Raw genomic sequence first — 56462 nt, 5'->3', positions numbered from 1 at the left:
GCTCCGTCGACACACCGAACACCGGCCCCGCGCTCGACGACCTGTGGACCGTGCTGCGCACCCTCGCGGCCGAGGGCCTGACGGACGCTGAGCGGGACATCGCCGTGCAGAACCTCGTCGGGGTCGCGCCCCTGAAGTACGAGACCGCGGCGGCCGTCGCGAGCACGCTCGCCGACCAGGTCGAGCAGTACCTGCCGGACGACTACCAGGCGACGCTGTATCAGCAGCTCGCCGCCACCGGCACCGTGGAGGCCACCGCGGCCGCCGTGAACGCCTTCCCGGTGGACCGTCTGGTGACCGTCCTCGTCGGCGACGCCGCGCAGATCGAGGAGCCCGTCAGGGCCCTCGGCATCGGCGAAGTGACCGTCGTTCCGGCCGAGTAGAGCCGAGGTCGCGACAGGGGCCCTGGTGACGAAAGAGTCACCAGGGCCCCTGTTTGTCCGTATTGATGGAGGAGATTGCCTGAATGACCTGTGGCATGCGCTACAAAACCCTTGATCCGTTTGTCGTTTGAAAGATGGTCCACTTAGCGTCGGTCCGGCTGTTCGTCAGGCAGTGCGCCGCGCCCGCGGCACCGGACAGTCATCGCCGAGTCCCCGTACGGCGCGAGCCAGGGGAGCCGGGGACCCAACCGCAGTCCCTGGGGTGAATCGGACGCCCTTCACGAAGTGAAGGGTCTCCGTAGGAGACCTTCCTGCTCCGAACCCGTCAGCTAACCCGGTAGGCGAGAGGGAGGGAAAGGATCAGCCACTTCATGGCGTTCACCCGCGCCACCGGGAAGCACCGCGGTCCCGGCCGTGTGAAGCGCACGACCACGAGGACCGTGGGCGTCGCCGCACTCACCAGCACCGGCGTTATCGGCACCCTGGCCGCCCCGGCGCTCGCCGCGGAGACCTCCGCCGAGCAGACCGGACTCACCCAGATCATCGGCATCGGGGACGTGGTCGCCGAGCAGATCGAGACCCAGGCCGCCGCCCAGCAGCAGGCCGCCGAGGAGGCCGCCGCTGCGAAGCGGGCCGAGGAACTCGCGAGGAAGCGGGCCGAGGAGAAGGCCAAGGAGGAGCGCGAGGCCAAGGAGCGCGCCGCCCGCGAGGCCGAGCGCCGGCGCCTCAACTCCTACGTCGCCCCGGTCAGCGGCTCGTACGTCTCCACCGGCTACATGGCCGGCGGCGCCGTCTGGTCCTCCGGCAGCCACACCGGCGTCGACTTCCACGCCGCCTCCGGCACCCCCGTCCAGGCGGTCGGCTCCGGCACCGTCGTCGAGGCGGGCTGGGCCGGCGCATACGGCTACCAGGTCGTGATCGAGATGAACGACGGCACGTACACCCAGTACGGCCACCTGTCGTCCATCGGCGTCGGAGTCGGCCAGGCGGTCACCCCGGGCCAGCAGATCGCCCTCTCCGGGGCGACCGGCAACGTCACCGGCGCGCACCTGCACTTCGAGGCCCGCACCACGCCAGAGTACGGCTCGGACATCGACCCCGTCGCGTACCTGCGCTCGCACGGCGTGAACGTCTGACGACCGGCGCGCCCGGTTCCGGCGACCGGCCCGGCGACTCGCGAAGCCCCGGCTCACCGAGCCGGGGCTTTCGCCGTCGCCGCGCACCTCTTGTCCAAAAAATATCCATGGATTCCGGCCCGCCATCGGAAATTCCGGCTCTCTGCAATAGAGTCACTCGAACACACGTCAATCATCGACGTTTCACGGGGATTAAGGCGGAGGTCGGTCATGCGTATTCCGGCGCACTCGGTATGCACGGCGATCCGTGATGACATCGTCGCGGGTGTCTACGAGCGCGGCAGCCGGCTCACCGAGGAACTGCTCGCGCGCCGCTACGGCGTCTCGCGCGTCCCCGTGCGCGAGGCCCTGCGCACGCTGGAGGCCGAGGGCTTCGTCGTCACCCGCAGGCACGCGGGCGCGTGCGTCGCGGAGCCCACCGAGCAGGAGGCCTCCGACCTGCTGGAGATGCGCATGCTGCTGGAGCCGCTCGGCGCCGTGCGCGCCGCCCAGCGTCGCACCGAGGCCCATCTCAAGGTGCTGCGCGGCCTGGTGAGGCTGGGTCAGGAGCGGGCCAGGCGGGGCAACAGCGAGGATCTGCGCTCCCTGGGCGGCTGGTTCCACGAGACGCTCGCCCAGGCCTCCGGCAGCCCCGCCCTGACCTCGACGCTCTCCCAGCTGCGGCACAAGATCGCCTGGATGTACGCCGTCGAGGCGCCCGCCAACCCCGTGGAGTCCTGGGCGGAGCACGGCGGGATCGTCGACGCCGTCGCGCGCGGCGACAGCGAGCGGGCCAGGGCGATCACGGCCCTGCACACCGAGCGCGCGACCGCCGCGCACCGGCTCCGCTTTCCTGCTGGGCCCGGCGGTCCGGATCGCGTCGAGCGCGTGAGGACTTCGCAACATCCCGTAAACATGACGAGCCTGCGGCATTAACACAGAAGCCGTATACAAAGAGGGTGTAATTCGCGGGGGATTATTTCTGCTGCCCGAGATACGGAAATGCGACAGAAATGTGAAGGGCCCGCCCGATAATTCGGACGAGCCCTTCGGTGTGTGCGTGACGCTTTTGACGTCACCCTGACCGCGGAACGGTCGGAGGGTTCCTCAGACGGTCTCGGGAAGTTCTTCGAGTCCCTCGGAAACCAGCTTCGCCAGACGGTCGAGCGCGGCGTCCGCGCCCTCGGCGTCGGAGGCGAGGACGATCTCCTGGCCACCCTGGGCGCCGAGGCCCAGGACCGCCAGCATGGAGGCCGCGTTGACGGGGTTGCCGTCGGCCTTGGCGATCGTCACGGGGATGCCGGAGGCCGTGGCGGCCCGGACGAAGATGGAGGCGGGGCGGGCGTGGAGACCCTCGGCCCAGCCGACGTTGACGCGGCGCTCAGCCATGTGATGCTGCCCTTCGGTGTTCAGGTTGTCTAGACCAGTTTCCCATATCGTGAAGCGTCGCCGGGTCGGGCCCACGGCCTGACCGCGCCCCGGCTTGCGTTCCCCAAGACTGCCTCGCGCCGCTGTCGTACGCGAGCCTTACGCTGGGGCCCATGCAGACCTCGTCGGACCGGCACGAGTACCCCGCCCACTGGGAGGCCGACGTGGTGCTGCGTGACGGCGGCACCGCACGCATCCGGCCCATCACCGTCGATGACGCCGAGCGCCTCGTCAGCTTCTACGAGCAGGTCTCGGACGAGTCGAAGTACTACCGCTTCTTCGCGCCCTACCCTCGCCTGTCCGCCAAGGACGTCCACCGCTTCACGCACCACGACTTTGTGGACCGGGTGGGACTCGCGGCCACGGTCGGCGGCGAGTTCATCGCAACCGTACGCTATGACCGGATTGACTCCGACGGCATGCCCGCCTCCGCGCCGGCCGACGAGGCCGAGGTCGCCTTCCTCGTCCAGGACGCCCACCAGGGCCGTGGTGTCGCCTCCGCCCTCCTGGAACACATCGCGGCCGTCGCCCGCGAGCGCGGCATCCGCCGCTTCGCCGCCGAGGTGCTGCCCGCCAACGCCAAGATGATCAAGGTGTTCACGGACGCGGGGTACCAGCAGAAGCGCAGCTTCGAGGACGGTGTCGTACGCCTGGAGTTCGGCCTGGAGCCCACCGACCGCTCGCTCGCAGTGCAGCGCGCGCGTGAGCAACGCGCCGAGGCGCGGTCCGTGCAGCGGCTCCTCGCGCCCGGCTCGGTCGCCGTCATCGGCGCGGGGCGTATGCCCGGGGGCGTCGGCCGCAGCGTGCTCGGCAACCTCAAGGACGCCGGCTTCACCGGTCGGCTGTACGCCGTGAACAGGGCCGTTCAGGAGAAGGAACTCGACGGCGTCCCGGCGTACCGCTCCATCGGCGAGATCGGCGAGCCCGTGGACCTCGCGGTCGTCGCCGTACCGGCCGCGCACGTCCCCGAGGTCGTCACCGAGTGCGGTGAGCACGGCGTCCAGGGGCTCGTGGTCGTCTCCGCCGGGTACGCCGAGAGCGGCCCCGAGGGCCTGGAGCGCCAGCGTGAACTCGTGCGCCACGCGCGCACGTACGGCATGCGCATCATCGGCCCCAACGCCTTCGGGATCATCAACGCGTCCCCCGGCGTACGGCTCAACGCCTCGCTCGCCCCCGAGATGCCGCGCCCCGGCCGCATCGGCCTGTTCGCCCAGTCCGGCGCCATCGGCATCGCCCTGCTGTCCCGGCTGCACCGGCGCGGGGGAGGGGTCACCGGGGTCACCGGCGTGTCGACGTTCGTGTCGTCCGGCAACCGGGCGGACGTGTCCGGGAACGACGTCCTGCAGTACTGGTACGAGGACCAGGACACCGACGTCGTCCTGATGTACCTCGAATCCATCGGCAACCCGCGCAAGTTCACCCGCCTCGCCCGGCGCACGGCCGCGGTGAAGCCCCTGGTCGTGGTCCAGGGGGCGCGGCACGGGGGAGTGGCCCCCCAGGGGCACGCCGTACGGGCCACGCGGCTGCCGCACGCCACCGTCTCCGCGCTGCTGCGGCAGGCCGGGGTGATCCGGGTGGACACGATCACCGAACTGGTGGACGCGGGGCTGCTCCTGGCCCGCCAGCCCCTGCCCGCGGGCCCGCGCGTGGCGATCCTCGGGAACTCGGAGTCACTGGGGCTGCTGACGTACGACGCGTGTCTCTCCGAAGGGCTGCGCCCGCTGCCGCCGCTGGACCTGACCACGGGGGCCTCGGCGGAGGACTTCCACGCGGCGCTCGCGCGGGCGCTGGCGGACGACGGGTGCGACGCGGTGGTGGTGACCGCCATTCCGGCCGTGGGGGAGACGTCCACCGCCGACGAGGCCCTCGCCGAGGCGCTCCGCTCGGCCGCCGCCGCGGCCCCCGCCAAGCCGGTCCTCGTGGTCCACGTCGAGCTGGGCGGACTCGCCGAGGCGCTCTCCAAGGCCACCAGCACCGCACCCCACGCCGTACCGCCCGTCCCCGACGAACGGCCGGCACCCGCGCGCGTGGAGGACGTCCCGGCCCCGGAGGACGCCCGCCTCATCCCCGCCTACCCCGCCGCCGAGCGAGCCGTCCGCGCCCTCGCCGAAGCCGTGAAGTACGCCCAGTGGCGCGAGGAGTCCGCGGACCCGGGGAAGATGGCTGTGTACCCCGAGTATGAGGACATCGACGAGAAGGGCGCCGCCGCGCAGATCGACGGCCTCCTCGCGCGCGGGGAGGGGCTCACGCTCGGCACGGACGAGACGTGCGGGCTGCTCGCCCGGTACGGCATCCACGTACGCAAGGCCCTGCCCGCACCGACCCCCGACGACGCCGTCGACGCCGCCCGCGCCATCGGCTACCCCGTGGCCCTCAAGACCACCGCCCCGCACCTGCGGCACCGCGCCGACCTGGGCGGAGTACGGCTGGACCTGGCGGACGAGGAACAACTGCGGCGGGCGTACGCGGAGTTGACCGAGCTGTTCGGCACGCCCGAGGAGCTGCGGCCGGTCGTGCAGGCGATGGCCCCGCGCGGCGTCGACACCGTCGTACGGACCGTGATCGACCCGGCGGCTGGAGCGGTGCTCTCGTTCGGGCTCGCCGGGGCCGCGTCGCAGTTGCTCGGGGACACCGCGCACCGACTGATTCCGGCCACCGGCCGGGACGCGGCCTCCCTGGTCCGGTCGATCCGGACGGCACCGCTCCTCTTCGGCTGGAGGGGGTCGGCGCCGGTCGACACGGACGCCCTCGAAGAGCTGCTCCTGCGCGTGTCCCGACTGGTCGACGACCACCCGGAGGTCGTCGCGGTCTCCCTGGAGCCGGTCGTCGTCGCCCCGCGCGGGCTGAGCGTTCTCGGCGCCACCGTGCGCCTCGCGCGCCCGCCCGCCCGCGACGACCTCGGTCCCAGGACGCTTCCGGTGTACTGAGACCGTCCCGAGCGGTGCCTCGCAGTCAGTGCGCCCCCGTAGGATGGACGTCATGGCCAAGACCAGTACGACGACCCAGGGGCTGCGCACGGCGATCGAGCGCAGCGGCTATTACCCGACCCTCGTGGCCGAGGCGGTGGAGGCCGCTGTCGGCGGCGAGGCCATCCGGTCGTACCTGGTCCATCAGGAGACGACGTTCGACGCCAACGAGGTGCGGCGGCACGTCACCGTGCTCGTCCTCACGCACAACCGCTTCATCGTGAGCCACACCGACGAGCAGGCCGCGGACGGCACGTCCCCGACGCCGTACGCCACGACGTCCACCGAATCGGTGAAGCTCGGCCGGATCTCGTCGGTCGTCGTCAGCCGGGTCGTCGCCAATCCGGAGTCGTACACGCCGGGCACCCTGCCCCGCGAGGTCGTCCTGACCATCGGCTGGGGCGCCGTCTCCCGCATCGACCTGGAGCCCGCCGCCTGCGGCGACCCCAACTGCGAGGCGGATCACGGCTACACGGGCAATTCGACGGCGGACGACCTCAGCCTGCGCGTCAGCGAGGCCGGTGACGGTCCGGAGACCGTGCGCCAGGCGCTCGCCTTCGCGCAGTCCCTCTCCGAGGCGACCGCGGGCCTCGACCGCTGATGGCGCTGCCCACCTGGGACCACCCGGAACCCCTCGCCATCGGCTCCGCGCCCGTCCCCGAGTACGGCACCGGCTCCCTCGCCGACCTGCTGCCCACCCTCGCGGCGGGCATGGGGGTGCCCGGTGCGACGGTCGCGATACCGGAGCTGGCCGCGGCCGATCGCAACTGTGTGTTCCTGATCGACGGGCTGGGCTGGGAGCAGCTGAGGGCGCATCCGGACGAGGCCCCGTTCATGACCACGCTGCTCGACAGCTCGCGCGGCGGCACCGGCCGCCCCCTCACCGCGGGCTACCCGGCGACCACCGCGACCTCGCTGGCCTCCGTCGGCACGGGCCTGCCGCCGGGCGCACACGGGCTGCCCGGCTACACGGTCCGCAACCCCGACACGGACGAGCTGATGAACCAGCTCCGCTGGCAGCCGTGGACCGCGCCGCGCACGTGGCAGCCGTACCCCACGATCTTCCAGCTGGCGCACGAGGCGGGCGTGCACGCGGCGCAGGTCTCCTCCCCGGCCTTCGAGACCACCCCGCTGACCAAGGTCGCGCTGAGCGGCGGCACCTTCCACGGGCGCCTCTCCGGCGAGGACCGCATGGACCTCGCGGCCGAGCAGCTGGCCGCCGGTGACCGCTCATTGGTCTACACGTACTACTCCGAGGTGGACGGCAAGGGACACCGCTTCGGCGTCGACTCGGACGCGTGGCGCGGACAGCTCATGTACGTCGACCGCCTCGTCCAACGCCTCGCGGAGCAACTCCCGCCGCGTACCGCCCTGTACGTCACCGCCGACCACGGCATGATCGACATCCCGTTCGACGAGCAGCACCGCATCGACTTCGACGCGGACTGGGAACTGCGCGCCGGGGTCGCCCTCCTGGGCGGCGAGGGGCGAGCCCGTCACGTCTACGCGCTGCCGGGCGCCGAGAACGACGTGCTGACCTGCTGGCGCGAGGTGCTCGGCGAGCAGTTCTGGGTGGCCTCCCGGGACGAGGCGATTGCGGCGGGCTGGTTCGGCCCGGCAGTCGACGAACGTGTGTACGCCCGTATCGGAGACGTGGTCGCCGCCGCCCGCGACGACGTCGTGATCATCGCGTCCGAACGGGAGCCGAAGGAGTCCGCGATGGTCGGCAACCACGGCTCGATGACGCCGGTGGAACAGCTGGTCCCGCTCCTGGAAGTACGCACCTGACGCGGACGCGTCGCCCCGCGTTCCTCCTGCCCTCAGCACGCCCGAAAGGTCCTCAACCTCCCATGCCCGAGCTGGTGTTCTTCTCCGGAACGATGGACTGCGGGAAGTCAACTTTGGCGCTACAAATCGAACATAATCGAACGGCGCGTGGTCTGCAGGGACTGATCTTCACGCGTGACGACCGTGCGGGTGAGGGCAAGCTGTCGTCGCGTCTGGGGCTGGTGACCGACGCGGTGGAGGCCGGGCCGGGGCTGGATCTGTACGGGTATGTGGTGGAGCAGCTGTCTCGGGGTGGCCGGGTCGACTACGTGATCGTGGACGAGGCCCAGTTCCTGCTGTCCGGGCAGATCGACCAACTGGCCCGGATCGTGGACGACTTGGAGCTGGACGTCTTCGCGTTCGGTATCACCACTGACTTCCGGACGAGGCTTTTCCCTGGCTCCCAGCGTCTGATCGAACTTGCCGATCGCCTGGAGACTTTGCAGGTCGAGGCGATGTGCTGGTGCGGTGCCCGGGCCACGCACAATGCACGCACCGTGGGTGGGGAGATGGTCGTCGAGGGGGAGCAGGTCGTCGTGGGCGACGTGGCTCAGTCGGCGGCGGAGGTCGGGTACGAGGTGCTCTGTCGACGTCATCACCGCCGGCGGATGACGAGCGCCACGGCGCGGGCAGCGGCGCTGTCGCCGGACGTGCTGCCGGTCACCGCCACTTGACCTCTGGCCGACGAGAGGCGCGTTGACTTGCTTGTCGGGCGCGCTGGCCATGAGGGAGCGGGAGGCTCTGGGCCGTGGGTTCGGGAGAGTGGCCTTGGCCGCAGGTTCGAGTCCTCGGCAGGAGCCACAAAACATGGCTGGTCACGCCCAGGGCGCTGACCTGCGCATTTGTGCCACCGTGGCGGTTGAGGGGCGGAGCCGGTTGGTGCCGACAGCTCCGAACGCGAACGAGTGATCGGGGTGCGCGCAGTCCGGAGCGGTTCCACGCAGGGGCGAGCCGTCGGCGTGGGGCCAGGCACATGGGAACGGGGACGATGGTCTCCGGGATTACGGACCACCGTCGCCTCCCTTACCTATGAAGCGGCTCTGTTGGATCAGACCGTGGGCGTGACTGTCGCTGTACGTTCCGGGCTGCTTCCGTCTTGTCCTTACGCACCACGACCTCACATACCGCGCGCTCGCGCGTGCGTTGCCACGTGTCGGTGGCCGTCTGTCGGCGTGGCCCGAGCTGACGCTTCCGGATCCATGACCACTGGCGGGCGCGGCCTGCGTGACGCGCGTGGGGCCGGGAAGAACTGATCTGGTCCGAGACGAACCCGTACACGAGCTTCCGTTGGTCCTCAGTCTGATGGACCGAGCCGTAGGGCAAAGCCGATACCCACGATATGGGCGAGTGCTTCTCTCCGTCCGGTCAAGCTGCGGAGTAAGCGAAACCGCCTATCGGAGGAGGAACCATGACCGACAATGTCACGCTGGTCGTCACGGACGGTGCGACGAAACCCGCTCGGTCCTCGTCGTGTCCGCCGTGGTGCCTGGGGGAGACGTACCGGGGCGTCCATGACCTGCATGAGGGTGTACGAGTGGAGTGGCACGGCCCCGCACACCAAGGAGGGAACGGTGATCCGGCGCTGTCTGCGTCGATCGCTCTGCTGACCGAAGCCGAGGCAGACGGGCAGCAGCCCGAGATCTGGTTCGGGACCGGAGGCAGGTGGTGCGAGCTGGACCTGTCACAGCTGAACGCCGTCGTCGAGGAGATTGACGACTACGCCGTCGCCCTGCGCGCTCTGCACTACCGCTATGCCGCGGTTCTCGCCGATACGGACCTGGCGGGCAGGCCCTGGGAGGGGGGCGGAACCGGACCGCCCCGTGGAGATCACCGCTCTCTGCCCGGCGTGGTGTGCCGAACGTGGCCAGGAGCACGACTCCGACGCGCTGGCGGACCGTTTCCACGGCGGGGAGGTGCACACCGTGGGGCTGAGTCTTCATCGCCCGGATGCCGGGGCCGACGGAACGGTCTTGCCGGACGAGGTCCGGGTGAGCCTCGAACAGGTGGCGTACCGCCACTTGCCGGCGGTGGTCCTGGACATCGGTGGCAGGCCAAACGCTTTCGCTCGGCTCTCCCTTGCCGAGGCGCGGCACCTCAGGAGCGTTCTCGGCGAGCTGATCGCCGTGGCGGAGGAGTGCGCGACCCCTGATGCCTTGCCCCCGCTCGACACGGTCGTCGCGGACATGCGGGCAAAGGTCGTCGAGGACCCGCGCCTCGATCCGCGCTCCAGCGGATACGCCCTCGGAGACAGTGCCCCGGAGGGCAGGACCTGGGTCTGCGTGCCCGCGGGGCTTTCTGACGAGCTGAAGGAGGAAACCGTTCGGAACCTGCTGGCCTGTGCCTTCGAACGGCACGGTAGGGCGTTGTGGGAGGGCGATGTCTCCCCGCGTGTGGTCGGTGACAGAGCTGCCCTGGCCGAGGCATCTCTGCGGGCCGCCGCCTGAGCGGCCGAGCGGCCCAGCTCCGCCGTTTTCGCCCTGGTGGTCAGTTCGCGGGGCCCGCCGGGAGGGTGCCCCTCCTGGAGTTGCTTGCGTCCCTGCCGGTATGGGGTACCGGGTGTCCGGTACCTCATACCGATCACTATCGCGCGCCCGGGTCAGGACCGCAGTGTCCAAGGGTCTACGGTCACCGATGAGTTGACGGTCAGGGTCTCACTGTTCGTTCGGCACGTCGAGCGAGAAGGTGCGGGCAATGTGGGCGAGACGCGCGCTGTATGCATCCAGGTGGTAGATCGTCGGGGTGGAGATGGTCACGTAGGCGCAGTACTCGCGTGGGGTGGGAATGACCATCTGCAGTGACCCGATGGCGAGCACCGGAGGTGGCACCTCGCTGTTGCCTGCGGGAAGCGTCATGGAACGCATCGAGACAGAGGTGACAGCCGGTCCGCACGGCAGCCGCGTCGCAAGCAGGAGGTCCTGCGTCCCCCTGGTTCCTTTGCCCAGTTCGTGATCCACGTCCTCGGTCGCCGTGTCGTGAGCGAAGTACTGCTGCTCCTTGGCACGGAAGATGCCCTCGGCCGCCAGCAGAGGGCTGTCGTGCCCGGTGTGCTGGACGGACACGACGAGGAATCCCATCGAGAGGGATCCGGCGTCGGTCCCCACGCACAGCCCGGTCTCGACGGTGTTGATCCCTGCCATCATGGGAAGCACGGCACGCATCTGCTCTGCGGTGATGACGCGCGCGGGTTCCTCGCTTCCGGGCATGAGTTCTTCCAGCGCACGTGTCCATCCTCGGTCGTCGGATGGGTCCGGCAGCTCGACGAACGCGTGGGGGACCTCGTATGTGAAGGCGTACCTGAAGTGCTTTCCGGCCTCTGCGTCGTCCTGGACTCCCCGGGACACTCGGGTGTTCGCGTTCACGCGACTGCTCCCGCGCCACCGGTCGGCCTGAGGCCGTTGAGGAAGCTGTCTCCCGCGGAGTTCAGCATCACCTGGGGTTCAACCTCCCGGGGAGGGGTCACCAGGTCGGTGTCGTCGTAGTTGTCGTTGTACTTGTCGGGCTTGTCCATGAAGTCCAGGATCGGCCCGAGGATCGGAAGGTCCTGTTTATCCGGGCTGTCGCCGAACCAGCGCTCGATGTTGGACCCGCCGGCCAGAATCAGCCCGGAACCGGTGCCGAGTTTGTCGACGACTTCTCCGATCCCTACCGCCACGCGCCCGCCGCCGCTCATCGCGAAGCCCTCAAGCGACCGCAGCGCGCCCGAGGGCGCAGATAGAGGGTAGATCCACGATTGTGGGTTCCTCAGACTGGCACCGGCGAAGCGGCTCAGCAGTCCTTCCGCCGCCCTGAGTTCGCGGCCGGCGGTAACCAGGCCGCGTCCCGCTCGGGCCAGATTCGCCCCCAGCATGCCGGTGCCGCCGGCGAACAGTCCGGCAGCGTCCCAGGCCAGTGTCTCCCAGGTGACGTCCGCACCCATCTTCATGGCTATGCCGTGGGCTGCCAGCGCGCCGGCCGCGACGATGACTCCCGCGAGAGCCAGCCAGCCCAGTCCGCCCGTGAAGATGGTGATCAAACAAATGACTCCGATCACCATCGCGATGTCCGCGAGCACGTCCCCCAGCGCCTTCCACCAGTTGGGGTCCGTGACGCAGTCCCAGGCGCCTTCGAGGATGTCGTTGGCCATGCCCACGAGTTCGTCGAAGAAGCCGGGTTCGGGTGGGGCGTGGTCGGTGGCCTTCTTGAGCTGTGAAGCAGCGTGGGTGGCCGCGGCGTTGAACTCGTCGTTCAGCGTGTGGGCGCGCCTGCGGATATCTGCCAGCTCGTCGTCGGCCGAGTCGCAGGCGCTCTGTTTCGCCTTCTTGTCCTTGTTGTGCTCCTCCAGTTCCTTGGCGGACATCGAAGTCGTGTCGCTGGGGAGCCCGTCAAGGGCACTCTTCGTACTGTTGACCTTCTTGACCGCCGCGGCGGCCTCTTCCTCAAGGCGTCGAGCGCGTGCCTGGAAGCGGTTCACCTCGCTGTGCCATGTGTCGAGTGCGCGTCCCGCCTCACCCATGGCCGACAGGGCCTTCTTGAGGTAGGGCGGCACCTCGCTGAATGTGTCGGTGAACGCGTTGGCGGCCTTTCCGACCCACAGCCCGTCGTCTGTGCCGATCTTGTCCAGTTCCGTCTTCGTGGTGTCGCCGTCGCGACTGACTCCGCCGACGGTGCGAGCCAGTTCGCGAATGGTCTCCAGGTCGCCGGGGGCGGGGTCGAACCCAAGATGCGGGTAGTCGTGATTGCTCACTTGCCCTTCGTCCCCTTCTCGCCGGCCTTCCTCAGTTCGTCGCGCAGCTTCTGGTCCAGCTCGTCGAACGTGTCCGCGGCGTGCTTGGCGAACTTCGAGACTCCCTTGGTCATCTTGGACAGCTGGCCGAAGCCGTAGTCCCAGGAATCTGCGAAGTCGTCACAGGCGGTTTGCAGTTCGCTGTGCCCGATCTGGGTGGCGTCGGCTGCCGACATCTTCTTGGACGCGCTCTTCATGTGACCGCCGCCGGTCTCGAGTTTCCTCGACATCTCCCTGACCTCGGCGCCCGCGAATCTCAAGAACGACACCGCCTCATGCCCCTTCATTCTTCGCCCCGTTGGTTCATCCGATGCTGAGGGGCTGCCGCGTCGGACGGTATCTGTGATGAGATCACGGATGCCGGGATGATGGGCAGGTACTCGACAAGTGCCCCGCCTCCTGGCGTTGCGAGTGCGATCGGTCGGCTCGTATCCGAGCACCCTATGATGTCGGGACGCAGACAGCGGAGCGGGTCGGCCGTGGCAGTGCGCTGCCGGAAGTGAGTCCGCGCCGGGCCAAGGGGAGGCGAAATGGGCGTCGAGCGGCACATCAGGGCCCTGCTCCGGGAAGACGAGCGCGGCGCTGAGACCTTCACGTTCCAGAGCCCTTGGAACTCCAAGCGGAAGTTCGCGGCGTACGCCTACATTGCCGAGCAGTACGGTTACCTGTACGCCGGTCTCGAACCCACCTTGTCGGGCAGTGCCCGTCCCGTGTTCCTCTTCCGCAGGGATTCCAGCCCGGAAGCGCGTGAGCGCGCCGCGGCAACCCGGGCACAGTACCCCTCGGCTCCGCGCGGCGGGCCCACACCCGGCATGAAGCCCGTGGCGAGCGGGCTGCGGCCGCTCCCGGAAACCCGGCCCGCCGTCGATCTTCTCCGCGCGCGCATTGAGGTCGACCTCAGCGGTGACGTCCAGAGGAAGCGCACGCTGCCTTTCCTCTTCATCGCGCCGATCCTCATAGTCATTGCCCTTGCCAAGGTCGGTTTCACCGCGAAGAGCATGACGGTTGGAGCCTGTGTATGGCTGGCAGTCTTCGGCCTGTACTTCCTGGGCATGCGGATGGCCCGCCGAAGGTACACCAAGTACTCGCAGATCCTGGAGGCCGCCGGCCGGGGAATGCCGGAGGACAACTCCCCACAGCACTGACCCATCGCCTGTCGTCCTGCTCGACGTGGCCCACTCCACCTGCCGCCGGGAGACGGAGTGAACCGCATCGCCGAGTCCGTCGCCCCTGGCCACGCTATCGGTTGACGGCCTGGATCTCCTGGACCACGACGTCCTGATCAGCCCCGAACGTACCGTCGGGAAGACGGTCACCCGCACCGGTCGTGCTGGTCCAGCTGATCTCCCAGGTGACAGTCGCCTGGAGCTTGTACGAGCCGCCGCCGGAGGACCGCAGGTACTTCATCCCGCACGGCGGGGTCTCGTCGGCCTTGCCCTTGGCATAGGGCTCGCCGATCGATCCGTCCGCGCCGACTACGCACTCGCCGGAGGCGGGGTACGTGGCCGCGTCATCGGTGCCCGGGGCGATCTTCAGCGAGACGGGCTCGGCGGTGGTCGTCGCGCTGATACCGAGCAGCGGGACGGACGCGGTGACGGAGACCGGCTTGAACTCGGCCGTGTCCAGCCACGTCCAGGTCGGCAGGTTCACCTTTGTGGTGTTCGCCGGGGCGAGTTCGACCTTCGTGGAGGGCACCCGGATCTCGGCGTAGGCCAGTTGGGCGAGCATTTCGGGCGTGATCGCCTGCGGAACATCAGCCGGCGGCGCGTCACCCTCGTCGACCCAGAAGGGCAGCTCGTTGCAGTCCCGCGCCGCCGGGTCCGACTCCCGTCCCTCGGTGGTGTACGCGTCCCACCAGTAGCCCTCGCCCTCCCTGTCCTTGTTGAAGTCCGTGTACGGCTCGCCGTTGACGAAGTGGTTCTGGGTCTTCAGGGACCACTCGGGGCTGGGCGCGCTGCTCTCCCACACCTGCCGCATCTGCGCCTCAATCTCCTGAGGGTTGTATTTCGGCGCGTAGTAGCAAGCGGGCGGAGTCCAGGATGTCGTCGACGCGACAGCGCCGGTAGACGTGCCGCCGCCGTTCTTCGAGCGGTCGTAGACGATCACACCGCTGACCCCCGAGGTGAGAGTGTCACCGTCGCGCCCGCCCGAGGTGTCGGTGTCCGTGCTGGTACCGCCGCCGAGCTCCCCGCCGTTCCCGGAGCCGGTCCGGTCTGCTACAGCAACGGGCGGCAGGGACAACAGCAGCACACCCGCAGTTGCCCCGACCGCCGCGTACCTCAGAGACTGCTTCACGGCTGGCATGCTGCGGCTCCTCGTGCCGAAGAGATCTTGGTGATCTCCCAGACGCCGTCCTTGTTCAGGCTGACCTGCCCGGTGTAGGCGACGTAGCTGTTCTTGGACGCCTTGGTTTCCTTGACTTCGCCGGTCTTGATGACCTTGTCGTAGCCCTTGGTCTCGTCCGCGCAGTAGCCGATCGCCGCGGAGTCCTTGGAGTTCACCTTCACGTTCCGGTCGTAGTAGCGCACGGTGCCTGTGATGGTCAGACCGGCGTCCGTGTACCCCTTGACCCACTCGTACGCAGCCGCGGCTGCTTCGCCTTCGGTGTAGAACTCCAGGGCGGGAAGTCGCGGATTCTGGGCGACGATCGCCGCATCGAGTGCGCGGACGAATTCCGTGTTGTCCTGCAGGATTGCGTCCTTGACGGGGTCACCGGTCTCTTCCGGCGTGAAGACACTCTTGACGTCCGGCTGCAGTTCGATCGTCGGGCGCTCGACGGAGTCCGATGCGCTGGCGCTCGGCGAAGCTGAGGCCGACGAGTCAGCTCCTGTGTCGGCCCCTACGATCTTGTCGTCGCCCTTGGCACTGTCATCGCCGCTCCCGCAGGCGGACAGCGACAGGGCCGCGACAGCGGCCAGCGCGGCGGCTGCGAGCGGGGTGGGACGGCGGTTCACGGATGACTCCCGGTGGGGCGAGGATTCTCACGAGTGCGCCAACGCTATCCACGGGATCTGAGCGACACCAGTTGCGTTTACGTCAAGCCTGCCCCTGCAACCAGGCAAATCCTGACAGAAGCCGTCACGGGCAAGAGGGCTCCTCGGTCACTGTTTTGTAACGCAATGCAAGCTGTGAACATAGTCGCCCCGACCGAATACGAGCTCCAGGAGCCCCGGATGGAGAGCATCCCGTATCCCAACAACAGCAGGTACGTTCTCGGGGACGAGCGCGAGCGATACGCGAAGATTGCCTTTGCGCCGCGATGGATACCGCGTGGACAAGGCGGGCGGGCCCCGCCCGGAGGTCCGCCGATGCTCAGCGAGGGGTGTGCACGAGGGCGAACATTGCCCCCTCCGCGTCCGCCACCACGGCTACCTGGCCGTGGGTTGTGTCGTGGGTGGGCTCGCGGACCTGCCCGCCGAGTTCGACAACCCAGTCGGCAGCCTCGGCGGTGTCGGTGACCTCGAAGTAGGTGATCCAGTGAGGACGGCGTCCTCGGGAACCAGGCCCAGTTCACGGGCGTACGCACCGAACGCGGCGGCCTCCGCGTTCGGTCGCAGGGTCCTCGACGCCGCCGACGGGGAACGGGTCACGGACGTGGAAGACGGTGGCCGACTGCCGCCACACCAACTGGACCGTGGCCAAATCCAGGCGGTGCATCAGGGCTTCGAGGCGCGAAGTCGTACGCGAGGTCCGCGAAGCGGGCGCGGGGCGCCGCCGCGAGGACGAGATGGCGGGCGTCGGCGAACGCGATGCGGGGCGGGAAGGCCGGATCGAGATCGGCGGCCGGCCAGTCGACCGCCGTTTCGACGTCGTCCTGTACGTAAACGGCCTGCCCCTCGCCGTCGTGGAGCTGAAGCGCGCCGGCGACGAGGACGCGACGCTGCAAACAGCGCACGCCCAAGTGGCGCGGTACGTCCAGGAGCTCCCGACCGCCTTCCGCTACAACACCATTGTCCTGCTCTCCGACGGCATCACCGCGAAGTACGGGACACCGTTCACCCCGTACGAGCACTTCGCCCCGTGGAACACGGACGAGTTCGGCGCTCGCGTCGATCCGCTGACGGCGGACGGTTTCTCGGAGTCCGGGCAGAACCTCGCGCTCCACGGCCTGTTCACCCAGTCCCGCTTCCTCGAACTGATCCACTCCTTCATCAACTTCGTCCCGTCCAAGCGGATGAAGCGCATCGCGAAGCCGCACCAGTACCACGCGGTGACCCGCGCCGCCGAAGCCGTCCGCACCGCCTCGGCGAGCGACGGCAAGGCCGGCGTCGTCTGGCACACCCAGGGCTCCGGCAAGTCGGAGGAGATGGTCCTCACCACCACCCTGGTGATGCGGGACCCGGCGCTCCTGAACCCCACGGTCGTGGTCGTCACCGACCGCACGGACCTCGACGACCAGCTCTACTCGACGTTCCAGGAGAGCGAGATCCTCCCGGAGTCGCCCCGCCAGGTCCTCACCCGCGCCGAGCTGCGCGAGGAGCTCGCGGCGAAGAGGACGGGAGGGATCCTCTTCACCACACTTCAGAAGTTCGGCAAGACCAAGGAGGAGCGGGAGTCGGGCACCGACCACCCGATGCTCTCCGAGCGCCGGAACATCGTCGTGATCGTCGACGAGGCGCACCGCAGCCACTACGACGACCTCAATGGCCTCGCCCGCCACCTGCGCGACGCGCTCCCGCACGCCACGCTGCTCGCCTTCACCGGCACGCCGATCTCGGAGGCCGACCGCAACACCCGCGAGGTGTTCGGCGACAAGGGCGAGTACAACGGCTACATCGATGTCTACGACCTCAAGCGGGCCGCCGACGACGGCGCGACCGTGAAGGTCTACCACGAGAGCCGCGTGATCCAGCTCGTCCTGGACCACGCCGTCGACCCGACCACCATCGACGAGGAGGCCGACCGCATCACCGACGGCCTCGACGACACCGAGCGCCGCCGCGTCGAGCAGGCCGTGGCGACCATGAACGCGATGTACGGCGCCCCGGCCCGGATAAGGGACCTCGCGGCCGACCTGGTGGAGCACTGGGAGGCCCGCCGGGAACGGATAAAGCCTTTCGTCGGTATCTCCGAGTCCGGTGGCGCGCCCGGCAAGGCGATGGTGGTGTGTGCGACCCGCGAGATCTGCGTACGCGTCTACGACGCACTGCGCGAGCTGCGCCCCGAGTGGCACAGCGACGAGTTCGAGAAAGGTGCGATGAAGATCGTCTTCTCGTCGAACTCCCGCAAGGACTCGGATGCACTGCTCGCCCACGCGCTGACGGACAGCCGCCGCAAGGCCGTCATCAACCGGGCCAAGGACCCCGACGACGAGCTGGAACTGCTCATCGTCAACAACATGCTGCTGACCGGCTTCGACGCCCCGCCGATCCACACCATGTACCTGGACCGGCCGCTCAAGGGCGCCAACCTGATGCAGGCCCTTGCCCGCGTCAACCGCCGTTTCCGAGGCAAGGAAGACGGCCTCCTCGTCGGCTATGCCCCACTGACGGAGAACCTGCGGAAGGCGATCGCCGAGTACACCGAGGCCGACCAGCGCGACCGCACCCTCGGCCAGGACGTCGAGCGCGCGCTGGACGAACTGCGCAACGAGTACGACGTCCTCACCGGCATCCTGCGCGGCTTCGCCTGGGAGCCCCTGCTCGACCGTCCCGGCCCTCGGGCCTTCATCGACGCAGCCTTGCGGAGCGCCGAGTACTTGCTCGATCCCCGCACGCCCGGTAACAACCCCGACCTGCTCGAAGATCCGCGCAAGACGCTGGGCCGCCGTTTCCGTGAGCACGCTTATCGCCTTGAGCGCTTCTGGGCACTGGCGGGCAGTTCGAAGGATGTTGGTAACCGGTTCGCCGACCGGCCGGCCTGGAAGCGGCACATCCAGTTCTTCGTCGAGGTCCGCGCCTACATGGCCAAGCTGGACGCCATGAACCGCGAGGCGCGCGGCCTCCCGGTCGCCCGTGACGTCGAGCTGTACCTCGCCCAGCTGACGTCGTCCGTCGTGGAGACGGGCGGGGTGACGGACCTGTTCGCCGAAGCCGGGCTGGAGACCGCCGACCTCACCCACCTCACGGACGCGCTCGTCGCCCAGCTCCAGCAGAGCGACACCCCGCACTTGGCGGCCGAGGCGCTGCGGCGGCTCGTCGAGCGGAAGATTCGCGAGGTCACCCGGCACAACATCGTCCGGCAGACCACGTTCTCCGAGCGCCTCCAGGACCTGATGGTGCGCTACATGCGTCAGCAGTACACCAGCGCCGAACTCATCGCCAAACTGGTCGAGATGGCCAAGGAGGTCGCCGCCGACGCCCGCCGAGGCGAGAAGTTCGACCCGCCCCTGAACTGGCGCGAACTCGCCTTCTACGACGCCGTCGCCGACCACGGCACGGCCCGCTCGCTCATGGGCGACGAGGTCCTGGCGGGCATCGCCCGCGAACTGGTCACCGAGGTCCGCCGCCAGCTCAAGCCCGACTGGATCGCCCGCGAGTCCGTCCGCGCTCGCCTGCGCAGCACCATCAAGCGCCTCTTGGCCCGTAACAACTACCCGCCGGACCAGCAGAAGGAGGCCATCGACCTGGTCCTCCGCCAGATGGAACACTTCGCCAACGAGTGGTCCGAGAACGGGGTCCCGGAGGACTGAGCGTAAGAGCCCTGCCGACCGAAGTTCAGGTACGCAGGGCTCTCATGGCTGTACGAGTGTCAGACGCGCTGCTCCCACGAGGCCAGCCCGACGAACCCCGCCCATGCCTCACGCGAGACCGTGACAAGGGGCCCGGCGATGGCCTTCGAGTCACGGATGTGCACAGCAGCCGAACCGGCTGCGACTTCGACGCACTGGCCGCCCTCGGTGTCGCTGTAGCTGCTTTTGAACCAGGTGAGTTCGGACTCGGCGGTGTTCATAGCTCTCCCAGCAACTTCTCGATGAACTCCGAGGACTCTCGCGGACTGAGAGCCTGTGATCGGATGATCCCATAGCGTGCGGCGGCGAGAACCGTCTGTTCAGGGTCGGCTTCGAGTGTGCTGATTGCATGGGCCTCGGAGTAGACGAACTTCTTGCCGTCCTTCCGAGTGACGACGGTGAACGGCCCGTTCACGCCCGCGTTGTCCTCGCAGTTGAGCGCCATGACCTGGATCTCGATGTTCCGCTTCTGTCCGATCAGAAGGAGGTGCTCCAGCTGGCCGCGTAGTACGCCCTTGCTGCCGTAGCGTTGCCGCAACACCGCCTCGGTCATTACGAACCCCAGTAGTGGCGCGGGCTGCCGGTCGAAGATGTCCTGCCGGGCCAGCCGCGCGGTCACCCGCTGATCGATCGTTTCTTGCGGCAGGGGCGGACGCCTCATGCCAAGCAGGGCACGCATGTACTCCTCGGTCTGGAGCAGGCCGTTGACGATGAGCGCGTCGTACATGAGCAGCTCGATGCACTCCTTCTCCAGCTTTGCCATCCCCTGGAATCGGACCGGATACTGAGCCCGTTCCACCTGCTCCTTCCACAGGCACAGCAACCCGCCCGCCCCCAGCACCTCATCCGCCCGCTCGATCGTCCGGGGCGACGGAATCCTCCGCCCCTGCTCGAACGACGCGACCGTGGACGCCGAGTACCCGATCCGCCTTCCGAACTCCTCGCGCTCCAGCCCTGCCCGTACCCGCAGCGTCTTCATGGTCTGCCCGAACGCGACGACCACGCCCCGCCCACCCTCGTCCTCCGGTCGCCGCCCTGCCCCGTCGTCGTTGTCCCAGCCGTCCCCGAGACTCACGACCGCGCCCACGCCGTCGTTCTCACGCTCTCCGAGAACCGCCTCGACACCCGCCGCCGCGCCCTTGCGCTTCGCCACGTCCATCACCGCCTCCTTGGCCCAACGCCCCGAACGGAACGCGGTCACGGCGCGCAGCGCGTACACGCGCGTACACCTCGCGTACAGCCGCTCCCAGTCGCTGCGTCACCGCTGGTCACGCTACGCGACCGGCGGCACCGTGGTCGGCATGACGACCAAACCCACGAACCCCACCGGCGCCACCCAACCCACCGTCCCCTGCGCTCCCTTGAAGGCGGCCCCGGCCCCGGACCGCACCACCTTGGACCGCACCTTCGAGATGCGCTTCACCTCCACACCCCGCGGAGCCCGTCTCGCCCGCCGCCTGGCGGCCGTACGTCTGGACGCGTGGGGCATCCCGTACGACACCGACCCGCACGACGCGGTCGTGCTGATCGTCGGGGAGCTAACCGCCAACGCCGTACAGCACGGGCACGTCCCCGGCCGAGACTTCCACCTCCGCCTCCATGCCGCACCCGAGGGCCGCACCGTGCGCGTCGAGGTCACCGATACCCGCACAGAACGCCACCCCCGCCGCCCCGCCTTCCCGGAGGGTGCCACCGATGCGGAGGCGACCGGCCGCGGGCTGCTCCTCGTATCGCAGCTCGCGACCCGCTGGGACTGGCACCCGCGCCCCGACGGGCCGGGCAAGACCGTCTGGGCGGAGTACCTCCTTCCGTCGCGCGTCCAGTGGTGAGCTCGCCGGCCACACGTACATCAGCCTGGACGGGTACGTACCCGTACCCGTATCCTCGGAGACTGACTGAGGAGGTCTGCATGTCCGACGCCAACATCCGTATCCCCGCCGAAGCCCGTGACCGACTTGCCCGGATAGCGTCCTCCGAAGGTATGTCCCTGCGGGGCTACCTGTCGCACCTCGCCGAGACCCTGCTCACTCCCGAGGAACGCGTCGCCCGCGCCAACCAGGCGCGCGCCGCACTGCGGGCATGGAACGGCTATGACCCGAGCGCGAGCGAACAGGCCGAACTCGACGCGGAGTTGGACCGGCGACTCGGTGAGGCGGGGGCCAGGTGACCGAGGCTCTGCACATCGTCCTGGACGAGACGGCGATGGTGGCGGCGGGCCAGGGGAACGTGCTCGCCTCACGCCTGATCCATCGTGCGCATTCCGAGGCGGGCTGGTTCCTTTACGCCCCCGCATGTGCGCTGGTGGAGGCCGATCGCATACGGCCCGGCACGGCGGAGCACCTTGCCGCGCTTCCCGGCATCACACTGCTGGACCTGGATCTGCCCGCCGCGCTCGCCGTGGCTCGCGAGACGTCCTGGGCTCCCGCCCACACACGGTACGCGGCCGAGCCGACGGCGGAGCGGCCGAACGGGGCTGTGGTCGCCACCACAGTGCCTGACGCGTGGAAGGAGCAGCCCGTACGAGTGGTCGACCTCAGCGCCTGAGTTGTTCCGGACGGCGTGAGTGGCGCTTCTCCGCCCTGCTCAACCGCTGAAACCTGCATGGGTGAGGGGCCGATAACAGGGGTTATCGGTCCCTCATCCGTGAAATCCTCCGGCCCGCTCCTACGGTTCTGTCCGTCGACAGGCACCCGGCGGCCCGCGCCCGGCGCCTGTCGGTGCTCGCCCCTTCCACGTCAGTACGGGAATCACGGGAGACACCATGGACGAAGCGATGGACCAGACCACCCCCGACAACGCCCGGCCGCTGCCTGAGCTCGTCGAGGCCCGGCTGGCCGCCGACCGGAAGCTCACCGACCCGGTGAAGGCCCTCATCCGCCAGGCACTCGGCGACTCCGGGAACGCCGAAGACGGCGCACGCACTTCCGCAGGCACCCTCTACCTGGGCAAGGTCACGGTCACCGGCTTCCGCGGCGTCGGTTCTCAGGCGCGGCTGAACCTGCGGCCGAAGCCCGGCGTCACCCTCGTCGTCGGACGCAACGGCTCCGGCAAGTCGAGCATCGCCGAGGCCGTCGAGACCCTGTTCACCGGCACCAACGCCCACTGCGCCGGGCAGCACCCGAACCGCACCGTCCGCTGGCGCAACCTGCACCAGGGCGAACAGACCGCCGTCGAGGCCAAGCTGGCCGTCGAGGGCGACCCGTCGCCGAGCACCCTCACCCGCACCTGGGCCGGCGAGGCCTTCACCGACTCCCAGGCCGTGCTCAGGCGGCCGGGACACGGCACCGTCCCACTGGAGCAGGTCGGTTGGGAGCAGGCGACGCGGGCCTACCGGCCGTTCCTGTCGTACGTCGACCTCGGCAACCTGATCAACGGCAAGCCGTCCGAGATGTACGACAACATCGCCGCGATCCTCGGACTCGACCACCTCAACGCCGCCGCGCGACGGCTGACGGCCGCGAAGAAGGAACTCGACGCCGTCGTGAACGCCGAGAAGGAGAAGAAGCCGCTTCTCCACGCGGCCCTGGAGAACGTCGGGCACGACGACCGGGCGCTCAAGGCCCTCCTGGCGATGGAGGAGAAGGGCGGTCCCGACCACGCCGCGCTCGACGCTCTGATCGCCGGTGTGCCCACGGCTGACGAGGGACGGCTGCGGGAGGCACGGCTGGAGGCCGCCGCGGAGGGCCCCGACCTCGACCGGGTCGGCGCCGCCGTCGACGCACTGCGGCACGCCCTCGCCGACGTCGACGACCTCAAGGGGACCGCGGCCGCCGACGCCCACAGCAGGGCCCAGCTGCTCCAGGCGGCTCTGAGGCACAGCGACCGCCACGCCGACGACACGGCCTGCCCGGTCTGCGGCACGGAACAGGTCCTGGACCGGGAGTGGGCCTCCCGCGCCGAGGCGCAGATCGCCGCGCTCCTGCGCGAGGCCGAAGCGGTGCGCGAGGCCGAGGCCGGCCTGCGGACCGCGACGCGGACCCTGCACGACCTGATCCTCCCGCCGCAGGAGATCCCGGCCGTGCTCGGCGATCCGTGGCGGACCTGGAGCGACTGCCGGCGGATCATCGACCCCGCCGAACTCGCCGAGCGCGCGTTCAAGGCCGCGGTGACCCTGGCGGACGCGTGCGAGATCGTGGCGAGGGCGGCGCGTGAGGAACTGGCGGCCAAGGACGAACGCTGGCGTGCGGTCGTCGAGCTGCTGACGGAGTGGACGAAGCTCTCCCGGCAGGCCGAGGCCGCCAAGCCGCGCAGAACGGAGATCGGCGCCGCCCTCACCTGGATCAAGAAGGTGACGACCGAGATCCGCGACTTCCGCGTCGACGCCTTCGCCGACCACACGCAGCGGATCTGGGAGAAGCTCCGCCGTCAGAGCAGCGTCGACCTGAAGAACGTCAAGATGCACGGCAGTGAGAAGGCGACCGTGCGCAAGCTGATCATGGACGTCACCGTCGACGACACCGAGGCCCCGGCCCTGAGCGTCATGAGCCAGGGCGAACTGCACTCGCTCGCCCTCTCCCTGTTCCTGCCCAGGGCCGCCACGGCCGACAGCCCCTTCGGCTTCGTCGTCATCGACGACCCCGTGCAGTCCATGGACCCGGCGAAGGTCGACGGCCTGGCCCAGGTACTCGACGAACTCGGCCGCGACCGGCAGGTCGTCGTCTTCACCCACGACACCCGGCTCCCGCACGCCTTCCGCAGCCAGGGCCTGCCCGTGACCGTGCTGAAGGTGGAACGCGGGGAGAAGTCCAAGGTGAACGTCACCTCCGAGACCGACCCGGTCAAGGAGGCCATCGACGACGCCATGGCCCTCGCCCACACCGCCGACTGCCCCGACACGGCACTGCGCAACGTCCTGCCGTCCCTGTGCCGCGAGGCCCTGACCAAGGCGATCGTCGAAGCGGCCTGGATCCGCCGGAGCCGCACCGGACAGCCCGCCGACCGTCTGCAGGCCGCCATCGACGAGACCGAACGGCTCATCCCGCTCGCCTCCTTCGCCCTCTTCGACGACGGTCTCGTCCACCCCGACGACGACGTCAGGAGCCGTCTGCGCGCCCTGTACGGAGGCGAGAGCACGATCCTGATCAGCCAGTGCCAGCGGGGCGCCCACCCCGACGGATTCCTCCCGCCCGACCCGGTCGCCTTCGTCAGGAAGGTCGAGGCCCTCGCCAACCGGATCCGCAAGCCGGAGGTGAACGCCTGATGCCCGCCACCCGCACGAGCGCCGGCACCGTCGCTGGACTCCTCGCGACTGCCGACAGCCTCCTCACCGCGGGCCTGGGCGGCCCGCTGACCCCGGCGGGCCGGGCCCGTGGCGCGGCCTACGCCCTGCGGATCGCCCTGGAAGCGGCCGTCGACGCGTCCCTCACCGCCGAGGAAGCCGGACTCCGCCAGATCACCATGCGGGCGAAACTGCTCTGCCTGCGCCACTACGCCGGCCCCGACCCGGCCCGTCGCGTCAACGCCCTGTGGAGCGGGCTCAGCACGGGCTGCAAGTACCACCACGACGAGATCGGACCGAGCCACACCCAGGTACGCGCCTGGCAGACAGCCGTCGAGACGCTCGTCACGGAGCTCGCCGTGCCGGGAACGGACCTGAACAGCTAGGAGGTCCTCTGCCGTCGCCACCACCGTCGCCGCATGACCGCGGCCACCTCCCGCGCGAGCGCCCTGTCACCGGACATCCTGCCGGTCGAGTCCGGCTGAGGAGCCTCGCCCGGAGTCCGGCTGAGAGACCTCGCCCGGGAGGTCTGCCGAGGGTGTTTAGCAGTTGACCGATTGGCTTGGAGATCCTGGGTTCTCCTGGGTCTTGGGCGCGGGGCTGGTGGGGCGTACGGGAGTGCGTAACCCGTATGGGGGTTTGATCGTTGATGTGATGGTCGGGTCGGGGCTTCGGGGTGCGTGAGGGGGGCGGGGTGCGGCGGAAGGTGGAGCTGGGCGTGGGGGAGGTGCAGCAGATCGCTGCGGCCTGCGCCCGTGCGCTGCGGGGCGTGGACGCGATCACCGGGGAGCGGTTGGGTGAGGCGGCTCTGGTGGCGCGGGCGGGTTGGCTGACCGGCCTTGTCGAGTCACTGTCGGCGGGTGTGGTGCGCGAGCACTGGAGCCAGGCCGATCTGGCCCAACTAGCCTCGGGGACTGACGCGTTGGGTGGGGCGTTGCCGTCGCAGTCGTGGATGGCGTTGCGGCGGCTCGGCTGGGCAGTGACCGTCCCTGCGGGCGTGTATGTGCCGGACCGGGTGGTGCGGATCGCGCAGGAACAGGCGGGCCGGGTGTTGCGGTCGGCCTGGTGGCGCGCCGAGATCACGACCGCGTTGCTGGCGACCTGGCCCGCCGACCCGGCCCGGCGCGGTGAGGCGGAGTGGCAGGCGCTGCGCGCAGCCCTGCCCGATGGCGGAACGGTGGCGTCGAGTGTGCTGCTGGCCCGCACCCGGCAGATCGCCGACTTCCACGTCCGCCACCACCGGATGCCCGCCGGTCTCACCGAGTGCGAACCGCCGCCCGGCGGGGGATCGCAGGTCGTCCTCGCGGCCGTCGACAAGCAGCTCGCCACCCTCGAGCGCTGCCCGGAAGACCCCTTCCACCACGGGGTGTTGACCGTGCGCCTGCCGACACGTCCCGATCCCGCATCCCGGACGGACTGGCACCCGGTACGGATCCGCTTCCGCCTGCCACCCCACGTCCCCGCCCACGCCGTCCTGTGCGCACCCACCCTGCGCGTACGCGAAGGACGCCTCCTCCTCGACGTGCCCTACGCGCACGCGGTCCGCAAACCGGAGCGGACCGGACATCACACGGCGGTGGCCTTCGACTGGGGACTGAACACCCTGCTCACCGGCGGCACCCTCCACCTCACTGGTGAGACCCAGCCACGGGTGCTCACCGGCGGACACCCCCTCTCCTTCCGCGCGGCCGGGGTACTGGCCAAGGCCGACCGGCTGCGCCTGCACGCAGAGCGGATCGACGCCCGCATCGACCAACTGCACATCCTGATCACCTCCCGGCAGGAGCGCGGGATGCGCCCGAACCCCTGGCTGGTGGCGAAGCTTGCGGTCCTTCAGACGGAGCGGGAACGGGTGGCCCGGCGCCGCACCCGGTTGAACGCGGCCCTCGCCAAAGCCGCCGCCCGCTTCATGGTGGATCACGCCCGGGCGGCCGGGGCAAGCGTCATCTACCTCGAAGACCTCCGCGACATGGAAGCCCGCGGCAAAGGCCGCACCCTCAACACCCGTCTCTCGCAGACGGTGCGCGGCGCGATCGCCACTCACACCCGCCACACCGCCGCCGCCCACGGCATCGCCGTCGTCATCGTGCCCCCACGCGGAACCTCGAAGTGCTGCCCGCGCTGCCTGACCGCCTTCCGCCACCACCGCGCACCCAACGACCCGCGGGCGGGCTGGGTCTGGGCGACCTGCCGGAACGGGGCGTGCGGGTACAGCACCGGCCGGGACAACGCCGCATGGCAGAGGATCGGCGCCCGCGGCCTCACTCACCAGCACAAGACCAGTCTCGACCGCACCAGCGAAACCTTCGTGATCCGCACGGTGGTTGAGGCCCTGGACCAGGCAAGCCGCGTCCAGCACCAGACCCGGGACCGCACCAAGAGCCGTCCCACAGCAAAACGCCCCGCGCCCGGCAAGCGGCGCAGGGTCCCCGCCCCACCCGACCACCGCACCCCAACCAGGGCGCGGCCGGGTGGACAGCGTCCGGCGGGGCGGACCCCCACGCACCCGACACACCGCAGCCAGCAGTGTTCACGGCAGCAGGGACCGACCACAATCGGCACCCCCACCCGGCCACACCGGCCGGACGGGGCCAGACTCGGGGCAGGCTTCCACCGCCACGCCCACACCACCCCCACCCGAAGACGGCCGTGGCCGAGTCACCTTCCAGGACGGTCCCGAACACCCGGGATCACCCAGGGAACCCAAGCCGACTAGAGACGCTCAGCGCGGGGTGTGCACGAGGGCGAACATCGCCCCCTCGGGGTCCGCCACCACGGCTACCTGGCCGTGGGTTGTGTCGTGGGTGGGCTCGCGGACCTGCCCGCCGAGTTCGACGACCCGGTCGGCGGCCTCGGCGGTGTCGGTGACCTCGAAGTAGGTGATCCAGTGGGGACCGCGGTCGCGGGGGAGGGCGGGGCCGAGGCCGTGGAGACCGGCGACGGGGCGGCCCTTGACGCGGAGGGTGACGTGGTCGAAGTCGGCGGAGGCGGAGACGGCGGGTTCTCCTTCGTAGCCGAAGACCGCCTCGTAGAACTTGGCGACGCTCTCGGTGTCGCGGGTGAGCAGCTCGTTCCAGGCGGGGGTGCCGGGGACGCCCGTGATGGTGGTGCCGAGATGCTGGGCTGCCTGCCAGACGCCGAAGACCGCCCCCGAGGGGTCGGAGCCGATGGCCAGGCGGCCCGCCTCGGCGGCGTCCAGGGGGCCGACGCCGATGGTGCCGCCGCAGTGCCGTACCGTCTCCGCCGTCAGATCGACGTCGTCCGAGGCGAAGTACGGCGTCCAGGCGATCGGGAGATGCCGGTCGGCGGGCAACTGGCCGATCCCCGCCACCTCGTGGCCGTCGAGCAGCGCCCGCACGTACGGGCCGAGCTGCTGGGGTCCGGGCTGGAACTCCCAGCCGAACAGCGCCCCGTAGAAGTCCTGGGTCGCGGCCATCCCGTGCACCATCAGACTCACCCAGCACGGTGTGCCGGGCGGGTACACGTCACCGTTCAGGCCGGCCGACTCCCGCGCCTCGGTCATCGTCACCCTCTCCTCGGCCCCTCGCGGCGGCCGTGTCACTTCCGGTCTCCGTACGCGCGTACCGCGATCCCGCGCGTGCACGCCCCGTGCCGATGCTCGCACCACCGGGGGCACCGCACGGTTCGGCCGCGCCGACGTACCGTCACCCATGCGAGAGGGTGCCCGAGTTGCGGTTTCTTGCCCGTTTCCATGCCATTGCCGCATGGTGTCCATCGGCTGTACAGCATGTGCCCGATCCCGTACGCCTCGTGATCGGTGCTGTCCGGCCGAGCAGAGTAGCCGGACCTGGACGACGCGGCCACCCCATGCGCAAGGATGGGGTCATGAACGCCATCATCTCCGCAACCGAACTCGCGAACGCCCTGGCGGGACCGAACCCTCCGGTCGTCCTCGACGTCCGCTGGCAGCTGGGTGGCCCGAATCTGCGGCCCGAGTACGAGAAGGCGCACATCCAGGGGGCCGTTTTCGTCGATCTGGATGCCGAACTCGCCGGTCCCGCGGGCTCCGGAGGCCGACATCCGCTTCCCGACCTGGAGATCTTCGGTACGGCGATGAGGGCGGCCGGTGTCTCGGCCGACCGCGATGTCGTCGTGTACGACGGCGGCCCCGGCTGGGCCGCAGCGCGCGCGTGGTGGCTGCTCAGCTGGACGGGACACCCCTCCGTGCGGGTGCTCGACGGCGGTCTGGCGGCCTGGGACGGCCCGCTGACCTCGCAGATCCCGGACCCGGCCCCCGGGACCTTCGGCCCGGCCCCCGGCGCCCTCCCGCTCCTCGACGCCGACGGCGCCGCCGCGCTCGCCCACGCCGGCCTGCTCCTCGACGCACGGGCCGCCGAGCGCTACCGCGGTGACGTCGAACCGATCGACCCGGTCGCCGGTCACATCCCGGGCGCGGTCTCGGCGCCGACGACGGAGAACGTGACCGAATCCGGTCGCTTTCTGCCCGCCGCCGAACTCGCCGAGCGCTTCAGGTCCCTGGGCGCGACCGGCACGTCCGAGGTCGGCGTGTACTGCGGCTCGGGTGTCTCCGCCGCCCACGAGGTGCTCGCGCTGGCCGTCGCCGGGATCCCGGCGGCCCTGTACGCCGGCTCCTGGTCCGAGTGGTGCCAGGACAGTGACCGCCCGGTGGCGACGGGCCCGGAGCCTCAGTGACGTACCGGCGATGACATGTGGTGGGGCCTCCGTCTGAACGACACGGGCCCCACACACGTATGAAGAACCGGTCCTGCTTCCGAAGAACCCGGTCACGACAAACCAGTCACAACTACAGAGTGGTCAGAACCGCACACCCCGCCCGGACTGCTCCCGCTACTCCTGTTTCTTCCGCCGCGTCCCGAACACGATCTCGTCCCAGCTCGGCACCGCCGCGCGGCGGCCCGGACGGACGCCGTCCGCCTCGGCCTGGCGGTCGGTGGCGCCGACGAGGCGGTCCCGGTGGCTGCCGACCGAGCGTGGCATGAGGACGTCCGCGTAGGCGGAGCCGGCCGAGGCGGCGGGTGCCGGGGGCTCCTCCGCCTCGGGCTCGGGTGCGGGCTCTTCCTCCGGCTCGGCGGCGGGGCGTTCGGGTACGACCATGTCGCCCCGGAAGCTGGGCACCGCCTCCAGCAGGCTGGTCAGCGAGTCGCGCTCGCCCGTGCCCTCCTCGGCGGGCTCGGGCGACGGAGCGGGCAGGACGGGACGTTCCGCCTGGCGGTCCAGGGGGCGGTCACGCGGCAGCCGGGCGATCCTCGGCACGAACGGGAAGCTCGGCTCGGCTGCCGCGAGGTCCTCGGACTCGCCGATCAGCGAGCGCGCCTCCTCGTCGACGGCCTGGACGAGCCGCCGGGGCGGGTCGTACGTCCAGCTCGCCGAGTGAGGTTCGCCCGCGACCCGGTAGACCAGCAGGACCTCCCAGGTGCCGTCGTCCCGGCGCCACGAGTCCCACTGGACGGTGTCCTTCTCGACGCCGCGCAGCAGCAGCCGCTCCTGGACGGTCTCGCCGAGCTGCGGTCCGGCGGCGTTCTCTCCGGGGCGGCGGACCGGGGTCTTGCGGGCCCGCTCGGCCATGAAGGCACGCTCCGCGAGTACGGGACCCTCGAAGCGGCGTACGCGGTCGACGGGGATGCCGGCGAGCTGCGCGACCTCCTCGGCCGACGCACCCGCGCGTATACGCGCCTGGATGTCACGGGGGCGGAGATGGCTCTCCACCTCGATCTCGATCTGGCCGAGCCGGGGACGGTCGCCGCGAACGGCCGCGCGCAGCCGTTCGTCGATCGGAAGGGTGTACTCCGTTGAGTCGGCAGCCTTCAGCACCAGCCGTGTGCCGTCATTGGAGACGGCCACGACACGCAGTTCGGGCATGGGGACCTCCCGGGTGGTGCCTGCCGACGTCACGTGCGTCGCTGCTTCCGCTAGTCGAGTGTGGCCTGCCCGGGTGCAGCCTGCCACAACCTTGCCGAGTTGCCCGGCGTGTCGGGCCTGGGCCCTGGGTCGCCGTTATGGCACGGTTACCTATTCGCAACGCTAAGTGACGAACCTCATCACCCTGTGCAACGATCCCCCTCCCGGCGGTCCTTGAAGGCCCCGGACACCCTGGCGGGAGTCCTGCCCCAGGGCTCGCAACAGTACTCCATTCGGGCCACTTGCGTGGATCGGCACGCCAGTCAACTTCTCGCGGGGGGCGGGAGTTGGCCGCACGGGCGGTCGTTTTCGTGACCTTGGAAGTGGCGCACTTCACGCAATCTCCAGAAACGGAGTCAACCGTTTCGCCCGTACGCGACGCCCCTCTCGTGCGAACGACTCCACGCCCAGTGCGTCGGCTATGCCCCCAGAACCCGACGCAAGTAGTCGTTCTGGAACCGGCGTTCCGGGTCGAGCCGGTCCCGCAGCTCGGTGAACTCGCCGAAGCGCGGGTAGACCTCGGCGAAGTACTCCGCGTCCCGCGTGTGCACCTTGCCCCAGTGCGGCCGCCCCTCGTGCGCGGTGAAGATCCGCTCGGCGGCGGTGAAGTACGCCTGATAGGGGGTGCCCCGGAACATGTGGACGGCTACGTAGGCGCTGTCGCGGCCGGAGGCGGTGGAGAGCGTGATGTCGTCGGCCGGGGCCGTGCGCACCTCCACGGGGAAGCTGATCCGCAGGTCGGAGCGGTCGACCATGGCCTTCAGTTCGCGCAGCGTGTCCACCAGGGCCTCGCGCGGGACGGCGTACTCCATCTCGACGAAGCGCACCCGGCGCGGAGACGTGAAGACCTTGTAAGGAATGTCGGTGTACGTGCGCGAGGACAGGGCGCGGCTGGAGATCTGGGCGATCGTCGGGATCGTGGCGGGCACGGCGCGGCCGACCAGATTGGCCACGTGGAACACGCCGTTGGAGAGGAACTCGTCCTCGACGAACCCGCGTACGGGGCTCACCGGGGCCTCGGGGCCCGAACTGCGGTTGTTGCGCTTGGTGTTGGTGTTGCCGGTGTGCGGGAACCAGTAGAACTCGAAGTGCTCGTTCTCGGCGTGGAGTTCGTCGAACTCGGCGAGCACCCTCTCGAACGGCATCGGCTCCTCGCGGGCCGTGAGCAGGAAGACGGGCTCCACGGCGAACGTGATCGCGGTGACGATGCCCAGGGCGCCGATGCCGACGCGGGCCGCCGCGAAGACCGCGCGTTCTTCTTCGGTCCCCCTCTCGGAGCACGTGAGGACCTCGCCGTCGGCGGTGACCAGCTCAAGGCCCTTGATCTGGGCGGCGATCGAGCCCGAGTCGCGGCCGGTGCCGTGCGTGCCCGTGCTGGTAGCACCGGAGACCGTCTGCTCCATGATGTCGCCCATGTTCGTGAGCGACAGCCCCTCGCGGGCGAGAGCCATGTTGAGACGCTTGAGCGGGGTGCCGGCCTGCACCGTGACCGTCATGGCTTCGCGATCAATCTTGCGTATGCCGGTCAACAGTTGAGGGCGGATCAATACGCCGTCGGTCGCCGCGGCGGCCGTGAAGGAGTGTCCGCTGCCGACGGCCTTCACCTTCAGGCCGTCCTCGGCGGCCTGCCGTACGACCGCGGCGAGTTCGTCGACCGAGGCAGGGGTGGCCTCCCGTACGGGCCGGGCGGTGACGTTTCCCGCCCAGTTACGCCACGTGCCGCTCTTCTCGCTCACTGTGGTGCTCATGAGGCCCTTCCCCTCGCGGAGCCGGCCTGCGGAGCCGGCGATACCCGAGGAAACCGACCGCGACCGCGACGGCCCCGGACGCCACCGGAACCCCGTACCCGGCTTCCGCCCCGGCGGCATCGATCACCCAGCCGGACACCGACGCGCCGAGCGCGACCCCGACCGCGAGCCCGGTGCTCACCCAGGTCATGCCCTCGGTCAGTTGCGCGCGTGGTACGTGCTCTTCGATCAGGGACATCGTCGTGATCATCGTGGGTGCGATGGACATGCCCGCGACAAAGAGCGCCACGGCCAGAAGCGGCAAGTTTCCGACCAGTAGGAGGGGGATCATACTCACGGCCATGGCGCCTACGCCCAGCAGCCACCGAAGCTCCGCGGCGCCTGTGAAGCGCAACAGCCCGAACGCGATGCCCGCCACGCAGGATCCGGCCGCGTACAGCGCCAGGACGACGCTCGCGGCACCCTTGTGACCCTGCTCGTCGGCGAAGGCCACGGTGACCACGTCGACGGCACCGAAGATCGCCCCGGTCGCCACGAAGGTGGCCACCAGGACCCGCAGTCCGGTCGAGCGCAGCGCCGAGCGACCACCACGGTGTTCACGCGGATGCGGCTCCGGCTCGGTGGCGCGCTGGGCGGTCAGCCAGAAGACGCCGACGGCGAGGAAGCAGGCGGCGAGCAGCGGCCCCGCCTCCGGGAACCACGCCGTGGACAGGCCGATGGAGATGATCGGCCCGAAGATGAAGCACACCTCGTCGATCACGGACTCGAAGGAGTACGCGGTGTGCAGTTGCGGGGTGCCCCGGTAGAGGGCCGCCCAGCGGGCCCGGATCATCGCGCCGACACTCGGTACGCAGCCGATGCAGGCCGCGCAGACGTACAGCGCCCAGTCAGGCCACCGGTAGTGCGCCGCGCACAGCAGCCCGGCGGACGCGGCCACGGCGAAGAGCGTCGCCGGGCGCAGTACCCGCCGCTGCCCGTACTGGTCCACCAGGCGCGAGATCTGCGGGCCGGCGATCGCGGCGGACAGGGCGATGGTCGCCGCGAGGGCGCCGGCGAGCCCGTACCGGCCGGTGAGCTGGGAGACCATCGTGACCACGCCGATGCCCATCATCGACAACGGCATCCGGCCGAGGAGGCCCGCGGCGGTGAAGCCCTTGGTGCCGGGGGCTGCGAACAGGGCGCGGTAGGGGCTGGGCACGGGGGCTCCGGTAGGTGCGGTAAGCAGGAGAGTGCGACCGTGTAAGGCGCGGATCGGGTCGATACAGCTATCGGGTCGATACAGCTTACGAGTCAGGTAATCCTCATACATGCCCGGACCCGGGCCGGGATCCCGGCTGTCGGAGCCAGGTGGCAGGATCGAGACATGCCAGATGTGCTCGACGCCACCCCCTACGACGCCCTCCTCCTGCTCTCGTTCGGCGGCCCCGAGGGCCCGGACGACGTGGTCCCGTTCCTGGAGAACGTGACGCGGGGGCGCGGCATCCCCAAGGAACGGCTCAAGGAGGTGGGGCAGCACTACTTCCTGTTCGGCGGGGTCAGCCCCATCAACGACCAGAACCGCGCCCTGCTCGACGCCCTCCGCAAGGACTTCGCCGACCACGGCCTGGACCTGCCGATCTACTGGGGCAACCGAAACTGGGCCCCGTACCTGACCGACACCCTGCGCGAGATGGTCGCCGACGGCCGCCGCCGCATCCTCGTCCTGGCCACCAGCGCGTACGCCTCGTACTCGGGCTGCCGCCAGTACCGGGAGAACCTCGCCGATGCGTTGGCCGCCCTGGAGGCCGAGGGCCTGGAGCTGCCCAGGGTCGACAAGCTCCGGCACTACTTCAACCACCCGGGCTTCCTTGAGCCCATGATCGACGGCCTCCTGGAGTCCCTCGCCGACCTCCCTGAGGACGTCCGGGACGGCGCCCACATCGCCTTCTGCACGCACTCCATCCCCAACTCGGCCGCAGACACCTCCGGCCCCGTCGAGGACCACGGGGACGGCGGTGCGTACGTCGAGCAGCACCTGGACGTCGCCCGGCTGATCGTCGACACCGTGCGTGAGCGGACCGGCGTCGACCACCCCTGGCGGCTCGTCTACCAGTCGCGCTCCGGTGCCCCGCACATCCCCTGGCTGGAGCCCGACATCTGCGACCACCTGGAGGAGCTGCACGGCGCGGAGGCCCCGGCCGTCGTGATGGCGCCCATCGGGTTCGTCTCGGACCACATGGAGGTCCTGTACGACCTCGACACGGAGGCCAGGGCCAAGGCCGAGGAGCTGGGCCTGCCCGTGCGCCGCTCGGCCACCGTGGGCGCCGACCCGCGCTTCGCCGCCGCGATCCGCGATCTCGTCCTGGAGCGCGCCGCGACCGAGAGCGGGCGCGAGGCGATCCCCTGCGCCCTCGGCGCGCTCGGCGCGAGCCACCACCTCTGCCCGGCGGGCTGCTGCCCCGCCCGCGCCCCGCGGCCCGCCGCCGCGGGCGCCGACAGCCCGTACGCGTGAGGAGCACCGTGACCGACCAGTCAGAGCACCCGGACCCGCTCAAGGCCGAACTTCTTCAGATCGCGCTCGACGCCGCCCACCGCGCGGGCGCCTTCCTGCGCGACGGCCGCCCCGACGACCTCTCAGTGGCCGCCACCAAGTCCAGCGCGGTCGACGTCGTCACCGAGATGGACATCGCCTCCGAGAAGCTGATCACCGGCCTGCTGGCCGACCTCAGGCCCGAGGACGGCGTGCTCGGCGAGGAGGGCGCCAGCGTCGAGGGCAGCAGCGGTGTGCAGTGGGTGATCGACCCGATCGACGGGACCGTCAACTACCTGTACGGGCTGCCCAGCTGGGCCGTGTCCATCGCGGTCCGCGTGCACGGCGAGACGGTCGTCGGCGTGGTCCACGCACCCGTGCGCGGCGAGACCTACCGGGCCGTGCTGGGGGAGGGCGCGTATGTGAACGACCGCCCCGCGCGCGTGCGGCCCGCCCCTGCCCTGGAGGTGGCCCTCGTGGGTACCGGCTTCGGCTACCTCGCCGACCGCCGCGCCAAGCAGGCCGACGTCGTCCGCGCGCTGATCCCCCACGTGCGCGACATCCGCCGCGGCGGCTCGGCCGCGATCGACCTGTGCGACGTGGCCGTGGGCCGCCTGGACGCGTACTACGAGCGCGGCCTGAACCCCTGGGACTACGCGGCGGGCGACCTGATCGCCCGGGAGGCGGGCGCGCTGACCGGTGGACGCCCCGGAGAGCCCCTCTCGCCCGAGCTGACCGTCGCGGCCCCGCCCGGCCTCTTCGAGCCGCTCCAGGCCCGCCTGGAGGAGCTCGGCGCCTGGCACGACTGAGATCACCGGAACGTACGAAGCGGGGCCCGGCTACTGGATCGAAGCCGGGCCCCGCTGCCGTACGAGCTCATCAGACGCTAGACGCGCCGACCTCCACACCGTGCTCGGCGGCGAGGCGGCGCAGGTCGTCGAGCTCTGCCTGCTCCACTTCGACGAGGAAGTCGTCGCCCTCGTCACGAGCCCGTGTCAGGTCGGACTCGGTCGCCCTTATGCGCTGCAGAAGTCCTGCGGTGAATGCGTCCATGCTGCGCCCCCTCGTCCTGGGTCGTGGGTCGGTGGCACGGGGGTGTGCCTTCGGAAGGGACGATCACGACTCGTGTGGATGCCCAGCGCTGCCCGTGCTGGGCGGCGACGGTGCCGGACACCCACGCCCGCCCTGCGGAAAGCGGATCGCGGCGTACCGCATGGTGGTGCGGCACAAGCAGAGCGTGATCGCGGGGTGTAAAGCCGTCCTCCCCCGGCTCTCTTCCACGGAAACCTCAACCGGACGAAAAAATTCGCGTCTTTCGCCCCACCGCACGCACCAGCCCGTCCGCCCACCGCCCCCGCGTTCCCGCCCGCCCCGGGTGATCCTGCGCCCCCTCACCCGTCTTACAGCCGACTTATGGTCGAAAAGGGCAGGATGGAAGCCACACACCCCATGCAGCCCCCTGCCCGCGCGCCGAGTGAGCGCTGCGCGGGTGGACACAGGAAGGACAAGCGACGTGCGCGTACTCGTCGTCGAGGACGAGCAGCTGCTCGCCGATGCGGTGGCCACCGGACTGCGCCGGGAGGCCATGGCCGTCGACGTCGTGTACGACGGTGCGGCCGCCCTGGAACGCATCGGCGTCAACGACTACGACGTGGTCGTCCTCGACCGCGACCTCCCGCTCGTGCACGGCGACGACGTCTGCCGCAAGATCGTCGAGCTCGGCATGCCCACGCGCGTGCTGATGCTCACGGCCTCCGGCGACGTCAGCGACCGTGTGGAGGGCCTGGAGATCGGCGCCGACGACTATCTGCCCAAGCCGTTCGCGTTCAGCGAGCTGACGGCACGCGTGCGTGCGCTCGGACGCCGTACGAGCGTGCCGCTGCCGCCCGTCCTGGAACGCGCCGGCATCAAGCTCGACCCCAACCGCCGCGAGGTCTTCCGTGACGGCAAGGAGATCCAGCTCGCCCCGAAGGAGTTCGCCGTCCTGGAGGTGCTCATGCGCAGCGAGGGCGCCGTCGTCTCCGCCGAGCAGCTGCTGGAGAAGGCCTGGGACGAGAACACGGACCCCTTCACCAACGTCGTGCGCGTCACCGTGATGACCCTGCGCCGCAAGCTCGGCGAGCCGCCCGTGATTGTCACCGTGCCCGGTTCCGGCTATCGGATCTGATCCACGATGACCGTGACACCCGCGCCCCCGACGGCGCCTCCCAAGCCCACCTGGGACCCCAGGAAGCCGGAGAACCCGTTCCCCTGGCTGCGCCCGACCATCCGCATAAGGCTCACCCTGCTGTACGGCGGCATGTTCCTGATCGCCGGGATCCTGCTGCTGTCGATCATCTACCTGCTGGCGGCGCAGGCCATCCACGAGGGCAGCAGCCAGTCCCTCCAGATCAGCGGCAGCGACTTCCGCATCACCAGCGAAACCTGTCCGGCGATGAACGACGCGCCCAATCAGGAGGAGCTCAACGCCGCGTTCAAGGGGTGCAACGACGTGCAGCGGCAGCACGCCCTGGACGATCTGCTCAGCCGCTCCCTGCTGGCCCTGCTGGGCCTCGCCGTGATCGCGTTCGCCTTCGGCTACGCGATGGCGGGCCGTGTGCTCTCGCCGCTCGGCCGGATCACGCGCACCGCGCGCGCGGTGGCGGGCTCGGACCTGTCCCGGCGGATCGAGCTGGACGGCCCGGACGATGAGTTCAAGGAGCTGGCGGACACCTTCGACGACATGCTGGAGCGGCTCCAGCGGGCCTTCACGGCCCAGCAGCGGTTCGTCGGGAACGCCTCGCACGAGTTGCGCACGCCCCTCGCGATCAACCGCACCCTCCTGGAGGTGCACCTGTCCGACCCGGGGGCCCCGCCGGAGCTCCAGCAGCTCGGCAAGACGCTGCTGGCCACCAACGAGCGCAGCGAACAGCTCGTCGAGGGACTGCTGCTGCTCGCCCGCAGCGACAACCAGATCGTCGAGCGCAAGCCGGTGGACCTCGCCGAGGTCGCCTCCCAGGCCGTCGACCAGGTGCACGCCGAGGCGGAGGTCAAGGGCGTGCAGATCCGCGGGAAGCGCGAGCCCGTGGTGGTGCAGGGCAACGGCGTCCTGCTGGAGCGGATCGCGCTGAACCTGGTCCAGAACGCCGTACGGTACAACGTGCCGGAAGGCGGGTGGGTCGAGGTCACGACTCAGGCCCAGCACGGCCAGGCGGTTCTGGTGGTGTCGAATACGGGGCCCGTGGTACCCGCGTACGAGATCGACAACATCTTCGAGCCGTTCAGGCGGCTGCGCACGGAACGCACGGGCAGCGACAAGGGAGTAGGTCTCGGCCTCTCCATCGTCCGGTCCGTGGCTCGCGCGCACGGCGGGCACATCGCCGCACAGCCGCGTGAGGGGGGTGGACTCGTGATGCGAGTGACCCTGCCGATCTGAGATGATGCCGCCGCACTTCGAGGTGTTCGCTTTGCGCGGAATTTTCTGGGCGCCCGTCCAGGGAGATCGTGTGTGATCGATCACAAGGGCGAATTTCCAGCCATCTACTCTCCGTGATCATCGGGGCCGTCGGAAAGCCGGGAACATCCGGGTTTTCGGGGGTCCTGATCACGGGAAGTACACGGTGAGACGCCTTTGAAGTGCGGCCTTTGGACCGTGTACGGTCCCGTTCGCCATCCAAGCCGATCACTCTTGAGGGGTCCGGTTGGGTGTCGATTGAGTAACAGACCTTGATGTGAGGCAAAATCTCCGCCTCGGGTCGGGCACAAGTCCGGCCTCTCACGCGTTACGTGCGCTGGAGACACCGCAGACACCCAGAGGGGGAGAGCGACATGGCAACGGATTACGACACCCCACGCAAGACCGACGACGACGTCGACTCGGACAGCCTTGAAGAACTCAAGGCCCGGCGGAACGACAAGTCGACGTCCGCAGTGGACGTCGACGAATTCGAGGCCGCCGAGGGCCTCGAACTGCCCGGCGCAGACCTCTCCAACGAGGAGCTGGCTGTCCGGGTGCTGCCCAAGCAGCAGGACGAGTTCACCTGCATGAGCTGCTTCCTGGTGCACCACCGCAGCCAGCTGGCCCGGGAGAAGAACGGTCAGCCGATCTGCCGCGACTGCGACTGAGGCAGGGTCGGCCGTGACTGGCTCGACCCCACCTTGGAAGCGCCGCTTCCGCAAGGGGGCGGACGAAGGGCCGTACGGTGGCCCTCACGGCGTGCGTGACGACGAGCGGGGCTCTTCCGAGCCTGGAGCGGCCTCGCTCGAACGTGCGCGCGGTACGGCGTCGGGGGGCGCCATGGACGCGGGCGGTACGGACGCGCGGGAAGGCCTCCCGGTGCCGGTGGACATCCCGGCCCCGGTCGCCAGGCGCCGCGCGGCGCTCGTCCGGGACGGGCTCAGAGAAGGCATCAAGGCCGGGGCCCGCAAAGGCGGCAGCCGGGCCCGGGCGGGGCTCGCGTATCTCGCCGACCGGCTCATCGAGACAGCGCCGCGGATCCCTGTACGAGACCTCGGGACGCTCCGCAAGCAGTTCCCCGGCCTCGGCCCCGAGGAACTCGCCGACAAGCTCGTCGCGGGCGCGGCCAACGCCACGTCCACCGTCGGTGCCGGTGTCGGTGCCGCTGCCATGCTGCCGGTGCCGCCCGCCATGCCCGCGGAGCTGGCCGCCGAGATCACCGGGGTGGCCGCGATCGAGCTGAAACTCATCGCCGAGCTTCATGAGGTGTACGGGGTGCGCCCGCCCGGCAATCTGAAGCAGCGCAGTACCGCCTATCTCAACTCCTGGTCGGGTGAGCGTGGCATCGACGTGATGAAGCCGTCGACGATCAACTCGGCCGTGGGCAGTCATATGAAGCTGCAGCTCCGGCAGCAGATCATGAAGCGGATGGTGCGCAATCTGCCCAACCTCATGCCCTTCATGGTCGGTGCGGCCGTCGGTGCCGCCATGAACCGGCGCGACACCAAGCACCTTGCCGAGCGCATCCGCAAGGACCTCCGTAAGAGCCAGGTTCCGTGGGACGCCCTGCCGGAGCTTGCGCCGCTGGAGAAGCCGGTGGATCCGCTGCGGGTGGGGGAGATTCCCAAGGAACTGGGGCGCTGAGGGCTGCGCCGCCGGGGTGGGGTTGTTTTCGCCCCCGCCGCCCCTACCCGTCCCATCCTCCAGGGGCTGCGCCCCTTCGACCCCGCCTGGGGGGCTGCCGCCCCCAGACCCCCGCTGGGGGGTGTGGGGTGGGTGGCCAGTGAGTGGGTGGGTGGGAACTGGGGAGGGTGAGAATGCCTGGAGTGGGTGGAGTACTTCGGGTGGGCGGGGGTGGGCGGTGTGGGTTGTGGGGTGGGTGCGGGTTGTGTGCAGCCGGTCGCGCCCACGCGGCGGAGCCGCACATCGATACAGCCCCGCGCCCCTGACGGGGTGCGGCTCCAGCCCGGAGTAGCACCGCTGAGCGCGCACCCTCACCGGCCCGTGCCAACCCCACGCCCCGGCCTCTGGTGTCCTACGCCGTGGTGCGAGCCGAGTCCAGGGCCGCTGCCAGGCGTTCCGGGGCCCGGGTCGAGAGGTAGACGTAGGGGGTCGGGTCGGCCGGGTCGGTGATCTCGACGCGGAGGGCCGTGGGGACGTAGGCGCGCAGGAGCATGAAGGCGCGAGGGTCGGCTTTGTGGCTGCGCCAGGCCCGGGCCTCGTCGGGGGGCAGGACCTCGGCCTCGCCCAGGGCGGTCACCGGAATCTTCGCGTCGCCCGCGACCAGGGCGCCGCCCACGACGCGGATACGGGCCGATCCGTACGAGCTCACGACGACCGCCGCGGCCGCGGTGCCGGCGGCGAGGCCGGCCAGGGCCGGGAGCGTGCCGAAGGGGAGGAGGATGAGGGCGGCGCTCACCCCGGCCAGGACGCAGATGGCCCACCATGAACGCGGGGCCGTGAGGCGTTCGTCGTACGGCTGCATGACGTCAAGCTTGGCACGGTGTCGGCCGGAGGCCGACGCGCGGGTAAGGTCTGCGGCTGTGAGTGGTACTTCCGCGTCCCTGAAGCCGCCGGCCGACGCCCAGGCGCCCGTGCGGCACCCCGAGGCTCCCGCCCCCGGCGAACTCCTCGGCGCGCACTACGGGCAGTGCTTCGGGTGCGGGGGCGAGCAGCTCCATGGGCTGCACCTGGAGGCGAGGGCCGGCGAGGGTGTCTCCCTCACCGCAGAGTTCACCGTCAAGCCCGCGCACCAGGGCGCGCCCGGTCTGGCCCACGGCGGTGTTCTCGCCAGTGCCCTGGACGAGACGCTCGGCTCGCTCAACTGGATGCTGCGGACCATCGCGGTGACCGGGCGCCTGGAGACCGACTTCGTACGGCCCGTGCCCGTCGGCACCGTGCTGCACCTTCAGGCCCGGGTCACCGCTGTGGCCGGGCGGAAGATCTACTCGACCGCCACCGGGCGCATCGGCGGCCCCGACGGTCCCGTGGCCGTCCGCGCCGACGCCCTCTTCATCGAGGTGAAGGTCGACCACTTCATCGACAACGGCCGCCCGGAGGAGATCCAGGCGGCCATGAAGGACCCGGACCAGGTCCGGCGCGCCCGGGCCTTCGAGGTGAACCCGTGAGCCGTGAGCCAGTGAGCGTGTTGATCCGGCGCGTCGACCCGGAAGTTCCGCTTCCGGCATACGCGCATCCCGGTGACGCCGGAGCCGATCTGCGCACCACCGAGAGTCGCGAACTGAAGCCCGGCGAGCGGGCCGTTCTGCCCACGGGAGTGTCCATCGCGCTCCCGGAGGGGTACGCGGCCTTCGTGCATCCACGCTCCGGCCTCGCCGCCCGCTGCGGTGTCGCTCTCGTGAATGCCCCGGGGACGGTTGATGCCGGGTACCGTGGGGAGATCAAGGTGATCGTGGTGAATCTCGACCCGCACGAACCCGTGCGGTTCGAGCGCTTCGACCGGATTGCCCAACTGGTCGTCCAGCAGGTCGAGAAGGTGCGCTTCCAGGAGGTGGCGGAGCTTCCCGACTCGGCGCGGGCCGAGGGGGGCTTCGGGTCCACCGGCGGTCATGCCGCAGTGGACGCTGCGAGCGGTCACGGCGGTCAAGCCGCAGTGGGCGGCACAACGGGTGGGAATCGATACGCATCGGTCGTATCCGACCGGGAAGGACAGTGACGTGTTCGGACGTCGCAAGAAGAAGGGTGCCGCCGAGGACGCGGCCGGCGAGGCCGAGCAGGTCGTCGACAGCGTCGACACTGAGGCGGACGAGGAGTCGGAGCGCGAGCGCGTACGGCTTGAGCCCGAGCCGCGCCCCGACGGACCCTGGGACAGCTCGGAGCTGCGCGACCCCGGCGAGGGCCGGGTGGACCTGGGCGGGATCTTCGTGCCCGGGGTCGACGGCATGGAGCTGCGGGTCGAGGTCGCGGGTGACGCGATCGTCGCGGCCACCGTCGTACTGCGCGACAGCGCCATCCAGCTCCAGGCCTTCGCCGCGCCCAAGCGCGAGGGCATCTGGGGCGAGGTGCGCGAGGAGATCGCCAGCGGCATCACGCAGCAGGGCGGTGTCATCGACGAGGTCGAGGGCCCGCTGGGCTGGGAGCTGCGCGCGCAGGTGCCGGTGCAGCTGCCGGACGGGACGGGCGGCTTCCAGGTCGTACGGTTCGTCGGCGTGGACGGCTCGCGCTGGTTCCTGCGCGGTGTGATCTCCGGCCGGGGCGCGGTGGAGCCGCAGACCGCCGGGCTGCTGGAGCAGATCTTCCGGGACACGGTCGTGGTCCGCGGCGACGGCCCGATGGCCCCGCGCGACCCGATCGTCCTGAAGCTGCCCAACGACGCGCAGATGGTGCCCGAGGGCGTCCAGCAGGAGGAGCAGGCCGGTTCCCGCTTCTCCGGCGGCATGGGCCAGCTGCAGCGCGGACCGGAGATCACCGAGGTCCGTTAGTCGGACAGAGACAGACAGCAAGCACAGGGGCCGCATTCTCATGGGGATGCGGCCCCCTGTGTTCATCCGCGTTCGGACGGCGTGTGCGACGACGGGTGGGCGAGGGCCGTACGACGCCGGGCGGAGCCTTGATCGGCCGGGCGCCCGGTGACCATACTGGCGCCCGGCCGACGGGGGAGGACACATGGGGGACACGATGGTGCGCGTCGAGAACGTGCACCGCTCGTACGGCACCGGAGCGGCCGTCGTGCACGCGCTGCGCGGGGTCTCGTTCGACGTGCCGCGCGGTGAGCTCGTCGCCCTCAAGGGGCGCTCGGGATCGGGCAAGACCACGCTGCTCAACCTGGTCGGCGGGCTCGACGAGCCGGACGAGGGGCGGATCGTCGTGGACGGGCTCGAACTGTCCGGGCTCGGCGAGGACGGGCTGCTGGAGCTGCGGCGGGACCGCGTCGGCTTCGTGTTCCAGTCGTTCGGGCTGATCCCCATCCTCACGGCCGCCGAGAACGTGGGCGTGCCCCTGCGGCTGCGCCGGGCCGAGCCGCGTGAGCGCGAGGAACGGGTCGGGCTGCTGCTCTCCCTGGTGGGTCTCGCCGAGCACGCCGGGCAGCGGCCCGGAGAGCTGTCCGGCGGCCAGCAGCAGCGCGTGGCCATCGCCCGCGCCCTGGCCAACAACCCCGCGCTCCTCATCGCCGACGAGCCCACCGGGCAGCTCGACGCGGAGACCGGGCACGCCGTCATGGAGCTGCTGCGTGCCGTCGTCCGCAGCGAGAACGTCACCGCGCTGGTCGCCACGCACGACGCGACCCTGCTCGACCTCGCCGACCGGGTCCTGGAGCTCAGCGACGGGGAGATCGTCGAACACCGCGGGGAGGCCGTCGAACACTGACCGTGGCCGCCGCCACGTCAGAGTTCCGTCAAGGACGGCCCCCGGCGTCGTAATCCGGCCTCTTTGCCGCCATCGCCGGTCGTAAGGTCGACGGAGCGTGCACAGCCGTCACGGGAAGACAATGGGACCATGGGACGCGGCAAGCTTCGGATCTACCTCGGTGCGGCACCGGGCGTCGGCAAGACGTACGCCATGCTCGCCGAGGCGCACCGCCGCATCGAGCGGGGCACCGACTGCGTGGTCGCCTTCGTGGAGCACCACAACCGGCCCCGTACGGAAGTGATGCTGCACGGGCTGGAACAGCTCCCGCGCAAGGAACTCGAGTACCGCGGCACCGTCTTCGCCGAGATGGACGTCGACGCCGTCCTCGCACGGCGCCCCCAGGTCGCCCTGGTCGATGAGCTCGCCCACACCAACGTGCCCGGCTCCCGCAACGACAAGCGCTGGCAGGACATGGAGGAACTGCTCGCGGCCGGGATCGACGTCGTGTCGACGGTCAACATCCAGCACCTGGAGTCGCTCGGTGACGTCGTCGAGTCGATAACGGGCGTACGGCAGCGGGAGACCGTCCCGGACGAGGTGGTGCGCCGGGCCGACCAGATCGAACTTGTCGACATGTCGCCGCAGGCCCTGCGCCGCCGCATGGCGCACGGCAACATATACAAGCCCGACAAGGTCGACGCGGCCCTGTCCAACTACTTCCGCCCCGGCAACCTCACCGCCCTGCGTGAACTGGCGCTGCTGTGGGTGGCCGACCGGGTCGACGAGTACCTGCAGCAGTACCGCAGCGAGCATCGGGTGTCGAAGATCTGGGGCTCGCGCGAGCGGATCGTGGTCGGGCTGACCGGCGGTCCCGAGGGCCGTACGCTGATCCGCCGCGCGGCCCGCCTCGCCGAGAAGGGCGCGGGCGGCGAGGTGCTGGCCGTCTACATCGCCCGCAGCGACGGGCTGACCTCGGCCTCGCCCAAGGAACTCGCCGTCCAGCGCACCCTGGTGGAGGACCTCGGCGGCACCTTCCACCACGTGGTCGGTGACGACATCCCGGCCGCACTGCTGGAGTTCGCACGCGGGGTCAACGCGACCCAGATCGTACTGGGCGTCTCCCGGCGCAAGGCCTGGCAGTACGTCTTCGGACCGGGCGTCGGTGCCCTGGTCGCCCGGGGCTCCGGGCCCGACCTGGACGTCCACCTGATCACGCACGACGAGGCGGGCAAGGGGCGCGGGCTGCCGGTCGCGCGGGGCGGACGGCTGGGCCGCTCCCGGATCATCTGGGGCTGGCTGACGGGCATCGGCGGCCCGGCGCTGCTGACGCTGCTGCTCACCCACGTCGACGCGAATCTCGGCATCGCCAACAACATGCTGCTGTTCCTGTCGCTGACGGTGACCGCGGCCCTGGTCGGCGGCCTGCTCCCGGCGCTGGCCTCGGCCGCCTTCGGCTCGGCGGTGCTCAACTGGTTCTTCACGGAGCCCGTCCACACCTGGACGATCGAGGACCCCAGGAACATCGTCGCCATCGCGGTCTTCTTCGCCGTGGCCGTGTCGGTGGCGTCCGTCGTCGACCTGGCGGCCCGGCGTACGCACCAGGCGGCCCGGCTGCGCGCCGAGTCGGAGATCCTGTCCTTCCTGGCGGGCAGCGTGCTGCGCGGCGAGACCAGCCTGGAGGCGCTGCTGGAGCGGGTTCGCGAGACCTTCGCCATGGAGTCGGTGGCGCTGCTGGAACGCGAGAGCGACGTCGACCCGTGGACCTGTGCGGGCAGGGTCGGGCCGAGCCCGGTCGTGGGGCGCCCGGAGGACGCGGACGTGGACATGCCGATAGGGGACCACATGGCGCTCGCGCTGTCCGGCCGCGTCCTGCCCGCCGAGGACCGCCGGGTGCTGGCCGCCTTCGCCGCCCAGGCCGCCGTCGTACTGGACCGCCAGCGCCTGAAGCACGAGGCCGAGCAGGCCCGCACGCTGGCCGAGGGCAACCGCATCCGCACCGCCCTGCTGGCCGCCGTCAGCCACGACCTGCGCACCCCGCTGGCCGCCATCAAGGCCGCGGTGTCCTCGCTGCGCTCCGACGACGTGGCCTGGTCGGAGGAGGACCAGGCCGAGCTGCTCGCCGGCATCGAGGCGGGCGCCGACCGGCTCGACCACCTCGTCGGCAACCTCCTCGACATGTCCCGCCTGCAGACCGGCACGGTCACCCCGCTGATCCGCCCGACCGACCTCGACGAGGTGGTGCCGATGGCGCTCGGCGGGGTCCCCGAGGACAGCGTGGAGCTGGACATCCCCGAGATCCTGCCCATGGTCGCCGTGGACGCGGGCCTGCTGGAGCGGGCGGTCGCCAACGTCGTCGAGAACGCCGTCAAGTACAGCCCGCCCGCCGAACGCGTCCTGGTGGCCGCCAGCGCCCTGGCCGACCGGGTCGAGGTCCGCGTGGTGGACCGCGGCCCCGGAGTCCCCGACGAGGCCAAGGACCGCATCTTCGCGCCCTTCCAGCGCTACGGCGACGCCCCGCGCGGCGCGGGCGTGGGCCTCGGCCTCGCGGTGGCGCGCGGCTTCGCCGAGGCGATGGACGGCACGCTGAACGCCGAGGACACCCCCGGCGGCGGCCTCACCATGGTGCTCACCCTCCGGGCGGTGGAGAGCCCACTCGGTGTCCATGCCCCCGTACGACTCGCACAACCGGAAAGGCAGGCCTCATGACCAGGGTGCTCGTGGTCGACGACGAGCCGCAGATCGTACGTGCCCTCGTGATCAACCTGAAGGCACGTGAGTACGAGGTCGACGCGGCCCCCGACGGCGCCACCGCGCTCCAGCTCGCCGCCGCCCGCCACCCCGATGTCGTCGTCCTCGACCTCGGCCTGCCCGACATGGACGGCGTCGAGGTGATCAAGGGGCTGCGCGGCTGGACCAGGGTGCCGATCCTGGTGCTCTCGGCCCGCCAGACCTCGGACGAGAAGGTCGAGGCCCTCGACGCCGGCGCCGACGACTACGTCACCAAGCCCTTCGGCATGGACGAACTCCTCGCCCGTCTCCGTGCCGCCGTCCGCCGTGCCGAGCCCGTCGGCGCCGGCGAGGGCGACGTGCTCGTGGACACGGCCGACTTCACCGTCGACCTGGCCGCGAAGAAGGTCAACCGCGCCGGCCGCGACGTCCGCCTCACCCCCACCGAGTGGCACCTCCTGGAAGTCCTCGTCCGCAACACCGGGCGCCTGGTCAGCCAGAAACAGCTGCTCCAGGAGGTGTGGGGGCCGTCGTACGGTACGGAGACCAACTACCTCCGGGTCTACATGGCCCAGCTGCGCCGCAAGCTGGAGGCGGACCCGTCGCGGCCCAAGCACTTCGTCACGGAGCCGGGGATGGGGTACCGGTTCGAGAGGTGACATGGGTCTCGGCCGGGGGCGGGCGACGGTGGCTGGCGGTGCGTTCCGGTCAGGTTCCGGCGGTGCGTCCCCGCGGGTACGTCGGTGTCGGCGGGCGCCGGTACGCTTTCGGTATGAGTGCTGTTCCTCGTTCCGAGAAGCCGGTGGGCCGGTTCCGGCGCATGCTCGGCCGGCTCTCGTCGTCCCAGGAGGACCTGGAGTCCGAGGAACTGCGCGAAGACGCCGACACCGCGGGCTGTACGCGCATCTGTGACTGCCATGACCGACAGATAGTGACCGTTACTGGTACCTTGCGCACGGTCACGCTGCGCCCGAGGGCCGGCGTTCCGGCCCTGGAGGCCGAACTGTTCGACGGTTCGGCCGCCTTGGACGTGGTGTGGCTCGGCAGGCGCTCCATCGTCGGCATAGAGCCGGGGCGCAGGCTGATCGCATCCGGGCGGATCTCGGTGAGCCGGGGCCGCAGGGTGCTGTTCAATCCGAAGTACGAACTCAGACCGCTCGGACGGGAGTAGCCGGTGACGTCGCTCGACAAGCCGACCGAAGACGCCCAGCAGGATTCGAGGGCGGTGACGGAGGCCGCGCTCTTCGAGGCGTTCGGCGGCGTGCGGGGCATGGTCGAGACGGTGGTGCCCGGCCTCCTCTTCGTCACGATCTACACGATCAACAAGGACCTGCACTCGGCGGCCATCGCGGCGCTTGCCGTGTCCGTGCTGCTGGTCGTGGTGCGCCTCGCCATGCGGGACACCATCAAGCACGCCTTCAGCGGCGTCTTCGGCGTCGCCTTCGGTGTGGTCTTCGCGATGATGACCGGCAATGCGAAGGACTTCTATCTGCCGGGGATGCTCTACACGCTGGGGCTGGGGCTGGCGTACATCATCACCACGCTCGCGGGCGTGCCGCTGATCGGCCTGATCCTCGGCCCGGTCTTCAAGGAGAACCTCTCCTGGCGGACCCGGAACCCCGGGCGCAAGAAGGCGTATGCGAAGGCGAGTTGGGCCTGGGGGCTCATCCTGCTCGCCAAGTGCGCGATTCTCTTCCCGCTGTACTGGTGGGCCGACACGACGCAACTGGGCTGGGTGCTCGTCGCGTTGAAGATTCCGCCGTTCCTGCTGGCCGTCTGGCTCACCTGGGTCTTCCTGGCGAAGGCGCCCGCTCCGATCGACGTGTTCGCGGAGATGGAGGCTGAGGAGCGGGCCGAGGAGGAGCGCAGGGCCAAGACCACGCGGGCGGCTGCCGCCGAGGACTGAGGACGCCCCCGCCGGGGCTACGCCCCAGGCCCCGCCAGAGGGCTGCGCCCCCTGGACCCCCATCGGCCTTCGGCCTCGTCCTCAAACGCCGGACAGGCTAAGGGGCGCGGGGCTGTATTGATGTGCGGCTCCGCCGCGTGGGCGCGACCAGCCCCACACAACCCGCAGCTGCCCCACAACCCCCAACACCCCTCACGGGGTCCGGGGCGCAGCCCCTGGAGGATGGGACGGGTAGGGGCGGCGGGGGCGATGAACCCCTGGCTCCATCCGTCGGACAGGACCGAAACGCATAGGGTGCCCGGAGGATTCCGGGCACCCCGTCCTCGTACCGTCGAACGTCAGCCCGCCGCGTCCTCCCGGCGTACCGACAGCAGGTCCTCCAGCTGCTCCTCGCGGGCCTGGGCGGCTACGAAGAGGAGTTCGTCGCCCGCCTCCATGGAGTCTTCCTTGGAGGGGGTCAGAACTCGGGTACCGCGGATGATGGTGACCAGGGACGTGTCCTCGGGCCACTCGACGTCGCCGACCCGGGTGCCGGCGAGGGCGGACTCGGGCGGCAGGGTCAGTTCGACGAGGTTGGCGTCGCCGTGGCTGAAGCGGAGGAGGCGGACGAGATCGCCGACGCTCACCGCTTCCTCGACGAGGGCCGACATCAGGCGGGGGGTGGACACGGCGACGTCCACGCCCCACGCCTCGTTGAACAGCCACTCGTTCTTGGGGTTGTTGACGCGGGCGACGACGCGCGGGACGCCGTACTCCGTCTTCGCCAGGAGTGAGACGACCAGGTTGACCTTGTCGTCGCCCGTCGCGGCGATGACGACGTTGCAGCGCTGCAGGGCGGCCTCGTCCAGTGATGTGATCTCGCAGGCGTCGGCGAGCAGCCACTCCGCCTGCGGGACGCGCTCGACCGAGATGGCGGTCGGCGCCTTGTCGATCAGCAGGACCTCGTGCCCGTTCTCCAGAAGCTCGCCCGCGATCGAGCGGCCGACGGCTCCGGCTCCGGCAATGGCGACCCTCATCAGTGACCGCCTTCCTTTTCGGGGCCCTCGGCGAAGGCCGCCTCGACCTTCTCGACCTCGTCCGTGCGCATCATCACGTGCACCAGGTCGCCCTCCTGAAGCACCGTCTGCGAGGTGGGCAGGATCGCCTCGCCCAGCCGGGTGAGGAAGGCGACGCGGACGCCGGTCTCGTCCTGGAGCCTGCTGATCCGCTGGCCCACCCATGACGTCGACGCGTGCACCTCGGCGAGCTGCACCCCGCCGGTGGGGTCGCGCCACAGCGGCTCGGCCCCGGAGGGCAGCAGGCGGCGCAGCATCTGGTCGGCGGTCCAGCGGACGGTGGCGACCGTCGGGATGCCCAGGCGCTGGTAGACCTCGGCGCGGCGGGGGTCGTAGATACGGGCCGCCACGTTCTCGATGCCGAACATCTCGCGGGCCACGCGGGCGGCGATGATGTTCGAGTTGTCACCGCTGGAGACGGCGGCGAACGCGCCCGCCTCCTCGATGCCAGCCTCGCGCAGCGTGTCCTGGTCGAAGCCGACCCCGGTGACACGGCGGCCGCCGAACCCGGAGCCCAGTCGTCGGAAGGCGGTGGGGTCCTGGTCGACCACGGCGACCGTGTGCCCCTGTTGCTCCAGGGTCTGGGCAAGAGCGGAGCCCACGCGTCCGCAGCCCATGATGACAATATGCACGGCCCTACCCCGCACTCCTCATAGGCGCACTGACCTGCGACAATGTCCTGCTCATGTCCCTCTCCCGGCTCGCCGGGCACCCACCTGTGGCCCCGGTGCGGCTCGCCCGGGCACTCTGCGCGGATGCCTGATGCTCATGAGCCTATGCCGTGCCGCTGACAGTGCCTCGGCCCGCCTCGGGTCCACCGTATCGGCATCTCCCTCGTCAGGGCCGCCCGTAGCGACCGCACGGTTCCTCCGTGCAGCGGCGGCTGATGCTGCGGACGCTGATCAGGGTCAGGACGCCGAGGCCGACGAGTGACGCGGTGACGCCGATCAGTTCCGCGGTTGCGGCCGCCATGAGGCCTCCAGGGGGTGAGGGGGCGGGGGTGTGTCCGTAGGGGATGTCCGTGTGACTGTCCATACGTACGACTGTCGTACGGACAGTCGTACGTATGGATGTAAGGACATCGTTCATTAGGCCCGAGGATGCTTCCCGTGCCTGAACCGGCAGCCGGGAGCCGCACCGATTTCACTCCACAGCCGTGCGGGATTTCACCCGGATGTGCCCTGGGATGGGCGGGGAGCTTACGATCCCCTGCGTGTCCAAACTGACCGACGTGCCCAAACGGATTCTGATCGGGCGCGCACTGCGCAGTGACCGACTCGGAGAAACGCTCCTGCCGAAGCGCATCGCTCTCCCCGTCTTCGCTTCCGACCCGCTGTCCTCCGTGGCGTACGCGCCCGGCGAGGTTCTGCTGGTCCTGTCCATCGCGGGCGTGTCGGCGTACCACTTCGCTCCCTGGGTCGCGGTCGCGGTCATCGTGCTGATGTTCACGGTCGTGGCGTCGTACCGGCAGAACGTGCACGCGTACCCCAGCGGCGGCGGCGACTACGAGGTGGCGAACACCAACCTCGGCCCGAAGGCGGGCCTGGGCGTGGCCAGCGCGCTGCTCGTCGACTACGTCCTCACCGTCGCCGTGTCGATCTCCTCCGGGGTGGAGAACCTCGGCTCGGCGGTCCCCTTCGTCGTCGAGCACAAGGTCCTGTCCGCGACCGTCATCATCGTGCTGCTCACGCTGATGAACCTGCGCGGGGTGAAGGAGTCCGGGAAGCTCTTCGCGATCCCGACGTACGTCTTCGTGACCAGCGTGTTCATCCTGATCGGCTGGGGCGCATTCCGGTCCGTGGTCCTCGGCGACACCATGGAGGCACCGACCGCCGATCTGCACATCGAGGCCGAGCAGCAGGGCCTCGCGGGCTTCGCGCTGGTCTTCCTGCTGCTGCGCTCCTTCTCCTCCGGCTGCGCCGCGCTCACCGGTGTCGAGGCGATCAGCAACGGTGTGCCCGCGTTCCGCAAGCCCAAGTCCAGGAACGCCGGGAACACGCTGGCCATGATGGGCCTGCTCGCCGTCACCATGTTCTGCGGCGTCATCGGCCTGGCGCTGGCCACCAATGTGCACATGACGGAGAACCCGGCGAAGGACCTGCTCCGCGACGGTGTCCCGGTCGGCGCCGACTACGTCCAGAATCCGGTGATCTCCCAGGTCGCGGCGGCCGTCTTCGGCGAGGGCACGTTCTTCTTCGTCCTGCTGGCCGCCGCCACCGCGCTGGTGCTGTTCCTGGCCGCCAACACCGCGTACAACGGCTTCCCGCTGCTCGGCTCGATCCTCGCCCAGGACCGCTACCTGCCCCGCCAGCTGCACACCCGCGGCGACCGCCTCGCCTTCTCCAACGGCATCGTGCTGCTCGCGGGCGCCGCCGTTCTGCTGGTGTGGGTCTACGGCGCCGACTCGACCCGTCTCATCCAGCTCTACATCGTCGGCGTGTTCGTCTCCTTCACGCTCAGCCAGACGGGCATGGTCCGGCACTGGAACCGCCACCTGGCCACGGAGACGGACCCGGCCGCGCGCCGCCGTATGATCCGCTCCCGCTCGATCAACGCCTTCGGGGCCTTCTTCACGGGCCTGGTCCTGGTCGTCGTCCTCGTCACCAAGTTCACGCACGGCGCCTGGGTCGCGCTGCTCGGCATGGTGATCTTCTACGCGACGATGACCGCGATCCGTAAGCACTACGACCGGGTCTCCGAGGAGATCGCCGCGCCGGACGCCCCGAGCGACGACGTCGTACGACCGTCACGCATCCACTCGGTCGTCCTGATCTCCAAGATCCACCGCCCCACCCTGCGTGCCCTCGCCTACGCCAAGCTGCTCCGCTCGAACACCCTGGAAGCGCTCAGCGTCAACGTCGACCCGGCCGAGACCAGGGCCCTCCAGGAGGAGTGGAACCGGCGCGGCATCGATGTACCGCTGAAGGTCCTGGACTCGCCGTACCGCGAAATCACCCGGCCGGTCATCGAGTACGTGAAGGGGCTGCGCCGGGAGTCGCCGCGCGACGTCGTGTCGGTGATCATCCCGGAGTACGTGGTCGGCCACTGGTACGAGCAGCTGCTGCACAACCAGAGCGCCCTCCGGCTCAAGGGTCGGCTGCTGTTCACGCCGGGCGTCATGGTGACCTCGGTGCCGTACCAGCTCGCCTCCTCCGAGGTCGCGAGGAAGCGGGCCCGCAAGCAGCAGGAGTGGAACGCGCCGGGTGCGGTGCGACGCGGCCCGGCGGAGGAACCATCCAGGGAACCCGGCCCGAAGAGCTGACCCCGGTGAGCACGTAGACTGGTGGGCTGTTGTCCGGACGTTCCCCTTTTCTCTCCTGGAGTCACTCCGCCATGCAGGCAGAACCGAAGAAATCGCAGGCGGGGCCGCAGTCGCAGGACGGGCCGCGGGAGGGGGCGCAGGACGGGTCGCGGGACCGCGCGCCGGTGAGGTCGCTGGTCGGGGAGGAGTACGAGGTCGAGGTCGGCCCCGTCGCCCACGGCGGTCACTGCGTCGCCCGTACGTCCACCGGCCAGGTCCTCTTCGTCCGGCACGCGCTGCCCGGCGAGCGGGTCGTCGCCCGGGTCACGGAGGGCGAGGAGGGGGCACGCTTTCTGCGCGCGGACGCGGTCGAGGTCCGCTCCGCCTCCAAGGACCGCGTCGAGGCCCCCTGCCCGTACGCCGGGCCCGGCCGCTGCGGCGGCTGCGACTGGCAGCACGCCAAGCCCGGCGCCCAGCGGCGGCTCAAGGGCGAGGTCATCGCCGAGCAGCTGCAGCGCCTCGCGGGTCTCACACCCGAGGAGGCGGGCTGGGACGGCACGGTGATGCCGGCGGAGGGCGACAAGCTGCCGGCCGGTGAGGTCCCCGCCTGGCGTACGCGCGTCCAGTACGCGGTGGACGCCTCCACGGGCCGGGCCGGGCTGCGCCGCCACCGCTCGCACGAGGTCGAGCCGATCGACCACTGCATGATCGCGGCGCCCGGGGTGACCGAGCTGGGTATCGAGAAGCGCGACTGGTCGGGGATGGCGTCCATCGAGGCGATCGCGGCGACGGGTTCGCAGGACCGCCAGGTGATCCTGACACCGAGGCCGGGCGCGCGGCTGCCCATCGTGGAGCTGGACAAGCCGGTGTCGGTGATGCGGGTCGGGGAGAAGGACGGCGGCGTCCACCGCGTCCACGGCCGCCCCTTCGTCCGGGAGCGCGCCGACGACCGCACCTACCGCGTCGGCAACGGCGGCTTCTGGCAGGTCCACCCGAAGGCCGCCGACACCCTCGTCAAGGCCGTCATGCAGGGCCTGCTGCCCCGCAAGGGCGAGACGGCCCTCGACCTGTACTGCGGCGTCGGCCTCTTCGCGGGCGCCCTCGCCGACCGGCTCGGCGAGAAGGGCGCGGTCCTCGGCATCGAGTCCGGCAAGCGCGCCGTCGAGGACGCCCGGCACAACCTCGCCGACTTCCCCCGCGTCCGCATCGAACAGGGCAAGGTCGACTCCGTCCTCCCCCGCACCGGCATCACCGAGGCCGACTTGATCGTCCTCGACCCGCCCCGAGCCGGAGCCGGCAAGAAGACGGTCCAGCACCTGGCCTCCCTGGGGGCACGACGCATCGCCTACGTGGCCTGCGATCCGGCGGCGCTGGCGCGGGACTTGGGGTACTTCCGGGAGGGCGGGTACCGGGTGCGGACGTTGCGGGCGTTCGATCTGTTTCCGATGACGCACCATGTGGAGTGCGTTGCCATCCTTGAGCCGGTGGCAAAGGGCTCCTGACCTGGTGTTTTGTGCGTGCGCATTATGTGCGGTGTGGGCGTTACGGGCGATACCTTGACGCTGAAATGACGCTCGTGACGCTCATTTGACGCTCGTTCTGATGGACTGTCAGGCGTGTTGCTGGGCTGGTCAAGCCACGTGAATCGGCGTGGTCGCAGAGGCCCGGCCGGGGAAATAGTTCCGTTGGGCGGTCGGGAGATAGCCGCAGCGGCATCATGGCGGGGTGGATTACAACCTCAGCGGGCTGAGCACCCGGGAGTTCGAGCACGTGTCGCAGGCCCTGGCCCAGGAGATCCTCGGGCCGGGCGTCTCCGCCTTCGGGGACGGCAAGGACGGCGGGCGTGAGGCAACGTTCGAGGGGCGGGTGCCCTATCCGAGCGAGCTTGAGGCATGGGACGGCTACGGGGTCGTGCAGGCCAAGTTCCGGCAGCGCACGGATCAACAGCCCCAGGATGCTGTCTCGTGGCTGAAGGGGCAGGTCAAAGAGGAATTCGAAGCGTGGCTGAGCCCGACTTCGAAGCGGGAGCGGCTGCCCGAGTATCTGATCTTCACCACCAATGTGATCCTGACTCCCGTGCCGGGCAGCGGAGGCATTGCTCGGATTGAGCAATTCGTGTCCACGTATGCGGCACGCCTTGGGCTCAAGGGCTGGGCGGTGTGGCACCACGACCAGCTGTGCCGCTACCTGGATCGGTACGACTCCATCCGCCGTACCTACGCCGGTGCCATCACCTCCGGTGACGTCCTCGCACATTTGCTCGACGCCGTGTCCGCCGGACACAAGCCCAGGTCAGATGCCCTCACTGATGCAGCCCGTGCCTCGCAGCACCGCCGTGAGGCACGACTGAGCCTTGTGCCCGAGGAGCGTGCCGATGCCGTTCTGGACTGGGCTGACAAGTCCTCACTGCCGGTGGTGACTGTCCCCGTCGGCACTCTGGCGGTTCTGGTCGCGCCCATGGGAGCCGGCAAGAGTGAGGAAGCCGAGAGTTGGTTGCGGGAAGGGCTCCGCGAGGCAGCGGGTGACCCCGATGTCGTGATCCCTGTATGGGTGGATGCGGGCAAGGCCGTTCCAGATCTGCTGGATGCCATCACACGCGCGGGCGGCGAGCCGGCGAGTGGACTCGGACGTATCGTGATCGACGATCTCGATCGGATCTCACCCGAGCAGGTTGCACAGCTCCTGTACGAGGCCAGGCTCTTGCTGGCCGCCCACCCGACCGCCCGGATTCTCGCCACGTGCAGACCTGGAATCGAGCTGGGCAGGGCTGTGGTGCACGAGGTCGCCCCGTGGTCAGTGCGGAGAGGCGCGGAACTTCTCGACCTTGTGATCGGCGACGACGCGCGCATGCTTTTCGAAGAGCGAGAAGTACAGGACCTGCTGACCAGCCCCCTTCAAGCCCTGTCCGTCGCCTCCCGCCTCCTGGCCGGTGAAGACGCACGGGTGACCAGCCTGGAGCTGCTGTCCGGTCTGGCCGCGTCCGTCATCAAAGGACGGCGCAAGGGTTCCCCATCCTCACAGACCTGGGACCGCCTTGCTCGTCTCGCCGTACACGTCCTGAATGCCGGCGGTCCAGTCCCCGCTCAGCACTTCGGGCATGAAGCCGAGGTGTGGGAGCTGACCGACACCGGTCTGGTCGTCCAGGAAGCTGAGGGCCTCCGCTTCGCCCTGCCTGTCTTCGAGCAGCACTTCGGCGCCCAGGCCCTGCGCAAGGGCTCCGTACTGCCGGAGGAGATCGTCACTGCCGACGCTTTCCCCCGGTGGCGCTACGCGATCGCGTTCGCCGTGAGCGCGAGTGCCCCGGACGAAGCGGAGAACCTTATGCTCCGCCTTGCTCGGGCCAACCCTGCGGCCGCTTCCTGGACGTTCGACGAGATCGCCCGGGGCAAGAAGCAACACCATGGCATGCGCGAGGCTGAAGACAGGGCCAGGACCGCCATCGCCCGACTGGGCCGGGCGGACGACGAACTCCGAACCGCTGAAATCGCAGGCACTTGGCTGCGGGAGGCGCTCGAGGCCCTTGTTGAGGGTTTCGGTCCGCTGAGCGGCTCGCTTGTTGATATGCGGGATGGACGGCTGCCTCGGTGGGGAGTGTGGGCGAAGGAGGGCTGGGTGGCCATCTCTCCGTCGAGATACTCCTCCGAGCCGCCCGCGGTGACTCCAATGGCCTCGCACCCGTCGAACCGTGAAGACCCCGAATGGCGATGGTGGAGTCAGCACCTCTTTCCCGGTGATCCGCTGGGCAGGTGGGAGTGGGCCCGCGGTCGGATCCGCGAGCCCCTTGAGCGTTTAGTCCGACGTGGTGCTCTTCTGGTGCCGCCGGATTCTCCGTTGGCCCATGAGCGGCTGTGGCACCTTGCGCAGCGACTCCGCCAGGGAAACGTGCCCCGCGATGGCGTCTCTGTGCCTGAAGTGCGCCGGCGAGTTGAGGCGATGATGGAGCATGTGCGGACATCCGTGCGGTACACCCATCAAGTTGCTGGCTACACCTACGACTCGGCGGACATCCGGTGGTTGCACTCCCAGTTGGCCGGTGTTACCGACGAGGTGCTGCGCAGACCGTACGGCGAACCGGATCAGGAAATCCCGCGGCGTGGACGGATGTGGCAGGGGTACTCCCCGTTGCTGACGCTGGGGATCACCAGACAGATTCTGCGAGACGCCCTCATCGGCTACCGACAGCTGGTCGAACTGAACTTCCCGTCCCTCGCCTCTGCGCTGGGCCTGTACAGCGCCCTGCCCGTGAGCGCCGAAGGCATG

General features: G+C 70.0%; 52 protein-coding genes, 3 pseudogenes and 1 riboswitch (2 of these 56 cut by a window edge). Of the genes and pseudogenes, 36 read left to right on the top strand and 19 right to left on the bottom strand.

Annotated elements, in window-relative coordinates; genetic code table 11:
• From ACWD3C_RS17700 to ACWD3C_RS17690, 3 genes are all read left to right on the top strand, one after another.
• Nucleotides 1-383 carry the 3' portion of a M16 family metallopeptidase gene (locus ACWD3C_RS17700; RefSeq protein ID WP_451144822.1) on the top strand. 1006 nt of this gene lie to the left of the window's left edge, so 383 of the gene's 1389 nt are visible here — the last part of the coding sequence; its start codon lies off the left edge, out of view; its stop codon occupies nt 381-383.
• Between the two features lie 193 nt (nt 384-576).
• A riboswitch (cyclic di-AMP (ydaO/yuaA leader) is annotated at nt 577-742 on the top strand.
• Between the two features lie 12 nt (nt 743-754).
• Nucleotides 755-1519 (top strand): M23 family metallopeptidase, encoded by a 765-nt coding sequence (locus ACWD3C_RS17695; protein WP_451144820.1) that lies wholly within the window; start codon nt 755-757, stop codon nt 1517-1519.
• A 210-nt stretch (nt 1520-1729) separates the two neighbouring features.
• Nucleotides 1730-2434 carry a GntR family transcriptional regulator gene (locus ACWD3C_RS17690; protein WP_451144818.1) on the top strand — a complete coding sequence of 235 codons (705 nt, stop codon included), beginning with the start codon at nt 1730-1732 and terminating at the stop codon, nt 2432-2434.
• 171 nt (nt 2435-2605) lie between these two features.
• Here ACWD3C_RS17690 and ACWD3C_RS17685 read toward each other — a convergent pair whose 3' ends face one another.
• The gene (locus ACWD3C_RS17685; RefSeq protein WP_451144816.1) at nt 2606-2887 is read right to left on the bottom strand and encodes an HPr family phosphocarrier protein; all 282 of its coding nucleotides are present in this window, start codon (nt 2885-2887) and stop codon (nt 2606-2608) included.
• 152 nt (nt 2888-3039) lie between these two features.
• On the opposite strand from ACWD3C_RS17685, the gene ACWD3C_RS17680 reads away from it, so the two are divergent.
• The 6 genes and pseudogenes from ACWD3C_RS17680 (at nt 3040) to ACWD3C_RS17655 (ending at nt 10163) form a co-directional block, all read left to right on the top strand.
• Complete coding sequence (locus tag ACWD3C_RS17680; protein ID WP_451144814.1) at nt 3040-5853, top strand: bifunctional acetate--CoA ligase family protein/GNAT family N-acetyltransferase; 2814 nt, start codon at nt 3040-3042, stop codon at nt 5851-5853.
• 52 nt (nt 5854-5905) lie between these two features.
• A complete protein-coding gene (locus ACWD3C_RS17675; protein WP_451144812.1) occupies nt 5906-6493 on the top strand; it encodes a DUF5998 family protein in 588 nt (195 codons plus the stop codon).
• Nucleotides 6493-7680: an alkaline phosphatase family protein gene (locus ACWD3C_RS17670; RefSeq protein ID WP_451144810.1), complete on the top strand. Its 1188-nt coding sequence runs from the start codon at nt 6493-6495 to the stop codon at nt 7678-7680. Before ACWD3C_RS17675 ends, ACWD3C_RS17670 begins: the two co-directional genes overlap by 1 nt.
• Nucleotides 7681-7742: 62 nt before the next feature.
• Nucleotides 7743-8393, top strand: coding sequence for a thymidine kinase (locus tag ACWD3C_RS17665; protein WP_399110414.1), 651 nt, complete (start codon nt 7743-7745; stop codon nt 8391-8393).
• Between the two features lie 734 nt (nt 8394-9127).
• Nucleotides 9128-9463: pseudogene (locus tag ACWD3C_RS17660) on the top strand (DUF6907 domain-containing protein); the annotation flags it as partial.
• Nucleotides 9464-9539: 76 nt separating this feature from the next.
• Nucleotides 9540-10163, top strand: coding sequence for a DUF6907 domain-containing protein (locus tag ACWD3C_RS17655; protein WP_451144808.1), 624 nt, complete (start codon nt 9540-9542; stop codon nt 10161-10163).
• A 207-nt stretch (nt 10164-10370) separates the two neighbouring features.
• On the opposite strand, the gene ACWD3C_RS17650 is transcribed toward ACWD3C_RS17655, so the two are convergent.
• From ACWD3C_RS17650 to ACWD3C_RS17640, 3 genes are read right to left on the bottom strand one after another with little or no spacing between them, the layout of a single operon-like run.
• Complete coding sequence (locus ACWD3C_RS17650; RefSeq protein ID WP_451144806.1) at nt 10371-11078, bottom strand: hypothetical protein; 708 nt, start codon at nt 11076-11078, stop codon at nt 10371-10373.
• Entirely contained in the window at nt 11075-12442 is a 1368-nt protein-coding gene (locus ACWD3C_RS17645; protein WP_451144804.1) for a putative T7SS-secreted protein, read from the bottom strand. The genes ACWD3C_RS17650 and ACWD3C_RS17645 overlap by 4 nt, the downstream gene beginning before the upstream one ends.
• Entirely contained in the window at nt 12439-12750 is a 312-nt protein-coding gene (locus ACWD3C_RS17640; protein ID WP_451144802.1) for a hypothetical protein, read from the bottom strand. Before ACWD3C_RS17640 ends, ACWD3C_RS17645 begins: the two co-directional genes overlap by 4 nt.
• A gap of 261 nt (nt 12751-13011) precedes the next feature.
• Here ACWD3C_RS17640 and ACWD3C_RS17635 point away from each other — a divergent pair, with 261 nt between their 5' ends.
• Complete coding sequence (locus ACWD3C_RS17635) at nt 13012-13626, top strand: hypothetical protein (RefSeq protein WP_451144800.1); 615 nt, start codon at nt 13012-13014, stop codon at nt 13624-13626.
• Nucleotides 13627-13720: 94 nt separating this feature from the next.
• Here the strand turns inward: ACWD3C_RS17635 and ACWD3C_RS17630 are convergent, their stop codons facing one another.
• From ACWD3C_RS17630 to ACWD3C_RS17615, 4 genes and pseudogenes are all read right to left on the bottom strand, one after another.
• Nucleotides 13721-14785: a hypothetical protein gene (locus ACWD3C_RS17630; RefSeq protein ID WP_451144798.1), complete on the bottom strand. Its 1065-nt coding sequence runs from the start codon at nt 14783-14785 to the stop codon at nt 13721-13723.
• The gene (locus ACWD3C_RS17625) at nt 14773-15435 is read right to left on the bottom strand and encodes a hypothetical protein (protein WP_451144796.1); all 663 of its coding nucleotides are present in this window, start codon (nt 15433-15435) and stop codon (nt 14773-14775) included. The genes ACWD3C_RS17630 and ACWD3C_RS17625 overlap by 13 nt, the downstream gene beginning before the upstream one ends.
• A gap of 358 nt (nt 15436-15793) precedes the next feature.
• Nucleotides 15794-15955 carry a VOC family protein gene (locus ACWD3C_RS17620; RefSeq protein WP_451144838.1) on the bottom strand — a complete coding sequence of 54 codons (162 nt, stop codon included), beginning with the start codon at nt 15953-15955 and terminating at the stop codon, nt 15794-15796.
• Between the two features lie 2 nt (nt 15956-15957).
• Nucleotides 15958-16280: pseudogene (locus tag ACWD3C_RS17615) on the bottom strand (PhzF family phenazine biosynthesis protein); the annotation flags it as partial.
• On the opposite strand from ACWD3C_RS17615, the gene ACWD3C_RS17610 reads away from it, so the two are divergent.
• The gene (locus tag ACWD3C_RS17610; protein ID WP_451144794.1) at nt 16209-19112 is read left to right on the top strand and encodes a type I restriction endonuclease subunit R; all 2904 of its coding nucleotides are present in this window, start codon (nt 16209-16211) and stop codon (nt 19110-19112) included. The pseudogene ACWD3C_RS17615 and the gene ACWD3C_RS17610 overlap by 72 nt on opposite strands.
• A gap of 59 nt (nt 19113-19171) precedes the next feature.
• On the opposite strand, the gene ACWD3C_RS17605 is transcribed toward ACWD3C_RS17610, so the two are convergent.
• On the bottom strand, nt 19172-19372 hold the full coding sequence (locus ACWD3C_RS17605; RefSeq protein ID WP_451144792.1) for a DUF397 domain-containing protein: 201 nt from the start codon (nt 19370-19372) through the stop codon (nt 19172-19174).
• Complete coding sequence (locus tag ACWD3C_RS17600; protein WP_451144836.1) at nt 19369-20304, bottom strand: helix-turn-helix domain-containing protein; 936 nt, start codon at nt 20302-20304, stop codon at nt 19369-19371. Before ACWD3C_RS17600 ends, ACWD3C_RS17605 begins: the two co-directional genes overlap by 4 nt.
• A 148-nt stretch (nt 20305-20452) precedes the next feature.
• On the opposite strand from ACWD3C_RS17600, the gene ACWD3C_RS17595 reads away from it, so the two are divergent.
• The 7 genes and pseudogenes from ACWD3C_RS17595 to ACWD3C_RS17565 all read left to right on the top strand — a co-directional run bounded on the left by ACWD3C_RS17595 (nt 20453) and on the right by ACWD3C_RS17565 (nt 27085).
• Nucleotides 20453-20980 (top strand): ATP-binding protein, encoded by a 528-nt coding sequence (locus ACWD3C_RS17595; RefSeq protein WP_451144790.1) that lies wholly within the window; start codon nt 20453-20455, stop codon nt 20978-20980.
• Between the two features lie 80 nt (nt 20981-21060).
• Complete coding sequence (locus ACWD3C_RS17590; RefSeq protein WP_451144788.1) at nt 21061-21318, top strand: hypothetical protein; 258 nt, start codon at nt 21061-21063, stop codon at nt 21316-21318.
• A complete protein-coding gene (locus ACWD3C_RS17585) occupies nt 21315-21695 on the top strand; it encodes a hypothetical protein (protein WP_451144786.1) in 381 nt (126 codons plus the stop codon). Before ACWD3C_RS17590 ends, ACWD3C_RS17585 begins: the two co-directional genes overlap by 4 nt.
• Nucleotides 21696-21912: 217 nt before the next feature.
• A complete protein-coding gene (locus ACWD3C_RS17580) occupies nt 21913-24351 on the top strand; it encodes an AAA family ATPase (RefSeq protein WP_451144784.1) in 2439 nt (812 codons plus the stop codon).
• Nucleotides 24351-24755, top strand: coding sequence for a hypothetical protein (locus ACWD3C_RS17575; protein WP_451144782.1), 405 nt, complete (start codon nt 24351-24353; stop codon nt 24753-24755). Before ACWD3C_RS17580 ends, ACWD3C_RS17575 begins: the two co-directional genes overlap by 1 nt.
• Nucleotides 24756-24854, top strand: a pseudogene (locus ACWD3C_RS17570) (thymidine kinase); the annotation flags it as partial. It abuts the gene before it with no gap.
• Nucleotides 24855-25063: 209 nt separating this feature from the next.
• On the top strand, nt 25064-27085 hold the full coding sequence (locus tag ACWD3C_RS17565; RefSeq protein ID WP_451144780.1) for a zinc ribbon domain-containing protein: 2022 nt from the start codon (nt 25064-25066) through the stop codon (nt 27083-27085).
• Between the two features lie 6 nt (nt 27086-27091).
• On the opposite strand, the gene ACWD3C_RS17560 is transcribed toward ACWD3C_RS17565, so the two are convergent.
• Entirely contained in the window at nt 27092-27892 is an 801-nt protein-coding gene (locus ACWD3C_RS17560; protein ID WP_451144778.1) for a VOC family protein, read from the bottom strand.
• A 323-nt stretch (nt 27893-28215) separates the two neighbouring features.
• Here ACWD3C_RS17560 and ACWD3C_RS17555 point away from each other — a divergent pair, with 323 nt between their 5' ends.
• Nucleotides 28216-29043, top strand: coding sequence for a sulfurtransferase (locus ACWD3C_RS17555; RefSeq protein WP_451144776.1), 828 nt, complete (start codon nt 28216-28218; stop codon nt 29041-29043).
• Between the two features lie 156 nt (nt 29044-29199).
• On the opposite strand, the gene sepH is transcribed toward ACWD3C_RS17555, so the two are convergent.
• The 3 genes from sepH to ACWD3C_RS17540 all read right to left on the bottom strand — a co-directional run bounded on the left by sepH (nt 29200) and on the right by ACWD3C_RS17540 (nt 33216).
• On the bottom strand, nt 29200-30231 hold the full coding sequence (gene sepH, locus ACWD3C_RS17550) for a septation protein SepH (RefSeq protein WP_451144774.1): 1032 nt from the start codon (nt 30229-30231) through the stop codon (nt 29200-29202).
• A 458-nt stretch (nt 30232-30689) separates the two neighbouring features.
• Nucleotides 30690-32018 carry a D-arabinono-1,4-lactone oxidase gene (locus ACWD3C_RS17545; RefSeq protein WP_451144772.1) on the bottom strand — a complete coding sequence of 443 codons (1329 nt, stop codon included), beginning with the start codon at nt 32016-32018 and terminating at the stop codon, nt 30690-30692.
• Entirely contained in the window at nt 31978-33216 is a 1239-nt protein-coding gene (locus ACWD3C_RS17540; RefSeq protein ID WP_451144770.1) for an MFS transporter, read from the bottom strand. Before ACWD3C_RS17540 ends, ACWD3C_RS17545 begins: the two co-directional genes overlap by 41 nt.
• A 165-nt stretch (nt 33217-33381) precedes the next feature.
• On the opposite strand from ACWD3C_RS17540, the gene ACWD3C_RS17535 reads away from it, so the two are divergent.
• Together ACWD3C_RS17535 and ACWD3C_RS17530 are read left to right on the top strand one after the other, a co-directional pair.
• On the top strand, nt 33382-34509 hold the full coding sequence (locus ACWD3C_RS17535) for a ferrochelatase (RefSeq protein ID WP_451144768.1): 1128 nt from the start codon (nt 33382-33384) through the stop codon (nt 34507-34509).
• Between the two features lie 8 nt (nt 34510-34517).
• Nucleotides 34518-35336 (top strand): inositol monophosphatase family protein, encoded by an 819-nt coding sequence (locus ACWD3C_RS17530; protein WP_451144766.1) that lies wholly within the window; start codon nt 34518-34520, stop codon nt 35334-35336.
• Between the two features lie 70 nt (nt 35337-35406).
• On the opposite strand, the gene ACWD3C_RS17525 is transcribed toward ACWD3C_RS17530, so the two are convergent.
• Nucleotides 35407-35580 carry a hypothetical protein gene (locus ACWD3C_RS17525; RefSeq protein WP_199848057.1) on the bottom strand — a complete coding sequence of 58 codons (174 nt, stop codon included), beginning with the start codon at nt 35578-35580 and terminating at the stop codon, nt 35407-35409.
• Nucleotides 35581-36040: 460 nt separating this feature from the next.
• Here ACWD3C_RS17525 and ACWD3C_RS17520 point away from each other — a divergent pair, with 460 nt between their 5' ends.
• The 4 genes from ACWD3C_RS17520 to ACWD3C_RS17505 all read left to right on the top strand — a co-directional run bounded on the left by ACWD3C_RS17520 (nt 36041) and on the right by ACWD3C_RS17505 (nt 39607).
• Nucleotides 36041-36694 (top strand): response regulator transcription factor, encoded by a 654-nt coding sequence (locus ACWD3C_RS17520; RefSeq protein WP_181662400.1) that lies wholly within the window; start codon nt 36041-36043, stop codon nt 36692-36694.
• Between the two features lie 6 nt (nt 36695-36700).
• A complete protein-coding gene (locus ACWD3C_RS17515; protein ID WP_451144763.1) occupies nt 36701-37942 on the top strand; it encodes a sensor histidine kinase in 1242 nt (413 codons plus the stop codon).
• 392 nt (nt 37943-38334) lie between these two features.
• Nucleotides 38335-38631 carry a DUF4193 domain-containing protein gene (locus tag ACWD3C_RS17510; RefSeq protein WP_005481602.1) on the top strand — a complete coding sequence of 99 codons (297 nt, stop codon included), beginning with the start codon at nt 38335-38337 and terminating at the stop codon, nt 38629-38631.
• 13 nt (nt 38632-38644) lie between these two features.
• Nucleotides 38645-39607, top strand: a complete 963-nt coding sequence (locus ACWD3C_RS17505) for a hypothetical protein (protein ID WP_451144761.1) — start codon at nt 38645-38647, stop codon at nt 39605-39607.
• Between the two features lie 391 nt (nt 39608-39998).
• On the opposite strand, the gene ACWD3C_RS17500 is transcribed toward ACWD3C_RS17505, so the two are convergent.
• Nucleotides 39999-40448, bottom strand: a complete 450-nt coding sequence (locus ACWD3C_RS17500; RefSeq protein ID WP_451144759.1) for a DUF3093 domain-containing protein — start codon at nt 40446-40448, stop codon at nt 39999-40001.
• Between the two features lie 58 nt (nt 40449-40506).
• Here ACWD3C_RS17500 and ACWD3C_RS17495 point away from each other — a divergent pair, with 58 nt between their 5' ends.
• The 8 genes from ACWD3C_RS17495 (at nt 40507) to ACWD3C_RS17460 (ending at nt 47906) form a co-directional block, all read left to right on the top strand.
• Nucleotides 40507-41091, top strand: a complete 585-nt coding sequence (locus ACWD3C_RS17495) for a PaaI family thioesterase (protein ID WP_451144757.1) — start codon at nt 40507-40509, stop codon at nt 41089-41091.
• Nucleotides 41088-41639, top strand: a complete 552-nt coding sequence (gene dut, locus ACWD3C_RS17490) for a dUTP diphosphatase (protein ID WP_451144755.1) — start codon at nt 41088-41090, stop codon at nt 41637-41639. The genes ACWD3C_RS17495 and dut overlap by 4 nt, the downstream gene beginning before the upstream one ends.
• 1 nt (nt 41640) lies before the next feature.
• On the top strand, nt 41641-42405 hold the full coding sequence (locus ACWD3C_RS17485) for a DUF3710 domain-containing protein (protein WP_451144753.1): 765 nt from the start codon (nt 41641-41643) through the stop codon (nt 42403-42405).
• Between the two features lie 184 nt (nt 42406-42589).
• Complete coding sequence (locus ACWD3C_RS17480; protein ID WP_451144751.1) at nt 42590-43291, top strand: ABC transporter ATP-binding protein; 702 nt, start codon at nt 42590-42592, stop codon at nt 43289-43291.
• A 129-nt stretch (nt 43292-43420) separates the two neighbouring features.
• Nucleotides 43421-45979, top strand: a complete 2559-nt coding sequence (locus ACWD3C_RS17475; protein ID WP_451144749.1) for a DUF4118 domain-containing protein — start codon at nt 43421-43423, stop codon at nt 45977-45979.
• Nucleotides 45976-46659, top strand: a complete 684-nt coding sequence (locus tag ACWD3C_RS17470) for a response regulator (protein WP_451144747.1) — start codon at nt 45976-45978, stop codon at nt 46657-46659. Before ACWD3C_RS17475 ends, ACWD3C_RS17470 begins: the two co-directional genes overlap by 4 nt.
• 113 nt (nt 46660-46772) lie before the next feature.
• On the top strand, nt 46773-47171 hold the full coding sequence (locus ACWD3C_RS17465) for an OB-fold nucleic acid binding domain-containing protein (protein ID WP_451144745.1): 399 nt from the start codon (nt 46773-46775) through the stop codon (nt 47169-47171).
• 3 nt (nt 47172-47174) lie between these two features.
• Nucleotides 47175-47906 carry a DUF3159 domain-containing protein gene (locus tag ACWD3C_RS17460; protein WP_451144743.1) on the top strand — a complete coding sequence of 244 codons (732 nt, stop codon included), beginning with the start codon at nt 47175-47177 and terminating at the stop codon, nt 47904-47906.
• 338 nt (nt 47907-48244) lie between these two features.
• Here the strand turns inward: ACWD3C_RS17460 and ACWD3C_RS17455 are convergent, their stop codons facing one another.
• From ACWD3C_RS17455 to ACWD3C_RS17445, 3 genes are all read right to left on the bottom strand, one after another.
• On the bottom strand, nt 48245-48922 hold the full coding sequence (locus ACWD3C_RS17455) for a potassium channel family protein (protein WP_451144741.1): 678 nt from the start codon (nt 48920-48922) through the stop codon (nt 48245-48247).
• Nucleotides 48922-49593 carry an NAD-binding protein gene (locus ACWD3C_RS17450; RefSeq protein WP_451144739.1) on the bottom strand — a complete coding sequence of 224 codons (672 nt, stop codon included), beginning with the start codon at nt 49591-49593 and terminating at the stop codon, nt 48922-48924. The genes ACWD3C_RS17455 and ACWD3C_RS17450 overlap by 1 nt, the downstream gene beginning before the upstream one ends.
• A gap of 205 nt (nt 49594-49798) precedes the next feature.
• Nucleotides 49799-49996, bottom strand: a complete 198-nt coding sequence (locus tag ACWD3C_RS17445) for a hypothetical protein (protein WP_451144737.1) — start codon at nt 49994-49996, stop codon at nt 49799-49801.
• A gap of 178 nt (nt 49997-50174) precedes the next feature.
• Between ACWD3C_RS17445 and ACWD3C_RS17440 the strand changes: the two genes are divergently transcribed.
• The 3 genes from ACWD3C_RS17440 to ACWD3C_RS17430 all read left to right on the top strand — a co-directional run.
• Nucleotides 50175-52223 carry an APC family permease gene (locus ACWD3C_RS17440; protein ID WP_451144735.1) on the top strand — a complete coding sequence of 683 codons (2049 nt, stop codon included), beginning with the start codon at nt 50175-50177 and terminating at the stop codon, nt 52221-52223.
• 71 nt (nt 52224-52294) lie between these two features.
• On the top strand, nt 52295-53704 hold the full coding sequence (locus ACWD3C_RS17435; protein WP_451144733.1) for a class I SAM-dependent RNA methyltransferase: 1410 nt from the start codon (nt 52295-52297) through the stop codon (nt 53702-53704).
• 223 nt (nt 53705-53927) lie between these two features.
• On the top strand, nt 53928-56462 hold the 5' portion of the coding sequence (locus ACWD3C_RS17430) for a hypothetical protein (RefSeq protein ID WP_451144731.1). It continues 315 nt past the right edge of the window; the window shows 2535 of its 2850 coding nt (coding positions 1-2535); the start codon lies at nt 53928-53930; its stop codon lies beyond the right edge, outside the window.

The organism is Streptomyces sp. NPDC002845, from assembly GCF_053591955.1.
This window is presented reverse-complemented; position numbering and strand designations above follow the sequence as displayed.

Excerpts from the sequence above, each read along its gene's own strand:
- ACWD3C_RS17680 (WP_451144814.1), top strand. The coding sequence starts at position 3,040 with ATGCAGACCTCGTCGGACCGGCACGAGTACCCCGCCCACTGGGAGGCC.
- ACWD3C_RS17560 (WP_451144778.1), bottom strand. The coding sequence starts at position 27,892 with ATGACCGAGGCGCGGGAGTCGGCCGGCCTGAACGGTGACGTGTACCCG.
- ACWD3C_RS17545 (WP_451144772.1), bottom strand. The coding sequence starts at position 32,018 with ATGAGCACCACAGTGAGCGAGAAGAGCGGCACGTGGCGTAACTGGGCG.
- ACWD3C_RS17580 (WP_451144784.1), top strand. The coding sequence starts at position 21,913 with ATGGACGAAGCGATGGACCAGACCACCCCCGACAACGCCCGGCCGCTG.
- ACWD3C_RS17435 (WP_451144733.1), top strand. The coding sequence starts at position 52,295 with ATGCAGGCAGAACCGAAGAAATCGCAGGCGGGGCCGCAGTCGCAGGAC.
- ACWD3C_RS17685 (WP_451144816.1), bottom strand. The coding sequence starts at position 2,887 with ATGGCTGAGCGCCGCGTCAACGTCGGCTGGGCCGAGGGTCTCCACGCC.
- ACWD3C_RS17575 (WP_451144782.1), top strand. The coding sequence starts at position 24,351 with ATGCCCGCCACCCGCACGAGCGCCGGCACCGTCGCTGGACTCCTCGCG.
- ACWD3C_RS17665 (WP_399110414.1), top strand. The coding sequence starts at position 7,743 with ATGCCCGAGCTGGTGTTCTTCTCCGGAACGATGGACTGCGGGAAGTCA.
- ACWD3C_RS17635 (WP_451144800.1), top strand. The coding sequence starts at position 13,012 with ATGGGCGTCGAGCGGCACATCAGGGCCCTGCTCCGGGAAGACGAGCGC.
- ACWD3C_RS17465 (WP_451144745.1), top strand. The coding sequence starts at position 46,773 with ATGAGTGCTGTTCCTCGTTCCGAGAAGCCGGTGGGCCGGTTCCGGCGC.
- ACWD3C_RS17595 (WP_451144790.1), top strand. The coding sequence starts at position 20,453 with ATGACGACCAAACCCACGAACCCCACCGGCGCCACCCAACCCACCGTC.
- ACWD3C_RS17535 (WP_451144768.1), top strand. The coding sequence starts at position 33,382 with ATGCCAGATGTGCTCGACGCCACCCCCTACGACGCCCTCCTCCTGCTC.
- ACWD3C_RS17610 (WP_451144794.1), top strand. The coding sequence starts at position 16,209 with ATGGCGGGCGTCGGCGAACGCGATGCGGGGCGGGAAGGCCGGATCGAG.
- ACWD3C_RS17475 (WP_451144749.1), top strand. The coding sequence starts at position 43,421 with ATGGGACGCGGCAAGCTTCGGATCTACCTCGGTGCGGCACCGGGCGTC.
- ACWD3C_RS17675 (WP_451144812.1), top strand. The coding sequence starts at position 5,906 with ATGGCCAAGACCAGTACGACGACCCAGGGGCTGCGCACGGCGATCGAG.
- ACWD3C_RS17690 (WP_451144818.1), top strand. The coding sequence starts at position 1,730 with ATGCGTATTCCGGCGCACTCGGTATGCACGGCGATCCGTGATGACATC.
- ACWD3C_RS17525 (WP_199848057.1), bottom strand. The coding sequence starts at position 35,580 with ATGGACGCATTCACCGCAGGACTTCTGCAGCGCATAAGGGCGACCGAG.
- ACWD3C_RS17480 (WP_451144751.1), top strand. The coding sequence starts at position 42,590 with ATGGGGGACACGATGGTGCGCGTCGAGAACGTGCACCGCTCGTACGGC.
- ACWD3C_RS17630 (WP_451144798.1), bottom strand. The coding sequence starts at position 14,785 with ATGCCAGCCGTGAAGCAGTCTCTGAGGTACGCGGCGGTCGGGGCAACT.
- ACWD3C_RS17445 (WP_451144737.1), bottom strand. The coding sequence starts at position 49,996 with ATGGACAGTCACACGGACATCCCCTACGGACACACCCCCGCCCCCTCA.
- ACWD3C_RS17470 (WP_451144747.1), top strand. The coding sequence starts at position 45,976 with ATGACCAGGGTGCTCGTGGTCGACGACGAGCCGCAGATCGTACGTGCC.
- ACWD3C_RS17510 (WP_005481602.1), top strand. The coding sequence starts at position 38,335 with ATGGCAACGGATTACGACACCCCACGCAAGACCGACGACGACGTCGAC.
- ACWD3C_RS17555 (WP_451144776.1), top strand. The coding sequence starts at position 28,216 with ATGAACGCCATCATCTCCGCAACCGAACTCGCGAACGCCCTGGCGGGA.
- sepH (WP_451144774.1), bottom strand. The coding sequence starts at position 30,231 with ATGCCCGAACTGCGTGTCGTGGCCGTCTCCAATGACGGCACACGGCTG.
- ACWD3C_RS17500 (WP_451144759.1), bottom strand. The coding sequence starts at position 40,448 with ATGCAGCCGTACGACGAACGCCTCACGGCCCCGCGTTCATGGTGGGCC.
- ACWD3C_RS17695 (WP_451144820.1), top strand. The coding sequence starts at position 755 with ATGGCGTTCACCCGCGCCACCGGGAAGCACCGCGGTCCCGGCCGTGTG.
- ACWD3C_RS17670 (WP_451144810.1), top strand. The coding sequence starts at position 6,493 with ATGGCGCTGCCCACCTGGGACCACCCGGAACCCCTCGCCATCGGCTCC.
- ACWD3C_RS17605 (WP_451144792.1), bottom strand. The coding sequence starts at position 19,372 with ATGAACACCGCCGAGTCCGAACTCACCTGGTTCAAAAGCAGCTACAGC.
- ACWD3C_RS17515 (WP_451144763.1), top strand. The coding sequence starts at position 36,701 with ATGACCGTGACACCCGCGCCCCCGACGGCGCCTCCCAAGCCCACCTGG.
- ACWD3C_RS17455 (WP_451144741.1), bottom strand. The coding sequence starts at position 48,922 with ATGAGGGTCGCCATTGCCGGAGCCGGAGCCGTCGGCCGCTCGATCGCG.
- ACWD3C_RS17590 (WP_451144788.1), top strand. The coding sequence starts at position 21,061 with ATGTCCGACGCCAACATCCGTATCCCCGCCGAAGCCCGTGACCGACTT.